Annotated in this window: 44 protein-coding genes and 1 tRNA gene (1 of these 45 running past the window's edge); 24 read left to right on the top strand and 21 right to left on the bottom strand. The window is 41.8% G+C overall.

Annotation, left to right across the window (positions count from 1 at the left end):
* The 6 genes from V7K50_RS15100 to bioD form a co-directional block, all read left to right on the top strand.
* Nucleotides 1–311 carry the 3' end of a decaprenyl-phosphate phosphoribosyltransferase gene (locus V7K50_RS15100; protein ID WP_334961284.1) on the top strand. The gene continues 676 nt to the left of window position 1, outside the view, so only the last 311 of its 987 coding nucleotides appear in the window; the start codon falls outside the window, past its left edge; its stop codon occupies nt 309–311.
* Between the two features lie 87 nt (nt 312–398).
* Complete coding sequence (locus tag V7K50_RS15095; protein WP_334961282.1) at nt 399–944, top strand: YqeG family HAD IIIA-type phosphatase; 546 nt, start codon at nt 399–401, stop codon at nt 942–944.
* A 52-nt stretch (nt 945–996) separates the two neighbouring features.
* Entirely contained in the window at nt 997–1,332 is a 336-nt protein-coding gene (locus tag V7K50_RS15090) for an SMR family transporter (RefSeq protein WP_334961279.1), read from the top strand.
* Nucleotides 1,333–1,529: 197 nt separating this feature from the next.
* Nucleotides 1,530–3,095 (top strand): glycosyltransferase family 39 protein, encoded by a 1,566-nt coding sequence (locus tag V7K50_RS15085; RefSeq protein ID WP_334961277.1) that lies wholly within the window; start codon nt 1,530–1,532, stop codon nt 3,093–3,095.
* Between the two features lie 171 nt (nt 3,096–3,266).
* Entirely contained in the window at nt 3,267–5,000 is a 1,734-nt protein-coding gene (locus tag V7K50_RS15080; protein WP_334961275.1) for a protein kinase domain-containing protein, read from the top strand.
* Nucleotides 5,000–5,680 carry a dethiobiotin synthase gene (gene bioD / locus V7K50_RS15075; RefSeq protein WP_334961273.1) on the top strand — a complete coding sequence of 227 codons (681 nt, stop codon included), beginning with the start codon at nt 5,000–5,002 and terminating at the stop codon, nt 5,678–5,680. Before V7K50_RS15080 ends, bioD begins: the two co-directional genes overlap by 1 nt.
* A gap of 569 nt (nt 5,681–6,249) precedes the next feature.
* Here the strand turns inward: bioD and radA are convergent.
* The gene (gene radA, locus V7K50_RS15070; protein ID WP_334961271.1) at nt 6,250–7,776 is read right to left on the bottom strand and encodes a DNA repair protein RadA; all 1,527 of its coding nucleotides are present in this window, start codon (nt 7,774–7,776) and stop codon (nt 6,250–6,252) included.
* Nucleotides 7,777–7,946: 170 nt separating this feature from the next.
* Here radA and rpaB point away from each other — a divergent pair, with 170 nt between their 5' ends.
* On the top strand, nt 7,947–8,675 hold the full coding sequence (gene rpaB / locus V7K50_RS15065; RefSeq protein WP_012412029.1) for a response regulator transcription factor RpaB: 729 nt from the start codon (nt 7,947–7,949) through the stop codon (nt 8,673–8,675).
* Nucleotides 8,676–8,766: 91 nt separating this feature from the next.
* The gene (locus V7K50_RS15060) at nt 8,767–9,426 is read left to right on the top strand and encodes a cofactor assembly of complex C subunit B (RefSeq protein WP_334961269.1); all 660 of its coding nucleotides are present in this window, start codon (nt 8,767–8,769) and stop codon (nt 9,424–9,426) included.
* Between the two features lie 261 nt (nt 9,427–9,687).
* Here the strand turns inward: V7K50_RS15060 and V7K50_RS15055 are convergent, their stop codons facing one another.
* On the bottom strand, nt 9,688–10,602 hold the full coding sequence (locus V7K50_RS15055; protein ID WP_334961267.1) for a M48 family metallopeptidase: 915 nt from the start codon (nt 10,600–10,602) through the stop codon (nt 9,688–9,690).
* A gap of 362 nt (nt 10,603–10,964) precedes the next feature.
* On the opposite strand from V7K50_RS15055, the gene V7K50_RS15050 reads away from it, so the two are divergent.
* Both V7K50_RS15050 and V7K50_RS15045 read left to right on the top strand, forming a co-directional pair.
* Nucleotides 10,965–11,483, top strand: coding sequence for a DUF456 domain-containing protein (locus tag V7K50_RS15050; protein ID WP_334961265.1), 519 nt, complete (start codon nt 10,965–10,967; stop codon nt 11,481–11,483).
* Nucleotides 11,484–11,978: 495 nt separating this feature from the next.
* Nucleotides 11,979–12,638, top strand: a complete 660-nt coding sequence (locus tag V7K50_RS15045) for a PEP-CTERM sorting domain-containing protein (RefSeq protein ID WP_334961263.1) — start codon at nt 11,979–11,981, stop codon at nt 12,636–12,638.
* A 128-nt stretch (nt 12,639–12,766) separates the two neighbouring features.
* Here the strand turns inward: V7K50_RS15045 and nblB are convergent, their stop codons facing one another.
* The 7 genes from nblB to V7K50_RS15010 all read right to left on the bottom strand — a co-directional run bounded on the left by nblB (nt 12,767) and on the right by V7K50_RS15010 (nt 21,354).
* Nucleotides 12,767–13,432, bottom strand: a complete 666-nt coding sequence (gene nblB / locus V7K50_RS15040) for a phycobilisome degradation protein NblB (protein ID WP_334961260.1) — start codon at nt 13,430–13,432, stop codon at nt 12,767–12,769.
* Between the two features lie 85 nt (nt 13,433–13,517).
* The gene (locus tag V7K50_RS15035; RefSeq protein ID WP_334961258.1) at nt 13,518–13,982 is read right to left on the bottom strand and encodes a CBS domain-containing protein; all 465 of its coding nucleotides are present in this window, start codon (nt 13,980–13,982) and stop codon (nt 13,518–13,520) included.
* A gap of 185 nt (nt 13,983–14,167) precedes the next feature.
* Nucleotides 14,168–14,584, bottom strand: a complete 417-nt coding sequence (mutT, locus tag V7K50_RS15030; RefSeq protein ID WP_334961256.1) for an 8-oxo-dGTP diphosphatase MutT — start codon at nt 14,582–14,584, stop codon at nt 14,168–14,170.
* 290 nt (nt 14,585–14,874) lie between these two features.
* The gene (locus tag V7K50_RS15025; RefSeq protein ID WP_334799047.1) at nt 14,875–15,216 is read right to left on the bottom strand and encodes a DUF760 domain-containing protein; all 342 of its coding nucleotides are present in this window, start codon (nt 15,214–15,216) and stop codon (nt 14,875–14,877) included.
* Nucleotides 15,217–15,446: 230 nt separating this feature from the next.
* Nucleotides 15,447–16,403, bottom strand: coding sequence for an RNA polymerase sigma factor, RpoD/SigA family (locus tag V7K50_RS15020; RefSeq protein WP_334799046.1), 957 nt, complete (start codon nt 16,401–16,403; stop codon nt 15,447–15,449).
* 592 nt (nt 16,404–16,995) lie between these two features.
* Complete coding sequence (gene carB / locus V7K50_RS15015; protein ID WP_334961255.1) at nt 16,996–20,262, bottom strand: carbamoyl-phosphate synthase large subunit; 3,267 nt, start codon at nt 20,260–20,262, stop codon at nt 16,996–16,998.
* Between the two features lie 537 nt (nt 20,263–20,799).
* Nucleotides 20,800–21,354: a Dps family protein gene (locus V7K50_RS15010; protein WP_265274903.1), complete on the bottom strand. Its 555-nt coding sequence runs from the start codon at nt 21,352–21,354 to the stop codon at nt 20,800–20,802.
* 576 nt (nt 21,355–21,930) lie between these two features.
* Between V7K50_RS15010 and V7K50_RS15005 the strand changes: the two genes are divergently transcribed.
* Nucleotides 21,931–22,188 (top strand): Asr1405/Asl0597 family protein, encoded by a 258-nt coding sequence (locus V7K50_RS15005; protein ID WP_334961253.1) that lies wholly within the window; start codon nt 21,931–21,933, stop codon nt 22,186–22,188.
* Nucleotides 22,189–22,243: 55 nt separating this feature from the next.
* Entirely contained in the window at nt 22,244–22,921 is a 678-nt protein-coding gene (locus V7K50_RS15000; protein ID WP_334961251.1) for a (2Fe-2S) ferredoxin domain-containing protein, read from the top strand.
* A gap of 244 nt (nt 22,922–23,165) precedes the next feature.
* On the opposite strand, the gene V7K50_RS14995 is transcribed toward V7K50_RS15000, so the two are convergent.
* Nucleotides 23,166–24,671 carry a sensor histidine kinase gene (locus V7K50_RS14995; protein WP_334961249.1) on the bottom strand — a complete coding sequence of 502 codons (1,506 nt, stop codon included), beginning with the start codon at nt 24,669–24,671 and terminating at the stop codon, nt 23,166–23,168.
* 388 nt (nt 24,672–25,059) lie between these two features.
* Here V7K50_RS14995 and V7K50_RS14990 point away from each other — a divergent pair, with 388 nt between their 5' ends.
* Entirely contained in the window at nt 25,060–28,002 is a 2,943-nt protein-coding gene (locus tag V7K50_RS14990; RefSeq protein WP_334961247.1) for a hypothetical protein, read from the top strand.
* Nucleotides 28,003–28,324: 322 nt separating this feature from the next.
* Here V7K50_RS14990 and V7K50_RS14985 read toward each other — a convergent pair whose 3' ends face one another.
* Nucleotides 28,325–29,257, bottom strand: a complete 933-nt coding sequence (locus V7K50_RS14985) for a serine hydrolase (RefSeq protein WP_334961245.1) — start codon at nt 29,255–29,257, stop codon at nt 28,325–28,327.
* A 9-nt stretch (nt 29,258–29,266) separates the two neighbouring features.
* On the opposite strand from V7K50_RS14985, the gene V7K50_RS14980 reads away from it, so the two are divergent.
* Nucleotides 29,267–29,995 (top strand): C40 family peptidase, encoded by a 729-nt coding sequence (locus V7K50_RS14980; RefSeq protein WP_334961243.1) that lies wholly within the window; start codon nt 29,267–29,269, stop codon nt 29,993–29,995.
* Nucleotides 29,996–30,009: 14 nt separating this feature from the next.
* The gene (locus tag V7K50_RS14975) at nt 30,010–31,032 is read left to right on the top strand and encodes a glycosyltransferase family 2 protein (protein ID WP_334961241.1); all 1,023 of its coding nucleotides are present in this window, start codon (nt 30,010–30,012) and stop codon (nt 31,030–31,032) included.
* 384 nt (nt 31,033–31,416) lie between these two features.
* Here the strand turns inward: V7K50_RS14975 and V7K50_RS14970 are convergent, their stop codons facing one another.
* The 6 genes from V7K50_RS14970 to V7K50_RS14945 form a co-directional block, all read right to left on the bottom strand.
* On the bottom strand, nt 31,417–31,923 hold the full coding sequence (locus tag V7K50_RS14970; protein ID WP_334961239.1) for a hypothetical protein: 507 nt from the start codon (nt 31,921–31,923) through the stop codon (nt 31,417–31,419).
* A gap of 86 nt (nt 31,924–32,009) precedes the next feature.
* Complete coding sequence (locus V7K50_RS14965; protein WP_334961237.1) at nt 32,010–33,539, bottom strand: bifunctional aminoglycoside phosphotransferase/ATP-binding protein; 1,530 nt, start codon at nt 33,537–33,539, stop codon at nt 32,010–32,012.
* Nucleotides 33,540–33,621: 82 nt separating this feature from the next.
* Entirely contained in the window at nt 33,622–34,221 is a 600-nt protein-coding gene (locus V7K50_RS14960; RefSeq protein WP_334961235.1) for a 50S ribosomal protein L25/general stress protein Ctc, read from the bottom strand.
* A 148-nt stretch (nt 34,222–34,369) separates the two neighbouring features.
* Complete coding sequence (locus tag V7K50_RS14955; RefSeq protein WP_334961233.1) at nt 34,370–35,713, bottom strand: adenylosuccinate synthase; 1,344 nt, start codon at nt 35,711–35,713, stop codon at nt 34,370–34,372.
* Between the two features lie 344 nt (nt 35,714–36,057).
* Nucleotides 36,058–36,130 (bottom strand) — tRNA-Glu (locus V7K50_RS14950).
* A 5-nt stretch (nt 36,131–36,135) separates the two neighbouring features.
* Nucleotides 36,136–37,305 carry an SDR family oxidoreductase gene (locus tag V7K50_RS14945; RefSeq protein ID WP_334961231.1) on the bottom strand — a complete coding sequence of 390 codons (1,170 nt, stop codon included), beginning with the start codon at nt 37,303–37,305 and terminating at the stop codon, nt 36,136–36,138.
* 250 nt (nt 37,306–37,555) lie between these two features.
* Here V7K50_RS14945 and V7K50_RS14940 point away from each other — a divergent pair, with 250 nt between their 5' ends.
* Nucleotides 37,556–39,757, top strand: a complete 2,202-nt coding sequence (locus tag V7K50_RS14940; protein ID WP_334961230.1) for a PAS domain S-box protein — start codon at nt 37,556–37,558, stop codon at nt 39,755–39,757.
* Between the two features lie 379 nt (nt 39,758–40,136).
* Here the strand turns inward: V7K50_RS14940 and V7K50_RS14935 are convergent, their stop codons facing one another.
* Nucleotides 40,137–40,457 carry a hypothetical protein gene (locus V7K50_RS14935; protein ID WP_334961228.1) on the bottom strand — a complete coding sequence of 107 codons (321 nt, stop codon included), beginning with the start codon at nt 40,455–40,457 and terminating at the stop codon, nt 40,137–40,139.
* A gap of 676 nt (nt 40,458–41,133) precedes the next feature.
* Here V7K50_RS14935 and V7K50_RS14930 point away from each other — a divergent pair.
* Nucleotides 41,134–42,135, top strand: a complete 1,002-nt coding sequence (locus tag V7K50_RS14930) for a phosphodiester glycosidase family protein (protein ID WP_334961226.1) — start codon at nt 41,134–41,136, stop codon at nt 42,133–42,135.
* A 177-nt stretch (nt 42,136–42,312) separates the two neighbouring features.
* Here the strand turns inward: V7K50_RS14930 and V7K50_RS14925 are convergent, their stop codons facing one another.
* Nucleotides 42,313–44,604 carry an amylo-alpha-1,6-glucosidase gene (locus tag V7K50_RS14925; RefSeq protein ID WP_334961224.1) on the bottom strand — a complete coding sequence of 764 codons (2,292 nt, stop codon included), beginning with the start codon at nt 44,602–44,604 and terminating at the stop codon, nt 42,313–42,315.
* Nucleotides 44,605–44,735: 131 nt separating this feature from the next.
* Here V7K50_RS14925 and V7K50_RS14920 point away from each other — a divergent pair, with 131 nt between their 5' ends.
* Together V7K50_RS14920 and V7K50_RS14915 are read left to right on the top strand one after the other, a co-directional pair.
* Entirely contained in the window at nt 44,736–45,347 is a 612-nt protein-coding gene (locus tag V7K50_RS14920; protein WP_334799026.1) for a peroxiredoxin, read from the top strand.
* A gap of 725 nt (nt 45,348–46,072) precedes the next feature.
* Entirely contained in the window at nt 46,073–46,615 is a 543-nt protein-coding gene (locus V7K50_RS14915) for a peroxiredoxin family protein (RefSeq protein ID WP_334961222.1), read from the top strand.
* Between the two features lie 238 nt (nt 46,616–46,853).
* On the opposite strand, the gene V7K50_RS14910 is transcribed toward V7K50_RS14915, so the two are convergent.
* On the bottom strand, nt 46,854–49,226 hold the full coding sequence (locus tag V7K50_RS14910) for a CHASE2 domain-containing serine/threonine-protein kinase (RefSeq protein ID WP_334961220.1): 2,373 nt from the start codon (nt 49,224–49,226) through the stop codon (nt 46,854–46,856).
* 740 nt (nt 49,227–49,966) lie between these two features.
* Between V7K50_RS14910 and V7K50_RS14905 the strand changes: the two genes are divergently transcribed.
* Both V7K50_RS14905 and V7K50_RS14900 read left to right on the top strand, forming a co-directional pair.
* Nucleotides 49,967–50,488: a LabA-like NYN domain-containing protein gene (locus V7K50_RS14905; protein WP_041565194.1), complete on the top strand. Its 522-nt coding sequence runs from the start codon at nt 49,967–49,969 to the stop codon at nt 50,486–50,488.
* A 95-nt stretch (nt 50,489–50,583) separates the two neighbouring features.
* Nucleotides 50,584–52,188, top strand: a complete 1,605-nt coding sequence (locus tag V7K50_RS14900; RefSeq protein WP_334961218.1) for a 2-isopropylmalate synthase — start codon at nt 50,584–50,586, stop codon at nt 52,186–52,188.
* 272 nt (nt 52,189–52,460) lie between these two features.
* Here the strand turns inward: V7K50_RS14900 and V7K50_RS14895 are convergent, their stop codons facing one another.
* Nucleotides 52,461–53,366, bottom strand: coding sequence for an amino acid ABC transporter substrate-binding protein (locus V7K50_RS14895; RefSeq protein WP_334961216.1), 906 nt, complete (start codon nt 53,364–53,366; stop codon nt 52,461–52,463).
* Between the two features lie 992 nt (nt 53,367–54,358).
* On the opposite strand from V7K50_RS14895, the gene V7K50_RS14890 reads away from it, so the two are divergent.
* From V7K50_RS14890 to V7K50_RS14880, 3 genes are all read left to right on the top strand, one after another.
* Nucleotides 54,359–54,754: a hypothetical protein gene (locus V7K50_RS14890; protein ID WP_334961214.1), complete on the top strand. Its 396-nt coding sequence runs from the start codon at nt 54,359–54,361 to the stop codon at nt 54,752–54,754.
* A gap of 285 nt (nt 54,755–55,039) precedes the next feature.
* Nucleotides 55,040–55,492 (top strand): hypothetical protein, encoded by a 453-nt coding sequence (locus V7K50_RS14885; protein ID WP_334961212.1) that lies wholly within the window; start codon nt 55,040–55,042, stop codon nt 55,490–55,492.
* 28 nt (nt 55,493–55,520) lie between these two features.
* Nucleotides 55,521–57,671: NB-ARC domain-containing protein (locus V7K50_RS14880; protein WP_334961210.1), on the top strand; the 2,151-nt coding region annotated here is incomplete at its 3' end.

Below are 57,671 nucleotides of genomic sequence, written 5' to 3'. Positions count from 1 at the left end.
AAAATGTTGTGACTACTGGTACGGTTGTCGCATATTCTCTTTGGAGTGCTGGTCCCTATCTACATGGCGCCTCCACCTCTTGGATGTTACTGACTTTGCCCTTTGTTTTGTATGGAATTTTTCGCTATCAATTGCTGAGTGACCCGGAAGAGATTGCCAGTTACAGTGACGAAATTATTGAGCAAGGTGGACGCAGCGAACGACCAGAAGAAGTTTTATTGAAAGATTTGCCCATTCTGTTAACTGTCATTGGTTGGGTGTTAACTTGCTTCGGGATTCTGTTGCTCAAACATCAAGGGCTGATAAAATAAATCTCGTTGATAGCGTAGCCTAATGGCATAGATTCGGGACTTTGCAGATGAAAAATTTCAAAACTTTTTTGATGAGGTGGCCCCAATTTGCTATCTAAAGAGAAACTCCATAGGCTTCCGCGACGTATCCATACACTAGCTGAAATAAAAATTGAGAAAATCAAGATTTCTGGTGTTAAAGGAATCATTCTTGATTTAGATAACACGATTATTTCTGAAGACGATCGCTACCTATCTCCTTATGTAGAAGATTGGATTAGACAAGCGAAGTTAGCCGGATTGCAATTTTTTATCCTCTCAAATGGGAAACGTCGTTATCGCGTCAAATATTGGTCTCATCGTCTTGATATTCCAGCGCTGAGTCCAGCTAAAAAACCCTTTCCTCCCGCATTTCGTAAAGCAATAGCCTCTATGCGTTTACCAGCAAAACACATACTCGTCATTGGTGATAGTTTACATACTGATTTTGTGGGAGCATTACTTTCTGGATGTGGCTTCATGCAAGTTGCTACCCTACCGCACCCACCCCGATGGTGGGAAAAACTTGCCGGGAAATGGGTGCAAATAGCTTATCCATCTGGAGCAGAAATTTGGGATTTTGACGATAACGCTGGCTATGAGAGTTTCTTATAAGTTGCTCTTTTGAGCAAAAAATATCACGTTGTAAATTGAGTAAATTTTTACCATGAATAACCAGATAGTTTTTAGCTTGCTGATTTTAATCACAGTGGGGTTAAATACACTGGCTCAAAATCTATTAAAACTAGGAGCAGGACAAAATCCGTTAAATATCTATTTATTGGGAGGAATTTGTACTTACGGTCTGAGTACAGTTTTTTACGTGGTAGTTTTAGGGAAGCTGAATTTATCAGTTGCCTATCCAGTAGTGATTGGATTAACAATTATACTCACAATGATCACTGGTGCTGTATTTTTGAGAGAGAAAGTCTTAATTTCCCAATGGTTAGGAGCGGGTTTGATGTTGAGCGGTATCTGTGCGATCGCTTTAAGTAAACATTAACTAGTATTTCAAGAATATTTAAGTTATGTAATTAAAAGTGCTAGGATACAAAACGCCTTATCCTAGCATCGCTAATAGACTAGCTTTAACTCATTACGTGGTTCTGAAGCATTTGCCTGATTCATTGTCCCACAAGTGGGTATGAAAGAAGGTATGCCCCAGTAATTTCTATGGTGTCATGCAGAGGAAATAAAATTATGATTAAAATCATAAATCAGAGATCGTCGAGATATTATATCTCTGTTTTAATAGTTATTTTTTTGGGTGTTTTCCTGCGCTTCTTTATGCTTTCAAACCAGAGTCTTTGGTATGATGAGGGTTTGAGCTTAACTAATTCTGATGTCTCGACACTTCAAGAGAGCATTTCGAGAGTTAGACACATAGGAAATAGTGATAAATTTCAACCACTGTATTTTATAGTTCTGTTTTTGTGGCGTCAGGTATTTGGTGAAAGTGAATTTGCCCTTCGCTCACTCTCTGCTATTTTAGGAATTGGCTCAATTGTTGTTATATTCTTTACTGCTTTGCGGATATATGGAAAAAAGCATGCTTTGTGGTCTCTGCTAATCCTGACATTCAGTTCTTTTTGTATTTACTACAGCCAAGAGGCCAGAATTTATGCCTTAGCAATGTTTATAGGTTCACTTCAACTATATTTCTTCAGTGCGGTATTAGTTAAAGATGAAGGTAATCAAGGTATTTCAAAATGGCTATTCAGTATTTTTACTGCCATAGGAATTTTTGCTAATATTAACTTTTTATTTTCCACTGTAGCTTTATGCCTATCTCAGATTTTCATCTATAGAAATTTAAGGCAATGGCTGCAATGGTGGATTCCGGCTGGATTTTTATCTTTGCCGCCAATTTTATATCTCCTCACTTTACCTGGAGCAACTGATCCGGAAAGCGTTCCCATTTCTCGCTTGGGATTCCCCATAATTCAAAATATTATTTTTGTGTTAAACGGAATTTTAGTGGGGACAACTTATGGTCCTTCAACGGAGCAGTTGCGCGGCGATGATAAAGTACAGGTTGTGCTTCGTTATTGGCCTCAAATACTTTTATTGGTGATTGTCAGTACTGTAATTGTTCTGGCTTTAATAAAGGTATTATTGAGACACAAAAAAAATAACAGAGATCAGCATCCTGATTACTTCTTTGCTTCTGTTATTGTCATGGCATTTTTACTAGGATTCCTCTTAGCTATAGTCACCAAATTAAATTGGGTACCGCGTCACTCTTATTATCTTTGGTTACCACTTGCCATACTTATCCCATCGGCTTTCAGTCAAAGACCTGGTATTAGCTCAAAGCGCTATGGAGTTTCTCAGTTTGCTCAAATCGCTGTCATATCTCTGATAGTTCTGAATATTTATTCTCTTTATAACTACTACTTCAATGATGACTATCGGAAAGATGACTATCGCTCTGCTGTCCAGTACATTATCAAAAATCGTTCTTCTTCTACACAATCTGTATATTTATTTGCGAATTCCCGATTATTTAGCTACTACGGTGATACTCTAACTCGCAATGGAATTGATTTGGGTAATCAGTTAAGAAAGGGGATTACTAATGGAAGTTTGGGCGAAAAAATTGAAAAATTAACAAATAATGCGGATATAGTTTTTATCGTAGTTAATCGTGAACATCTATTTCCCAAAGGATTGATTGAAAAACAGATGAGTGATTTGTATAACCTGGATTCTGAAGTTAGTTTTCCATATTTCAAAATCTATCGTTTTCCTAGGAAGAAAAATTGAGTTGGGGATTGGTCACTCTGAAGTTATCCAGTAGAAAATAACCTTCCTCTGGTGGGAATGTACTTGTTGGGTATAGTAGAATATTGCCGCAGGTAACTGTCCGTCGCCTCTTGGACTGAATCTTTGTGGGTGACTTCGTTTTCAGTTGCTACTAAACTCAATCAATGGATCATGCAACCACCCATTACAGTTGGCACTGTCTTGCAAAACCGTTACCGCATAATTCAAATTCTCGGACAAGGAGGATTTGGTAGAACTTATCTTGCAGAAGACCAGAGGCGCTTTAACGAACTTTGCGCGATCAAGGAGTTGATTTCAACAGCAACAGAGGCTTTGGCTTGGGAGAAGGCACAAGAGCTTTTTCACCGAGAGGCTGCAAGTTTATATCAAATCGAACACCCACAAGTTCCTAAATTCCGGGAAAGATTTGAGCAAGACCAACGCTTATTTTTGGTCGAGGATTACGTTGCAGGTCAGACGTACCGGAGTCTGCTGGCTGAACGTCAAGCTGTTGGTCAAGCCTTTACGGAGGCTGAAGTATTGCAGTTGATAGAGTTGTTGTTGCCAGTTTTGGAGCATATTCACAGTCGAGGGATTATTCACCGAGATATCTCGCCAGAAAATATTATTTTGCGAGATAGTGACGCAAAACCTGTGTTAATTGACTTTGGGGTGGTAAAGGAACTGGCAACGCGTTTACGATCGCCAGAGAGGGCAATGCCAGAAACCACTGTGGGAAAATTAGGCTACTCTCCTAGTGAACAAATGCAAACAGGGGGAGCTTACCCTAGTAGTGATTTGTATGCATTAGCGGTGAGTGCAATAGTTTTGCTGACTGGTAAAGAACCAAGGGATCTGTTTGATGAAAACCAATTAACTTGGAATTGGCAACGGTGGGTAAGGGTGAATCCGCGATTTGCCCAAGTTTTGAATCGAATGTTGAATCATCTACCGAGCGATCGCTATCAAAGTGCTGCTAGTGTATCTCAAGCACTAAAACCTTTAGAGGAACCCAGTCTTCCCAACCTAAATGTGTCCAATTTGCAGACAATGGCTGTTAGTCGCCGTCCTGACGTCGTAACACCATCAGCTTCGCCCAAAAAACCCAATCCGGTGATTCCACCAAGTCCCACTAGCTCAATTTTAGATAATCCGTTAGCGATCGCAGCAATTGGCACTGCTGTCGTGATTGTAGCGGGATTTGGTTCTTGGGCACTGGTAAGTTCCATCCGCAGTCAGCCGAAAACAGCACCAGCTGAAACGCTTCCCCAGAATTTCCCTTCACCAGTGATTTCTGGTGGTACTACATTCACACCCACACCCACACCCACACCTACACCCACGCCGACTAACAATCAACCTGTTGTATCTACTAAGCGCCTCAAGCTGACAGCATCTAACCCAACCACGGTTAGAGATACCATCAAAGCGAATCAAATCATCCAGTACAGCTTTTTTGGACAGGGAGGTGCTAAATTAAGCACGTTTATTGACCCAGGAAGCAACATTTTGTTAACAGTCTTAAGTCCCAATGGACAACCAATTGATAGTACTGCCCAACAAGTTACATCTTATCAAGGCACATTGTTGGTTACTGGTAGATACACTATACAGTTAAGTCTGTCTCCGGGAGTTGCCCAAAGCAATTACAATCTCAATGTTGGATTAGAAAAACCAGTCAAACCAATTCCCATAGAAACACCCCTGCCAATTCCCATAGAAACACCCCTGCCAATTCCCACAGAAACACCTCTGCCAATTCCCACAGAAACACCTCTGCCAATTCCCACAGAAACACCTCTGCCAATTCCCACAGAAACACCTCTGCCAATTCCCACCACTGGTGAAAGGCCAACTTTTCCGCCGGTTGATGGAACACAACCATTTTCTGGCCAAAGAAATTAATGTTAGACACACTACTGATTACTGGAACTGATACCGAAGCTGGTAAAACTGTTTTAACTACAGCTTTAGCAGCCTATTGGCAAAAATATTACCCGCAGCATAGCTGGGGAATCATGAAACCGATTCAATCGGGGATTGGCGATCGCGAGTGGTATCAAAAGCTATTTACACTAGAACAATCTGCTGAAGAAATTACACCTTTGTATTTTCAAGCACCTCTGGCTCCTCCCATCGCCGCAGCACGAGAAAATCGCCGAGTAGATTTAGCTCTTGTGTGGCAAGCTTTGTCAAAGTTGCGATCGCATCGTGATTTTGTGCTTGTAGAAGCTTTGGGAGGGTTAGGTTCGCCCATAACGGAGGAATTAACCGTAGCTGATTTGGCGGGGGAATGGCGTTTACCAACGGTATTGGTAGTGCCAGTGAGATTAGGTGCGATCGCTCAAGCAGTGGCGAATGTAGCATTAGCTAGACAATCGCGCGTCAATCTCAAAGGTATTGTGCTGAACTGCGTACAACCCCGAACGGATGCAGAAATAGCTGACTGGACACCACAGCAATTGATTCAATCACTCACTAACACGCCAGTTTTAGGCTGTTTGCCTTATTTAGATAACCTAACTGATTTAGATAAACTTGCTCAAATAGCATCAGATTTGGATTGGGAAACACTGACATTTTAAATTGGGTATTGGGCATCCCTTCTCTACGAGACGCTACGCGTAGCTTGCTTCCACGAAGTGGTACGGCTTCTCTACGAGACGCTGCGCGAACGCTCAGGGCAAGTGGGCATTGGGTATTTTGTAGCGATCGCCCAAGCCTTGTTTAAAACTGGTGCAGTCACAGTTTTGACATAACTCGGTAATAGCTTTGTCAACAAGACGTGCAATGGTAAGGAAAGATGAATTAACTAACTCTAGTGACACACAAGGCAGGATTTACCTGCCTTATTTCATCTTTGGGACTAAAGCACCACTTCATTAGCAGCTTTCGTCTGTGCAAAACATGAGTAGATAAAATGAACTATTTTACTGATATTTAAGTGCTTATATGTTCATCTCATCGTCACCCTTACTTACAATTTTCTTGCTAACCATCTTGACAAATCCTATTTGAAATGGAATAAATCGGCCCTGCCTTAAAAAGGTGGGTTGGGGGGATCTAAGACTTTGAAAACACGCCTAGAGACTTTTTTCCCAGTCCCCAGTCCCCATTACCCAGTCCCCAGTCCCCATTACCCAGTCCCCAATAGTTATTCATCTTCATCGGGTTCTAAATCGTCGGCTGTCAATTCCTGATGGGGGATGGCGGCGATAATCGCATCTATCACTTTAGATACTTGCAATATCTCAATATTAAGGTCAGGAAATTTTGTCCCTTTTGGCACGATCGCTCTTTTAAATCCCAACTTAGCAGCTTCTTTTAACCGCAGTTCCATTTGGGAAACCGATCGCACTTGTCCACCTAAGCCAACTTCACCGATTAATACTGTACCGGGATCAACGATGCGATCGCGGAAACTGGCAACGATCGCGATCGCAATTCCTAAATCTACCGCCGGTTCTTCCACATTCAACCCACCCGCAGAAGCAACGTAAGAATCTAACTTGGACATGGGAATTCCCACCCGTTTTTCTAAGACGGCAAGAATTTGCACCAGGCGGTTGTAGTCTACGCCAGTTCCAGCCCGCCGAGGGGAAGGGTAGCTGGTAGGACTCACTAAAGCCTGCAACTCCACAACTATCGGGCGAGTGCCTTCACAAGCAACCACAATGGCAGTACCGGGAGCTGGATCGTCACGGTTGCCTAAAAATAGCTCTGAAGGATTGGAGACTTCTCGCAGTCCCTCGGCCACCATTTCAAAGATACCGATTTCGTGAGTTGCACCGAAGCGATTTTTTACTGTCCGTAATAACCGATGGGAAGCAAAGCGATCGCCTTCAAAATACAACACTGTATCGACTAAATGCTCTAAAACTTTTGGCCCCGCGATCGCTCCTTCTTTAGTGACGTGTCCCACAATCAGCATGGTGACATCTTCGTGCTTCGCCACCTTCATCAGTGCTGCGGTACATTCCCGTACCTGAGCCACAGAACCAGGCGCAGAAGTCAAAGCGGGAAAAAATACCGTTTGGATACTATCAATCACCGCCACATTTGGTTTTAGAGAGTCTATTTCCCGTAAAATTTCTTCTAAATCTGTTTCTGGCAGTACATATAAATCTGCACCTATACTGTCAGGGTCTATAGGAAATGTAGTCTCTACTACTACAGTAACATTCTCCTCATTAACCACACTTAGGGGTTTTGATACTCCCAAACGAGAAGCTCGTAATTTTACCTGCTGTCCCGATTCTTCACCAGTTACGTAAAGGATGCGATATTTTTGGGCTAATTGATTTGATACTTGCAATAATAAAGTCGATTTCCCGATACCCGGATCGCCACCAATCAGCACCATAGAACCTGGGACAATGCCACCCCCAAGCACCCGATCCAATTCTCCATAACCAGACTCCCATCGGGCGATTTGGCGATCGGTAATTTGATCAAATGTTAAGGAGGCTCGCGCTTTAGCTGGTTTAGCGTGAGATTTGCCATTGCCTTGAGTTGATTGCCAGCTACTCACTCCCCCCCGACTGGGTACATCTACTGAGGATTGAATAGAAATTTGTTCTTCTAGAGAATTGTAAGTGCCGCAAGCTGGACACTTACCAAACCACTGGGGCGATTCTGCTCCACATTCGTTACAAGTGAAAAAGGTCTTTGGCTTTGCCATTCTTAAATCTTATTAAATAATCTTAATATTTACTTAATTCTTGAAAAAAACTAAAAACTAATCATAGTAGGATTTAGAGCTTTTTCCAAATCAATTGGTGGAATGATATCTTAATATTATGGTATTAAAAATTAATCATGTAAATTTTTAGTTAAGGAGCCTAGAGAAACTTGGAAAGCCATAAAGAAAAAATCTTGGTGGTAGACGACGAAGCCAGCATTCGCCGGATTTTGGAAACGCGCCTTTCCATGATTGGCTACGATGTAGTGACGGCTGGCGACGGGGAAGAAGCTTTGGAAACTTTTCGCAAAACTGAGCCTGACTTGGTAGTTTTAGATGTAATGATGCCAAAGCTAGACGGCTATGGTGTATGTCAAGAATTACGAAAAGAATCAGATGTGCCCATTATTATGCTAACAGCCTTGGGTGATGTCGCCGATCGCATCACCGGGCTAGAATTGGGTGCTGATGACTATGTAGTTAAACCATTTTCCCCCAAGGAGCTAGAAGCCCGAATTCGCTCGGTGCTGCGGCGGGTAGATAAAAATGGTGCTTCTGGTATTCCCAGCTCTGGGGTAATTCATGTCGCTAATATTAAAATCGATACGAATAAGCGACAAGTCTACAAAGGCGATGAGCGAATTCGGTTGACGGGTATGGAGTTCAGCTTGTTAGAGTTATTAGTCAGTCGCTCTGGAGAAGCTTTTTCTCGTTCGGAAATTTTGCAGGAAGTTTGGGGTTACACACCAGAACGTCATGTAGATACCCGTGTAGTAGACGTGCATATATCCCGTTTGCGGGCAAAGTTAGAAGATGATCCTAGCAACCCAGAATTGATTCTCACCGCGCGGGGTACTGGTTATCTTTTTCAGCGCATTATTGAACCAGGGGAGGAGTGAAAATAGTTAGGAGTGAGGAGTTAGGAGTTAAAAACTTTCTTCGACTCATAACTCATAACTCATAACTCATAACTCATAACTTTTCCTAAGGATGATTAAACCTGATCCTAATCGAGTTTTGCGGCGTCTACCCATTGTCGTGGGTGGGCTAGGCGCTGTGCTTTTGCTGATTAACCGTTTATTGACACCAGAATTAACCCAGTCTCAATCGCGTGGTGATGTGGTGGGCGTGGTTTTGAGTGCGGTGTTAATTTTGACGGGTTTAATTTGGCAGCAAGTTCAGCCGCGATCGCCTGATACTGTAGAACTAATCGGTGAAGTTGGTTTTGAACTTGTAGCAGATTTACCAGAAACCGTGAAAACAGAGCTAGCCTGGGCATCTCACTTGTTGTTGACTAATACAGTAACGCGATCGCTTGTGGTTTTTTATCAAGGTAAAGTTTTGTTGCGTCGCGGGATTCTGAGTACTAAATCTGAGGTTGTACCAGGAGTAATCTTAAAACAGGTACTCGAAAAACAAAAGCCGATTTATCTAGTTGCGTTAAAAGTATATCCAGGTAGAGTTGAATTTGATTATTTACCAGAGAATACTCAAGGTGTAATTTGTCAACCTATTGGCAACCAAGGTGTGTTAATTTTGGCAGCGAATACTCCTCGCAGTTATACCAAACAGGATGAAAACTGGATTGCGGGAATTGCCGATAAATTAGCCGTTACTCTTAGCTCGACTTTATCAAACCAAGTTACCTAACCTAAACTTAGGTTGGTTATGTGTCAAAATCAGCTAATCGGCATTCGAGTTGCATAATCAGGGCGCTCATGTTGCCCACCCCACAAGATGTTGAGAAAATTTTGATATGCAAATTAGATGTGTTTTAGCTTAACTCGTAATTTGTAACTAGATCGGCGTAAATAATTAAAGGTTTGTAGTGAAGACTAAAGTCCTCTCTACGAGATGCCACCCGTAGCAAGATCCCCAAAGGGGTAAACTACAAACTAACCTCAATATTTTTTACCAAGAAGTCAAAAAATTCCAACCTTCTTTTTCTTCTGGTGTCTTTCCTTCTTTTTCTTCTAGTTGCTCTGGTGTCTTTAAATTTGTCTGTTGAATTAAATTATCATAAGCTCCTGAATCAACCCATTTCAATAACTCACCAGCCCGCATAACTACCCAAGAAAGCCCTGATTCTGTATAGCTTAATATTTTAGTGACTTTATCAACATTATCAAAGCTATTAGATGCAAACTCGCGGGCTTGGACGAGGAAATCTTCGATTACAGCAGTAGTCAAGTACTCATCTGGCAAACCTGCGAGTTTCATCAGTGCAGTGGTTGCTACGTCAATATCCTGACAAGCCAATAAACCAGCACGATCAGCAGTGAACCTAGCCATCATTCGCCAATTATACAAACCCAGTTCCATTCCACCGGCTACCAAGCCACCAACCCCCAGTGTGGTACTGCTTAACAAATTTTTTAAAGTTGGCATCACAATTGCCATTTGATGATACATCATGTGCTGACTCTTGATGCGAGCGATTTCGTGTCCGAAAATGTAAAGCAACTCATCCGCGCCCAGCCACTCCATTGCATCTAAATTGATACCGACAAGAGGTTTTTCCACCCCAACAATGTAGGTTTCAATGTGACCTGTACCTTGAAACAGATATAGTTCAGGAAGTGGATCAACATCAAGAATTTGGCAGGTTTCTACAAATGCTTGATGTAATTCGGGAAAATTACGGGGCGAAATTCTGATTTCACTCCCAAGGCTTTGCAGTCTGAGTAAGCGATCGATGCCGTATTCGTTAATTTTTTTGAGTAGCAGGGAGACACCGGGCATATTTTGCAAAGAAGCCAAGGCTTTGCGATCGAAAGGGTGTTCGTAGGCTTCAGAACTGAGTCCAGTTAATATTTTTCTTGTCATGGATTTTGAGGTTTTAAATAGAAGTTTAGAAGCATTAGGTGACAAGGCGTAACATTTCAATTAAGACAAATTGCTCTGAGAGGATGTCTGAAAAGCTTTATTTATATACACCTAACCCTTGGAGATCCCCCTAAATCCCCCTTTTTAAGGGGGACTTTGATTCCAGTTCCCCCATTTTTTAAGGGGGGGTAGGGGGGATCAACCAATATTTGATACTTCTCAGACATCCTCTGAATAACTGGTTAAAGGTAGGCAAACTTCTACACAGTGTACTAATAATTTGTCACCATCTTACCCAGATAGAATATATAGTAGGGGCGCTGTGTGCCCCTACGAAAAAATTGGAAATTTACAATTGATTTATGCAAATTATTTATTGGCTATTAGTTGCCGTAATGGTTGTGGGTATTATCGGTGCAGTAGTTCCTGCCATTCCCGGTAGCAGCTTAATTCTAATTGCAATTATTATCTGGGGGATAGTTAGTAGTTCCTTCTCGGCTATCAAGATTCCACTAATTGTGACAATTATAGTTTTACTGCTCAGTGTCGGAGTGGATTTTTTAGCTAGCTACGTGGGAGCAAGACAAGCTGGAGCTAGCAAGTGGGGACAAATTGGCGCAATTGTTGGTTTGGTGGTGGGATTTTTAGGACTATTGCCAACGTTACCTTTTGGGGGCCCACTGTTAGGAATTTTACTAGGGCCGCTTTTAGGAGCAATTATTGGTGAATACCTTTACCGACGTGAATTTCGGGTGGCGATTAAAGCAGGTATAGGAATTGTAGTCGGATCTTTGGTTGGAAATTTGATTCAAGGGTTGTTAGCGATCGCAGCCGTTGTAGTTTTTGTTGTAACAACTTGGCCACAGGTCTTTGGCACTTAATATTTTAAAGCTTTGACAGCTTCGATCATAAAGACTATTCATAATAAAAAAATATAGCGGTTCCTCTCATTTATTCTCCGAGAGGAACCGTTTTACTGAATATTAGTAACTGAAGAGATAAATACAGTGCATACTCCATTTATCTAAAAAATGGTTGAGTAACTTTGGTATCAAATTTACCAGTTGTTTTTGTGGTACGGTAACTACCTTTATTAAAGCCAAAACTATTGCCAACGATTAAAACTCTTTTAAATGGAAGATATACGAAGCGTAGATATAAAAAAAATTAAAATTTCATAAAAAATGGCGATGCCTTAAAGATGTAATGAAGACCACTCAGTAAATCTTGCATACTCCGAATCTATGTGATTTTATGGAGATAAGAAACACATCACGCAAGTTTCGCTTTCACTGACACTATTTTCAGTAAATTACTGATATTAAAATGAAAGCAATTGCTCTGATTTAAAGTTATTACTAGGAGCCTCGAAGACAATGATTGATTTTAAATCTAGATTATTAAATGCAACTTTAGCTGTTACTGTTGCACTCCCCTTAGCTACTGCTGGATTGTTTACCTCTGCTGGATCTGCTCAAGCGGTTGCATTAACAGGTGATTTTTCTTTGACAGGTGATGGTACTGCTAGTTTGCTGGCAGATTCTCTCACCTTCAATACTCCAAATACATTTACTATTAGCTCTGATCCTGATTTGACTACTGGTGGGTTCAGTGCTTTTACTAAAGGTTCAATAGGCAACATTATCAGTTTTAATTCCACATTAGCAACTAACCCATTCCTTGATTTGGGTACTAATCCTGCTACCATTGGTGATGGCTTGAATACTTTTGCCGTAACTTCTGCTACATACACACTGACCCAAGCCAATTCAAACCTCGTTTCTATAAATGTTATAACTGACGGATTCTTTAAGAGTGCGTCCGGCGACATATCCCAAGGGCAAGGAATTTTTACCTTACAAGCAAAAGGTACAATCGATAGTATTGCAGCTGATTGGAAAAAGAATACAGCAGTCAAAGCAACTTATTCTAGTTTGTACTTTGCTACTGTTCCAGAACCAACTACATTACTAGGTTTAGGTGCAGTAGGTGCAGTCATGGCCATATCTCGCCGCCGCAAAAGTTTTGTTCAATAGACCTATCCTAAATATAAACAAGTTACTTTTAGCAACTAAAAGTAACTCTCATTTATCTATTCGATCTGGCTGGAATGCAAAATTTACCAACCAGGTCGAATTTGTCTCTCCTGTGAATTTTCTTAACCTTAAACTGATTGCAAAGATTGTTTCGCTTCATTGGCGATCGCATCTACTTCATCATTAGCCAGAGTTTCTAATATAGATTTGGCTTCTGCATTACCCAAACGAGCCAAGGCTTGTACAAGTCTGTAACGAATTTGCCAATCGGGATTGGTAGCGTAGGGAGCCAGCAGAGGAACTGCTTGTAAATCTCCCAAGTCACCTAAAGAACTAATGGCAGCAGTTTGGACTAATTCATTTTCTGATGAGAGTGCCTCTTTGAGTAGTTCAAAGGCTCGTGGATCGCCTAACTCACCTAAGGTAGCAATAATACTGAATTGTATTAACCATTCACCAGTTGTATGATAAAGCTGCTGCAAATCTTCAAAAGCTTCACGTAACTTTAGAGCGCCCAAGCAGTCTGCTGCTGCTGCTTGTACATCTACTTCGGAGTCATGAAGCAAGCGATCGCGCAAGATATCCAAGGATAACTGTAAATCCTGTGTTCCCAGTGTATCCATTTGACTCACAGCTGAGTAACGGACACGGGAATTGCGATCGCCAATAGCACTTTGAAGCAATTCAAAGCCAATGGCAGGTTCCAGTTGGCGGATTTGATTTACTGCACGTAAGCGATCGCCTAAATCCTCAGAACTGAGCAATTGCTTAACAGACTCCGGAGTAATACTCATTTAGTTATCCTTAATTTTCAAAGGTGTAAAAAAGAGTCAAAAGTCAACAGTTAAGTGTTAAAGACTCTTGACTAATGACCAATGACTAATCTTGACTAGCAGCCATTGCCCGAATAATATCACCACGAGTGAGAATACCAATTACTTGACCCGTGCCCTCAAGTACTGGCAAGCGGTGAACGCTGCGATCGTGCATGATTGTGGCTGCTTCCCTTAAAGTTTTCTCAGGGGAAATAGCGATCGGGTTTTTACTCATCACCTCGCCAACGGTTTGCCCTAGTGCCTTGTGCAAGTCACGTTCATAAGTAGCAGGATTTTTTAAATAGATCACACTATCAAGAAACATAATGTACGCAGGTGGAGTAACACCAGTTTCTTGCCACATCAAATCGGTTTCCGAAATAATGCCCACCAATTTACCAAGATCATCCACAACAGGTAGTCCGCTGATGTGGCGTTCTGCGAGAATTTGGATAGCTTCCTTCAGTGGAGTTTCCTCCCGCACGACAATAGGATCGCGGCTCATCACATCGGCAACGGTTTTAGGCATTTATTTGCTGACACCTTAAATCAAAGTCCCTGCGCCTATTGTAGGAAATTGCGGGACTCAACCTAATGCAATTAATAGATTGTTACGGGATTGGGCATTTAAAAACTCTTTCCTAGTCCCCAGTCCCCAGCGATGCACTGAGCTTGTCGTTGGCGCAGCCTCTCGTAGAGAAGTGTCCCCAGTCCCTAGTCCCCAGTCCCTTTTAAGGCAGCAATAATTTGAGTATTTGCTTTCGGAAAAGTAAACTGCTCCAGTTCTTCCAAAGTTACCCAGCGAATTTCATCAGATTCCAAAGGTTGAGGAATACCTGTAACATGGCGGCAGTGATGTACTGTGAGGGTAACGCGCAAGTTTGTATAGCTGTGGTCAATAGTAATCAGATGTTCTCCTACTTCAATTGCTATTCCCAGTTCTTCCCAAATTTCCCGTTGAATACACTCGGTGATAGTTTCACCAGGCTCAATTTTGCCACCAGGAAATTCCCATAAACCACCCATCGCTCCTTCTGGACGACGGCGATCGATTAAAATTTGCTTTTGGTCATTCCAAATTACTGCAACACCAATAATTTTATGGGGTGGGAAAGAACTGGTTTCACTCATAGTTGATTGGGGTAATGGGGAGTAGGGAGTAGGGGAAGAATTATTGACTCTTGACTAATAACAAAACTCGGCAGACTGGTTTGAACTCTGCCGAGTTTGTGTTTATTGCGAAGGTCGTCTACCGCTATTAGTTTATCCACAAATGTGTATTAATCATTTAGCAATACACCTCTAGTTGAACTAATTATCAAATTACAGGAGTTCAAAGATAACTGAATTTTAAATTATTATCGCTGTGACTGTGACTAGCTTGCAGCCCAACAATATTGAATTTCCCAAATTTTCTATTTTTAATCTTCGCTATTATTGGTTTCAGAACCTTGTAGGGCGATTTCAAAATTCATTCTCTGTTCAGCATTACGCAAGAAATAACCGCTAATCATCGCAGAAGCGAGAAGCCGACCCAGATTTTCCCGATTTGTAGTTACAGTAACACCAAAGTGTTCTGAAGGTAGATTACCCAACAGTCCGATAATATTCCGTTCCATCACCTGAAACACCTCGGCAGACGTGGGTTTAGATAGCTGGGTAACTGTATCTGGACTCAAGGATTTAACGTACTGCCATAGTAAATCGTTAGTTTCTGATTCGCTATTAAAAAATTCTGAGACACGATTAGATGGGTTACTCATTTTTTAGCTCCTTAACTACCACTCTTGGCTGGGGTGCTTGTGATTTGAATATTAAATGCCTGTTTTGGATTTGACTTAGTTATTTTGTCTTCCTGTCAACTAATCTAACAGCCTAACGTAAGAGTGGTAGTAGGTGTAACCGTACCAAAGTCAGCGTATTTTCTCACCAGTTAGTCATTAGTCATTGGTTATTAGTCCTTTGTTAATGACTAATGACTAATGACTAATGACTAACTTGCCAAATATTCATCCATGTTGGCTTTAGACTTGCGAAGTTTGGTTAAGGCTTCCCGCTCAATTTGCCGCACTCGTTCTCGGCTAATGTTGAGTATTTCACCAATTCTAGCCAGAGTCAGCGCTTGCCCATCAGTTAACCCAAAGCGTAGTGTGATTACTTCCCTCTGTTGTGGCGTGAGATCACCCATCAGGCGATCTAAGTCATAAGATAGAGAAGATTGCATAACAAACTCTTCCGGAGATGCTCCTGGATCTTCCAGCATTTCTCCAAGTTCGGTATCGTAATTATCACCCAACCGCAAATCCAAGGAAAGGGGCAAACGCGCCTTTTCTAAATACTCTCGCACTTGTTTGGGGGTCAATTCTAATTCTTCAGCTAGCTCACCAGCTGTGGGAGCGCGTCCCAATTTTTGAGACAATTGACGCTGTGCCTTTTTAATCTTATTTAATTTTTCGGTGATATGGATAGGCAGGCGGATGGTGCGGGCTTTTTCGGCTATGGCACGAGTAATCGCTTGCCGAATCCACCAATAGGCATAAGTAGAAAATCTGTAACCTTTGGTGGGGTCAAACTTTTCTACGCCCCGTTGCATACCAATACTACCTTCTTGGATCAAATCCAGTAAATCGACGTTGCGCTTGATGTACTTTTTAGCAACGGATACTACTAAGCGCAAATTGGCTTCTACCATCTTGCGCTTGGCAATTTCACCATCTGCGATCGCTTCGTTCAACTCTACTGGTTCTAGGTTTGTCGCTTTGGCCCACTCTTCTAGAGTCGGTTGACGATCTAGCTGGGTGGCAAGACTTTCCCTTGATTCGTGCAAAGCGCAGAAACGTTGCACCTGTTTACCATAGAAAATCTCTTCCTCGTGGGTTAAGAGTGGCACACGGCCAATCTCACGCAGGTAAGTCCGCACGAGGTCTGTGGCTGTCTGAGCGGTCTTCATGGCGCTACTCTTTGGTAATGATGGGATAAGTTTGGGGGTAGGGTCATTAAGGGATAGATGCTTTATTAGGGTGCTACCCAGTCAGACTGGGAACCCATGTATGGTTTGCAACTTACGCGCCCGATAAATTCGGCTGCTCATAATAATCAAATTTAGGCTTCTTAACTGCTAAAACTACAGTTATTTCCTACTTTGCACAAGTATCTACAGTTAGATAAAAGGTCGCTTTTTAAACATTTTTCTATGGGAATCTTATTAATTATTGTAACATTTATGAGAATGTTTTGGCTAGATGGCGACATTAAATTTCCTGGTTGTTCCAGTTAATGCAATGTCACCCTCTCTCTTAAGGCTGGCTAGAAGTCAATTTAAGAAATTATCTGGTTCAAATAATTTTCCTCATATTTATTAAAGTATCTCAATGAGAACTATAGTCATTCTCTTATAACAATTACTTAATTTTTGTGGGGATTGGGGAATGGGGATTGGGGATTGGGTACTGGGTACTGGGTACTGGGGATTGGGTATTGGGGATTAAGTATTTGAAAAACTTTTTCCTAGTCCCTAGTCCCTAGTCCCCAGTCCCCAGTCCCTACTCCCTCACGATCGCACAGTAATCTTGGATGGCTTTTACATCCAAAGTCGTATTTTGTAAAGAACGGATGGCGGCGACGGTAGCTTTTGCGCCGGCAATGGTAGTAATGATGGGAATTTTGTAAGCTAAGGCTGTGCGACGGATTAACCTTGCATCAGTCTGGGCTTCTTCCCCTGATGGTGTGTTGATAATAAGTTGGATTTTCTGGTTTTTGATTGCATCTAGGACGTGGGGACGACCTTCATGGAGTTTTAACACTAATTCAATATTTAACCCCTGTTCCAGAAGAACTCGGCGTGTACCAAGGGTAGCCATCACTCTAAAGCCCAAATCGATAAATTCTTTCACCACAGCACCAGCAGCAGCTTTATCGCGATCGCTCATTGATACAAATACAGTTCCCGTTAGTGGTAAACGCTCCCCAGCACCCAGTTCTGCTTTGGCAAAAGCCCGGCCAAAGTCGCTGTCAATCCCCATCACCTCACCGGTGGATCTCATTTCTGGGCCTAATATTGTATCAGTTCCGGGGAATTTATTAAAGGGTAATACTGCTTCTTTTACTGCAATGTGGGTTGGTATGACTTCCTCGGTAAAATGTAGCTCCTCTAAGGTTTTGCCTGACATAATTAAGGATGCAAGTTTTGCCAACTGTACGCCTGTTGCTTTAGATACAAATGGCACTGTGCGGGAGGCGCGGGGGTTGGCTTCCAGAATGTAAACTTGGGGAGAATAACTACTTGCGCCGACAACGGCAAATTGAATATTCATCAATCCCACCACTGACAGTGCTTGTGCTAGCTGTACTGTCCAAGTGCGAATTTGATTGAGAACTGCTGGTGATAGGGAAATGGAAGGTAAGGAACAAGCGGAATCTCCTGAGTGAATCCCCGCTTGCTCAATGTGTTCCATGATGCCACCAATCACTACCCGTCCTGTATGATCGGCGATCGCATCCACATCAACTTCAATGGCGTTTTCCAAAAACTTATCAATCAAAATCGGATGTTCTGGTTCCACTAATACCGCAAAGGTCATGTAGCGTTCCAACTCAGCATCAGAATAAACGATTTCCATCGCTCGTCCTCCCAACACATAGCTAGGACGTACCACCACTGGATAGCCAATGCGTTTGGCGACAATCAGCGCATCTTCGTAAGTCCGAGCAATACCATTGGGCGGTTGGGCAATATTCAACTGCTGGAGAATCTTTTCAAACCGCTCCCGGTTTTCTGCCATATCGATAGAATCTGGCGATGTACCCCAAATTTTAGTAGTTAGTCCAGAGGTGTTATTGCTAAGAAACTCTTGTAATGGGATAGCCAACTTCAGTGGTGTTTGTCCGCCAAACTGGATGATCACGCCGACGGGATTTTCAATTTCGATGATGTTAAGGACATCTTCTTTTGTTAAAGGCTCAAAGTAAAGGCGATCGCTAGTATCGTAATCTGTGGAAACTGTCTCTGGGTTGGAGTTGACCATAATTGTCTCATACCCCGCATCCTTCAAGGCATAGGCGGCGTGACAACAACAATAATCAAACTCAATTCCTTGCCCAATGCGGTTGGGACCACCACCCAAAATCAACACTTTTGGCTTGGTTGCGGGCATTACCTCTGTTTCGTCTTCGTAGGTAGAATAGTAGTAGGGGGTAAAGGCTTCAAACTCAGCCGCGCAGGTATCTACAGTTTTGTAAACTGGGATAATTCCTAGTGACTTGCGGTAGGCGCGAACTTCATCTTCGGTGGTTTTGGTGGCATAAGCAATCTGGCGATCGCTATATCCGTCCCGCTTCACTTCATAAAGTTGCTCTTTTGTCAATTGCTGCAAGGGTGTCCGCTTCAGGAATTTCTCGACATCTAGGAGTTGTTGTAATTTATCCAAGAACCATCGGTCAATACCAGTAAGTTCATAGATTTCCTCAATGGTTATACCTTGCTGCAAGGCGTGGCGGACAGCAAAAATGCGATCGGGGTTAGGTGTCCGCAGTTGGGCGCGAATTTGTTCACCACTGGGTAATTTCTCGGCTTTGTCACAACCCCAACCAGCGCGTCCGGTTTCGAGCGATCGCAACGCCTTTTGAAAGGATTCGTTGAACGTCCGCCCAATTGCCATTGCTTCCCCCACAGACTTCATTTGGGTTGTCAGCACTGGGTCAGAACCGGGAAACTTTTCAAAGGCGAAGCGGGGAATTTTTGTTACCACATAGTCAATTGTTGGCTCAAAGGACGCCGGAGTTTTCTTGGTGATGTCATTTTGAATTTCATCCAAGGTATAGCCCACAGCCAATTTTGCGGCAATTTTAGCGATGGGAAAACCCGTAGCTTTGGAAGATAAAGCCGAACTGCGGGAAACGCGGGGGTTCATCTCAATTACAACCACATCCCCATTAAGCGGATTGACAGCAAACTGAATATTAGAACCGCCAGTTTCCACCCCAATCTCGCGGATGATTTTAATTGCCATATCCCGCAGCCTTTGATATTCTTTATCAGTGAGGGTTTGCGCGGGAGCGACGGTAATCGAGTCCCCGGTGTGAATGCCCATCGGGTCAAGGTTTTCGATGGAGCAGATAATCACCACGTTATCTGCCAAATCACGCATTACTTCAAGCTCATATTCTTTCCAGCCGAGTAAAGACTGGTCAATGAGAATTTGCGAAACGGGGCTGGCATCTATACCTACCTGTGCCATTTCTTCAAATTCTTCTTGGTTGTAGGCAATACCGCCGCCACTTCCCCCCATCGTGAAAGCTGGACGAATAATTAGGGGATAAGTACCAATTTGGCGGGCAACAGCTTTGGCTTCTTCTAAAGACTCGGCGGTGTCACTGGGACACACAGCTACCCCAATCCTTGCCATTGCCTGACCAAACAGTTTTCGATCTTCGGCTTTTTCGATGGCTGGTAATTTAGCGCCGATTAACTCAACGCCGTACTTTTCCAACACTCCATTTTTGGCTAAAGCAACGGCGAGGTTGAGGGCGGTTTGTCCGCCCATCGTTGGTAGTAAAGCATCAGGGCGTTCTTTCTCAATGACTTTTTCGACCAATTCCGGTGTTAACGGCTCAATGTAAGTGCGATCGGCAGTTTCCGGGTCGGTCATAATTGTTGCAGGGTTGGAGTTGACCAAAACCACCTCATAGCCTTCTTCTCGCAGTGCTTTGCAGGCTTGAGTGCCAGAGTAGTCAAACTCACAGGCTTGTCCGATCACAATTGGGCCAGAGCCTAACAGTAGAATCTTCCGGAGGTCGTCACGGCGGGGCATAGTCGTTGCCTTGGAATACGAATACAAATCCTGATTATTTTAAGGGTCTTTACCCCCTATTGTGCTTTTTATTATTAAGTTTTCTAAGTTTGATGACAGAGAGGGATGGGGGACTGGGGACACTTCGACAAGCTCAGTGCATCGCTGGGGACTGGGGCAAGAATAATAACTCCTAACTCCTAACTCGCTTTGACTATTTTGTATTTCTAATTTTATTTAATTTTGATGTTAAAATTCCTAAAACTTTTGCGAATATTTATTATTTAATTTGATAAAACCTTACAGCAGATGATAATTTATGTCTGGATATATTTTCTGCTTATTCAGCACATAGAAACTACTGAGATAATTTTTTATCTAAGCTAGCTAATTGCTAAAGATTTTTAAGATTAAGTATTAGAAGAATATTTTTGCTTATATTAAAAATGGCAGAGAGATAGGTATGTCATTCTCTGCCATTTGTTATAATTTTTTAAGAGTTAGTGCTGCTAACTTTTTTTTTGAGTCTAGGTAGACAAATCTAGATTTATGAGGGTTTTAGCTCTGAGCGGCTTGGACAAACCCTAATGTTAAGCTGTCTTTGGCGAGGAAGTGAGATAAATGATAAGCACGTTCCTCGGTTTTCAACAAAATCTTTTCATACAGATAACGTGTACCCCGATCGCCTAAACTCTCTGCCTGAGCAGCTTGACGGCGAATTACACCAATAATCGCTTGTTCGGCTGCTAGGTCATTTTCTACCATTTGGCGAGAGGAATATACGCCTTCAGATTCTTGTTCAAAACAGGTTAATTCTGCTAATTTGCTGAAGGTTGCTACTGGCACACCACCTAGTCCATCCAAGCGTTCTCCAATTTCATGTACATGGTCTTGTACTTGGTCGTAGCTTTCGTTAAAAAACTCATGTAGAGAATAAAATTCTGAGCCTTCAACTACAAAATGATGCTTTTGGTACTGCAAGTACAGTGCTTGGAAACTAGCTAATACAACGTTGAATCCTTCTGTAACTGGAGCAGTGACGCTGTGATCCAGCAACACAGGATTGTCATATACATGACCAAAATTCCGTAACAAAGTTTGCGTTTCAGACATTGTATTTCTCTCTTTTTAGTAATTACAGTTTTTAACTGCTTAATCCTTACATATTAACATTTTAATTATAATAGCAAGGCAATTCGCCATGATAAGATTTTGTGTTTTTGCTTACTAAAACCCTCAATTTTATTGTTTGCTACATGATTGTACGCTGATCAAGTTGCATATATTTATCATTATTGTTGACATACAGACTTAGATGTGTATAGTTTGCAAGAGAGTGCGCAGATGAGGGAGCAGGGGGGAAAGAAGAGGGAGGAGTAAATACCTCCTTAGGGACTTCTAAATAAAAAATACTCAACAATTTCTTGTGGGGTGGGCGACACGAGAGCCTGGGCTACGGGCGCTCATGTTGCCCACCCCACAAGATTGGATAATTTATTTGTTGTCAGTCTCTTATCTCATTTATGGGATGGCTACAAAAATTTTATTTATTTTTTTCCAAAATTAATGAGAATTATTTGCACTTAATGTATACTGCTTTTAAGAGGCTAAACTCCTAAGACTTTCAAAAAGCCGGGAGTTAAATCTGGGTAGTTACTGCAAGTCTGTTGCACTTTGAGGGCAATTCTCTTGAAATCGTTTAGTTCAGAAACAGAAATAAACCACCTTGTAGAGGTGAATTGGGCAGACAGGTGGCAAGTCTATCAACGCCTAAAGGAGTTAGACATTCCCTGTAGTTGTGCGGCTAACCAGCAATTAAAAGTTGAAATTGAGAATCCTACTGCTGGTGTTCAACTTTGGAGTGTGATACGGCGATTTGCAGCCTCTCGTCAAGACCAGATTTGGACTCTTGAGCGTTGCTGGCAGAGTCGGTACCAACAGTTATAATCTGCTGAAAATATCTCACTTGATAGCTTGTACTAGTTGGAAATAGGTTAAAAAAATGAGTAGATCCCAGGCTACAGAAGTATCAGAATTTTGCCTTGAAGGTAGGTTTATAGATTTTGTTATTAAAGATGGCTATAAGCTTAAAGGCTTACTGCTAGGGACTCATGATGGTGAGTCCTACATTAAACTAGCTAAACATTTACGGGCTGCTTTTGACTTGCGGTTAGCACCAGGGACTTGGCTGCAAGTTGTTGGTTACAAAAAATATGATTTGAAGGATGGCACAGTCACTCTGAAAGCTGAACGTGTAATGGCGGCGCGTTATGACATAGGAAAAGTTGAAGCGATCGCACCACTACAAGAACCCCCAGCGACTGATCATACCAAGGTAAAATCAGCAAAGACTAAAGCAACAATTTTGGTCTGTCAAAAGTCTGATTGCATGAAACGCGGTGGTAACGGGGTTTGTCAGGCGTTGGAGGCGGCTTTAAGCGATCGCGGTTTAGAAGACCAAGTTACAATCAAGGGCACTGGTTGTATGAAAAATTGTAAAGCTGGGCCTAACTTAGTTATGCCAGATAAAACCCGCCATAGCCGAATTCAAGCGGCACAAATCCCGGCGTTGATGGATAAGCATTTTGGCGACAAGAGTTTGTCAGCGCCGCCTGATAATTTAAGGGAAGTGGCAACATCTAATGGGAAACTTTGGGGAAGTCCCATAATGAAATCTTGACATTTTAATGAGAAAGATTAATAATATCTTTTCAAGTGTGTTCCATTAATATTCGGCAGTAAGCTTTGTTAAAAGTTTGCAATAGAATCAAAAAACTGGTCTTAACTAAGACCAGTTTTTTGATTGAATAGGGTTTCTATTGAGCAATTTTTAACGGGGATGCTCTGATAACCATTATTATATGGATTAATAAATTTATTTACTTTTCTACATCTATCACAGGAAACAAAAATTTCTGACCAAATTAAGACTCAAGAGTTATTGGTAAAGTGACAGTAAAGGTGGTGTCGATGCCTTGGGTACTTTCAACTTGAACATGACCCTGATGATGTTCGACAATAGCTTGAGCGATCGCTAATCCTAACCCTGAACCAGTAGCGCTGGCTGTAGCTGTATTCGCAGTCCGATGAGTACGTGCCCGATCTACCCGATAAAACCGATCAAACAAGCGTGGTAATGCTTCCGCCGGAATTCCAACTCCAGTATCACTCACTTTAACTTGCAACTGGGCACTGGTATGACGTAGCCCAGAAACCCGATTTATTCCCTCTATCCGCGCCAACTCCACTTTCACCCGTCCACCTGCTGGAGTGTAATGCAAGGCGTTAGCAATTAAATTTGTGAACAGCCGCACTAATTGATCCCAATTGCCCACAAGAGTAAACCAATTTTCTAGTAATTCGGGGCTAGTTTCAGAAGGGGGAGGATCAACTAAGTGTAGAGAAAGTGCAATTTCTTTTTCAGGGACTAACAATTGTTGTTCTTCAACCACCTCCATCAGCAAAGCATCTAGTGGACAAGGTGAAAAAGCATCTTTACTAATACCACTATCCTGGCGTGCTAGGAAGAGTAAGTCATTGACTAACTTACCCAAACGCTGCGTTAACCGTTCCACCACCTTTAACTGTTGCCGATACTGCAAAGAAGTAGTCGCTTCTGCCTCTGCTAAATCCAAGTCAGCAAGAGCAACTTGCACATTGGTTTGAATCAAAGTAATGGGACTTCTAAGTTCATGGGAAGCATCAGCAGTGAATTGCTTGAGGCGTTGGTAAGACTCACCTACAGGTTCCATCGCTTTACCCGAAAGAAACCAACCACTTGCACCTACAGAAAGCACCATTAACCCAATACCTAGCGCCAAATCAAAAATTAACTGGCGACTGGGTTTAGTGACTTCAAACCAGGGATGACTAACACGCAGATATCCTAATACCTGCCGTCCCACTTCTACCCGTTGGGTAACTTGTCGCAATAACAGTGGGGAAGGTGGGGCCCCCTCTGGGGATAAGGGGTAATGGGGAGTTATGAGTTTTGAATTTTGAATTTTGAATTTTGAATTTCCACTCTCTCCCCTGACTACGCGCACAGTTTCACCACTGCGGTTGGCACGAATGGGAATATTTAGGGGTTCGGATAGCGTTGACCAAAGTAATTTACCAGTGGGGCTAAACCATTCTAGGTCAATGTGATCATCTTCTACGGCGTCAGTATTGTCACTGAAACTGGCTTCTACATTAATGCGAAATTTATCTGCATCAGCATTAATTGGTTCCAATATGAGCGTAGATGCACAGCGAGTGGTTGTAAGACAACGCTCGACTATTTCCACTACATGATTAAGGGTATCATCAATCCGCTCAACCAGTGTACCACGGACGTATAAATAAACCCCACTGGCAAACAGTAGTAGTAATACAGCAGTGACAGTAGTGTACCAAATCGCCAAACGGCGGCGAGTAGCCTGAAACATATTTTTTCACCTACTTTTTTGACTGAATATCTTCACATTACGTGTTTATACGGCTAAAAAATAGCTGACTTTTCTAGCTCTAGTGATTTTGCTGAGGTTTAATGATTGCTGAAGAATTACACTTTTCTTGCAGTAAATCTGCTTAGTCCTATTTTATTGCTTACAGCCAAGATCAGAAAATCGCTTTTATTTGGGTATCTATATCGAATTAACGAAAACGATTATTGAATGCATTCAAGTAAACAAAAAACTCCGAGTTTTGAAAATCAAATCATGATTAATTTCTGATAAAGAAGAATTATGTTTCGCACATAAAGCAAATAAGGAAAATATTAAATAATTTGAATTTATTTTTATTATTGAATCTAAAAAATAGCACACTTGTATTGTGGAAAACTGTAAATCTTCAAGTCCAATAATTGCAAATTTCTCACGAATCAGATTCAAGAAAAATATAAAAGCAATTGTAAGTTGCTTTTTATTTTCAACAATATTGTTCAAAATAATCCTAGTTCAATTTTCTGCGATCGCTTTAGAATCTGACGCTAAAAAAAATATTGGCTTGTCTGTAAACAATAATCCAAATGCTACTAACAATTCACTCAAGTCGGATAAATCAGATAACTCAGATAACTCTCAAAGCAAAGTCCTGTTAAAAAAAACTTTAAAAGAGCCTACTTCTCATTTAGATAAAACCAAACAGTTATCCAAATTTACCATAGCTGACATTATCCCAATTGAAGAATATAAAATAGAACCTCCCAAGCCACCTGATGAAGGTAATGAGAAGACTCAACCGAATACAACTAAGCCATACACACCAACACAACAAATACTAATAGAAAAGCTGCGTAATTCAAAAAAACAACAACAAACAAAACAAAAGCAAATAATTCTTGATGCCCTCACCCTTAGTTCTAATAAATATCCTTGGATTGTTAACCCAACGGATAACCTGACGTTTTCCACAGAATTATTTAAGCCAAATGAGGATGAAAGTTATATAGATACAGACATAAGTGTGAGATTTTCTGGAAACAATCAGATTATTAATAAATTTACTTATGCTAAATTTCCAAAAACTGACCAATTTTACTGGGTTCTCGATAACAATAGAATAGTAGTTGAAACTAAAGGCTCCCAATTCGGTATCCTCTCTCAAGGAAGACAAACTAATACTTATATCACCCAAAAAGTTACTTCACAGCAGGCATTTTGGGGATTGCAAACTCTGTTTGCTATACCTACAGACTTTCAAAAATTAATTGGACAAGTTGATACTCAGAATTTTTCTATAACTTCAATAGCAGGACAATTGATAAATCCTGAAGGCATACCTGCTGGTAAAGTTGTGATTAATAGTGGCATTGACTTAAACAGTCCAAATGTCACAGTTCTCAAAAATCCTATTCCAAATCTTGGTAGTGGCTCTACTTTGAGTGTTAATGGTGGAGAAGCTTTATTTCAAGCTTTAGATGCTAGCAATGCTCCCAAAATTCTGCAAGGCTTTCCAACGAACAATATACAACCTTTACTAGATAATGGAAATGTCAAACTCAAAGTAGGTGAGATTATTCCTAAAAGCGCTCTAGAAGCTACTGGTATCTTCTGGGGAAATATTTTGACGGGAGAAGGCTTTGGTTTTACTGCTCCCGTCTCTTCCTTTCCAGGTATTAAGATTGCTCAACTTGGAAAATTTGATAACTTTGATTTGTTAAATGTAGCAGTTAATCCTTTTCTTTCTCAATCCGAGAAAGACTTTCATTATCTTAACTCTTTAGAGTGGCTATCTTTAGGAAGAAGACAACCTGTATTTAAGACACTATCTCAAACTGAAGAAACTTCTGATTGGCACAGAATTTATGTTAGCCATCCTCATAATCGCAGCTTGATTCAATATGACCCAGTTACAGCTAAAGCTACCTATACTAATATTTTTTCTGCTCCAGGATTATCTCTAACAGCTAAAATAAGTGATGCTAGTGTTGATGCTATTCAATCAGTGAATTCTACATTAGGTCTGCTATTAGGTGAAGTTTTTGAAGCTATTAAAATTGATAATATTCAACACGGTTTAGAAGAAGCTAGACAAAAGTTTAAGAATGGAGAAGGTTTTAGTCCTTTAAATACACCGACTACGGCTGAACAAAGAAGACAAATCAATAACAGACTGAATCGTACTTTATCTTATGCCAATGCAGCCAGTGGACTAGAGCAGGTATCTGGAACTTACACACTTCCCAGTAAAATCACTCCTAATAATTCCAGTATTTTACAAGTAAGAACGGGAAACTACAAACGAGCAGTTCAGTTTATTGAAAGAAATATTTCTATATTAAATGAAGGTGATACATTTTTTTCTGATCTCAGACTTTCTAATAAAACATTTGGGCCTCTGACATTCATTGGAATCCCAATTCCTTTAAATGATACTTCCATTAATCCTATTAACGAATCCTCTGCTGCGGAAGTAATTTTGACAAATCCCCAAGGGCAACAATTTGTACAAAAATTTAGTTCAGCAGATACTACAATAGTACCGATACAGGTGCGATCTGCTGATTTAGCATTCGATTATATGGAACTCACTAGAGTTGACAAAATAGGTATTAGTTTTAATAACTTTAGTGGTTATCTATCTTTACCAACAGTTGAATTATTAGCAGCAGGTTCTTCTGGAAATCTTAACTATAGTGCCAATTTAGGAACATGGTTTAATATAGATGCCAACTCTGCACCAGGCGTTTCCAATAATAATTTAGGGACGGAAGAACCAACTTTCGGTATCTATACTAATATACTTGTCAACTATATTAAAACTGATGTACTGTTAAATTCAGCCAAAAGACCTGTAGCTATTAATACTCACGTACCGTATTTGAGGCTTAACTGGAATAGTGCCTCTAATAAAAATAATCCTTTTTCTACTTACTTAAGTTATTTATATCAGCATCAAGAAAGAAATTTCGGTTTTTCCTTAGCTCCTGGTATCGCTTTTATTGAGAATAATAGCAATGGTGAATTCTTAGGTCTTTTTAATGGAGAATTTAGTACTAGTCATGGTTTAAATTTGAAGACAAATATAGAAATGGGCAAAGAATTATTCTTTCAATTTCAAGGATTACAACGAGTCAGTAAAAATATTTCTGCTGGTGTTTATCTAAAAAATTATAGTGTTAATAATCTAGGTTTGAGCAGCCGAGTTTCTGGCTTCAACTATGGAATCATTGTGAGGCACAATTTTCCAGATAATAGTGTATTTATAGAAACTCAAATTGGTACAGGCGAAAATGGGTTTGACCTCAAACTTCAAGGTGGTTATCGATTTTGATTCCGGTTCCCCCCTTAAGTAGGTAGGCGTAAATAATTATTGTTGGGATAAGGCAGGGAGCAGGGGGCAGGGAGCAGGGGGAAAAAGAGTTTGAGCCTTCTTTACTTTTCTTTACACAGTGTGGTTTTATTGTGCCCACTTACTTAAAAAGGCTTGATTGCAAGGTGGTTTCATCCGAAAAAATAAAAATATAGATGAAACCACCCTAAACTTAAAAAGGCTTGATCGGGGGGATCTAAAACCACTTAAAATCACGGACAACTACTTTACAAACAACCTCTAAGGACACAAAAGAAAAGTATTCTGGCGATGTAGGAGTAGATTATAGAGTAGCGATCGCTTCGGCAACGAGCTGAGAGACAAAGGGCAAAATAGCCTGACTCTTAGCTTGCGCTTTACCTTCAGTAAATACCACTAAGAGGTAAGGGCGCTGTTCTGGTAACTCAATATAGGCAACATCATGGCGAACTTGACTTGTCCAACCTGCCTTTGACCAAATTTGAGCATTTGGAGTTAGTCCACCACCTAAGAAACCCGTTACCTGATTTTCCTCGCCGTCAGGAGACAAATTATCGAGAGGACGTTTCAGCAAAGCCATCATTGCTTGCGATCGCCCACTGGAAACCGCCACTCCACCTACAATACTATGCAGTAACCTGGCGATCGCATTTGTTGTCACCATATTGCGATTTTCTAGTAACTCTCCCACAAATGCCCGTTCCCGTCCATAAGGGCCATCACCCCAAGTTTTTTGACAGACGTTAATCGTCTCTAATTCTTCCCAACCCAAAGATTGGTAATAGCGGTTAATAATATTACGCTGATATTTCCAAGTTTCAAATGGCCCAGTTGGTAACTCTGGCCCTGATGTGGTGCCACTCAAAATATCCACAACCAAGCTGGTAGCATCATTGCTAGAATCTACAATCATATCCCGCAAGGCTCGCTCCAACTCTTTGGAAGTCTGGCTCATACCTTTTTCTAGCCATTCATTTACCGCCACCAGGTAAAATAGCTTGACTACACTGGCGGGATAAATTCGCTCAACACCCCGATAAGTAAAACCACGAACTGGGTGATCCCAAAAAGCGTTGGGAGTCAGCGCACCACCAGTATTTACAAGTACTGGTGGATCGTAAACAACCCAAGTCAGGGCGATTTGATTACGGGCTAAGGTCGGAAACGCTGCCCAAGTTGCATCTAAAATGCCATTACCAAGATTTTCGAGCTGTTCGTCTTTATTAAAAAAAATCATTCTCTAATAATGTCCTTTAATCTAAAATCCCAAATGGTTCGACTGAGCGAAGCCGAAGTCCCAAATCCCAAATCAGGGGATTATCAGTGTTTAGCTGATCTGAATTTATATGATTCTCCTGAATGTATACGTTTAGCAACTCAAGCCGCATCTGGGCGACATTTATGGGTAACATCAAATCATGAAAATTTAGCCGTTGAGGTGTATCTGTGTGAAGATGACTATCCGGGATGGATATCGCTTTCAGATTTTGATTCATTACAATCTGCTACTGTACCTTATCAGGCTGCAATATTTTCTGAATCTGAAATTAAAAAACTCCTAGCAGAGGTTATCGCCTTTACTAAAAAAGCGATGCAACAATCAAATTATTACCTTTGGGGTGGTACGGTTGGGCCAAATTATGACTGTTCTGGGTTGATGCAGGCGGCCTTTGCTTCGGTGGGTATTTGGCTACCTAGAGATGCCTATCAACAGGAAGGATTTACCAAACCAATTACTATTGCAGAATTAGCAGCCGGGGATTTGGTATTTTTTGGAACTAGCGAAAAAGCAACCCATGTCGGACTTTATTTAGCCGATGGTTATTATATCCATAGTTCTGGGAAAGATCAGGGACGGGATGGGATTGGGATTGATATTCTCTCGGAACAGGGAGATACGGTTAGTCAGTCGTACTATCAGCAGCTGCGAGGGGCTGGTAGAGTTTTTAAGAGTTACGAACCACAGAGACGCTGAGGACGCTGAGGCTTATGAGGAGTGGGAAAGTTTATCAAGGGGTGATTGGGGAAAATGGGGCGATTTCAGCAATTGTCCCAGATGTTTCGGTGGTGGTGCCGATACATGACGAGGTGGAAAGTTTGCCGCTTTTACTAGAAGCGATCGCATCTACTTTATCCTTTAGTCAGATAAATTATGAAATCATTTGTGTGGATGATGGTTCTACAGATGGTTCTGGGGAATTTCTCAAAAAAGAGGCGCAAATCCGCACTGATTTAAAGGCGGTGATTTTACGTCGCAACTACGGACAAACTGCGGCGATGGCTGCGGGGTTTCATTATGCAGTGGGTAAAGCGATCGTCACTTTAGATGCTGATCTCCAGAATGATCCGGCGGATATCCCGATGTTATTAGCAAAGCTGGATGAGGGTTACGATTTGGTAAGTGGTTGGCGGCAAAAACGCCAAGATGGTGCCGTCAATCGGTTACTTCCTTCTAAAATTGCCAATTGGCTAATTCGGCGTACCACTAGCGTTAATATCCATGACTATGGCTGTTCCCTGAAAGCCTATCGTGCAGAGTTGTTGGCAGATATGAACCTCTACGGAGAATTACACCGGTTTTTACCTGCCCTGGCGTACATCGAAGGAGCGAGAATTACCGAAATGCCAGTGCGTCATCATGCCCGTCGCTTTGGTCACAGTAAATATGGGATTTGGCGGACATTCCGAGTATTAATGGATTTGTTAACCATTCTGTTTATGAAAAAGTTCCTCACCCGCCCAATGCACGTTTTTGGGCTATTGGGCTTGATTTCAATGGTTTCGGGGACTGCGATCGGAATTTACTTGACTTTCGTCAAATTGGCCTTAGGTGAGATGATTGGCAATCGCCCCTTGCTGATTTTAGCAGTTCTCCTGCTAGTAACTGGAGTGCAGTTGTTTTGTTTCGGTCTTTTGGCAGAATTGCTCATGCGTACATACCATGAATCCCAAGGACGGCCTATTTACCGCGTGCGAGAGGTGGTAGCAAAAAGAACCGATGTACTCTTTTAATTTGGTAATTTGGATAGAATAAAAACATCGCAAGGAGTCAATACTTCTCGGTTAATAATTAAGCGGTATTGAGAACAGAAAAGGAAAAATGTATAGCTATTTAGTGGAGCAATTATAGCGTTTCCCAATCATATTAGGTACGCCATAGTCCCCTCCTCGCTTGTGGTGAGGGGGGTGTGGTTTTTGTACCTCACTCAAGGGAGAACTGCCATAGAGCAAACCTAAGATTTTACAGGCTTGCCCAGTCCCCAGTCCCCAGCGATGCACTGAGCTTGTCGAAGTGTCCCCAGTCCCCAGTCCCCAGTCCCCAGTCCCCAGTCCCCAGTCCCCAGTCCCCAGTCCCCAGTCCCCAGTCCCCAGTCCCCAGTCCCCAGTCCCCAATCCCTACTTTTCCCAAAACCTGAAATTGAAACTACTTCCAGAAGTGCGACGGTAACGCTGGGTAGTTCTTCTTGTTTGCCGTTTGTTGATCCTCTCATTTGTTGGTTCAACTTCACCTTCTTCAGACTCTTCAACTTGCAACTGAGTTCTAGTTTCTTCCTTGCTTCCCCACCAAGCAGTAATCCAGCCTCCAGCTAAAGCGCCTATTCCACCTAGCAAGATACTCATGGGTGCTGGATATCCCAAATATACAAAACCAAGCATGAAAAATAACCAGTATTTCAATCCTGTATCGACACCATCAGAGGAGGCGACAGTTGGAGGCTGGGGACTATTACTGGTTGCATTTGTGATCCAGCTTAAGATGAAACCCCCCATGATACCTAAGAAGATGCTCAGAGGTAGTGCGGAGCCGGTCATTTTTAATATAAAAGCTAAAAATGCCCCAAATAACAGCTGAGAAAAGAAGCTGGGAGAAATACTGAAAAAATCGTTCTTTTTGTCTGCCATATCATCAAAAAAGACTATTAACTAATTATTAATTCGTAATTAGTAATTTTCAATTCAATTACGAATTAATAATTAATAATTATGAATTATTTTAATTGTGACTGTTGTGGTTGAGTTGTATCCCAAATCTTTAGGTAAGATTGTTCTTCTTCAGTGAAAGGTTCAGCTTGTTTAATTTGTGAGGCTAATAAATCGGCAGTGGCATCAGCGATATCACCAGTGCGGTTGTTCAGACGCTCTTTTAGAACTTCTAGCGGTGCTGTGCATTGGAAAATCTGAAGGGGAAGTTGGTGCTTTGTAGCTTGGGCGATCGCTTCTTGCCGTAACTGCTGTCTATCATACTTGGCATCCAAAATTACACAAAAACCTTGTTTAGCCAGTATAATCCCCAATTCCAACAACCGTGTGTAAGTTTTCTCGGTCATCTCAGGTGTATACAAATCATCGCCACCCTTTTCCCACAAGGGAATTCCCCCTAAATGTTTCCGCACTGCATCTGAACGCAGATGAATCGCTCCCAGTTGACGGGCTAAATACTTTGCTGTGGTACTTTTACCAGAACCCGACAACCCCGACATCAAAATTAGTTGTCCCAGTTTTGGTTTAGTGTACTCCCAAGCCTGTTTGTAATAGTCAGCAGCAGTTTTTGTCGCCTCTTCCTTTACCGTCGCGGGTACACTCCCATCGTCGAGCAAAAATGATGTCACCTTTGCCCGGACATAAGCCTGACGACTTAAATACAAGGGCAATACCTGTAGGCCTTCCCAGTCTCCAGTTTGCTCTATATAAGCATTCAAAAACGCATTACCCAAATCTTGGCGCTGACGAGCTGACAAATCCATCACCGTGAAGGCCACATCGTACATCACATCGACAAAACGAAATGGCTCATTAAACTCAATGCAATCGAATAGCAAGATTTTATCGTGCCACAGAGCAATATTTTTCAGGTGTAAATCTCCGTGACATTCACGAATATAATCGTTGTGAATTCTGCTAGCAAATAATTCTGGACGTTCTGCAAAAAAGTTATCTGTATATTGCTTTGTTTCTGTAAATTGCGCCTGAGTTTGGGGACCACCAATATACTTCTCAGTTTGCTCATAATTCTCATCAAAGGCAGCCCGGACTTTTGGCACTTCACCAAAAGTGCGAATGTAATCGTTCGTTTGTGCGTCGGCATGGTATTGAGCCACCACCCGTCCCAACTCTTCTAGGCGTGTCTCATTTAACTTACCCTCTTCAAAGAGTGTACTTAATAGCGACTCTTGAGGAAACTGGCGCATCTTCAGCACATATTCTACAGCCTCGCCCGTTCCCCCTAACTGGTATTGCTCCCCTACCAAAGTTATGGGCAAAACTTCTAAATACAGTTCACCAGCACCCCGTTGATTTAACCGCAACTCTTCGTGACAAAAATGCTGCCGCTTCTCTAAGGTGGAAAAGTCCAAAAAGCCAAAATTCACAGGTTTTTTCAGCTTATAGGCATAATCTCCAGTTAACAACACATAAGAAATATGGGTTTGAATTAGTTGAATAGGTTCTGTTACCGCATGGGGATAAAATCCAGGCTGCAACATTTGCTGAACTAAAACTGGAAGAGTCGCTTCTGTCATCTCTGGCCTCTGCGGTTCAAATACAAAAAAACCAGGAGTTTCCCCCTGGTATCATCAAAAATTATTACACAGTTTATCTAGCTTAAGAAGCTACTTCAGTTTCTGTCCCAGCATCAGCAGCGCTAATTTGCGGTGGCAAAACGCTCACAACAAGTCGCTCCAATTCAGCTAAAGGTGTTACACCTTCAGGAAAGGGGATATCACTAATACTCAAGCTGTCTCCAATTTGCAGGTTAGAGACATCGATTTCTATTACATCTGGGATGTTTTCTGGCGCACAACTCACTTGCAATTCAGAGATTACGGTGTCTAACACACCACCATCTTGTTTAACACCAATAGCAGTTCCCACAAAACGCAACCGAACTCCTACGGTAGTGTCGCCGTGGCCGGCAACTGCGAAAAAGCTGAGGTGGTAAGGTGTACCTTTTGCTGGATGGATTTGAAGTTCCCGCAGTAAGGCTTTACCGCGCCAAGGTACATCAGGAATGTTTAAATCAATCAAGGTGTTGTTGACTGAAGCTCTTTTGAGCAAGCGCTCAACAACTTTGGCATTAATGGTTAAAGAAATGGATTCTGTACCCTTATGACCATACAAATTGGCAGGTACCAATCCCGAACGGCGCAAAGCTCTTGGCTTGCTGCCTTCTGGACGTTTTTGAGATTCGACTGTAATAGCCATAGAAGTTGTTAGTTGTTAATTAGAGTTAGGAGTTAGGAGTTAGGAGTTAGGAGTTAGGAGTTAGGGGTTAGGAGTTAGGAGTTAGGAGTTTTGATTTAATTACTCACTCTTCACTCTTTACTTTTAACTCTTAACTCCTCACTCTTAACTAAGCACTTAGCAAGGTTGCAGGTGTGCCGTCAGGGTGCAATAAAGCGCGTTTGGGACCGTGGATGGGGTCTTCTACAATTATGGTTTGATCGCGGCTGGCTCCGAGTGAGACGATCGCAATGGGGACTTCCATCAACCCGGCTAAGAATTTTACATACTCCAGTGCTTGCTGTGGCAAGTCTTCTAGGGTGCGGCAGTCAGTTGTTGACACTTGCCATCCTGGTAAGGTTTTGTAGATGGGGCGACATCTAGCAAATTTACGGGAACTGGTGGGGAAGTGTTCGCTACGTTGGCCATCTATGTCATAGGCGACACAAACTTGGATTGACTCTAATTCATCGAGAACATCCAGTTTGGTGAGCGCCATACAATCCATACCATTAATCCGCACGGCATAGCGACCGATGACGGCATCAAACCAGCCACAGCGCCGTTTGCGTCCGGTGGTTGTGCCAAACTCAGCACCGCGATCGCACAATAATTCGCCCAACTCTCCATGCAGCTCGGTGGGAAATGGTCCTTCTCCCACTCGTGTTGTATAGGCTTTTGAAACCCCAATAACCCGGTCAATCATTGTCGGGCCTACCCCTGTCCCAACGCAAGCCCCCCCTGCCACCGGGTTAGAGGAGGTGACATAAGGATAAGTTCCATGATCTAGATCGAGAAGCGTACCTTGTGCGCCTTCAAACAAAATATTGCGCCGTCGCTGAATCGCATCGGATATTTTCAACGATGTATCAATAACGTAAGGCCGCAAGCGTTCTGCATAACCCAAATACTGCTCAATTACCTCTTGTGGATCTAGAGGCGGCAAGTTGTAAAGTTTTTCTAAAATGACGTTTTTATAATTAATCGTCCACTCTAACTGCTCACGTAGCCCATCGGGGTCCATCAAGTCTAAAACCCGAATGCCTGTACGTTCAGATTTATCAGCATAAGTCGGCCCAATACCCCGACCTGTTGTGCCGATCTTATGGCTCCCCCGTCTTTCTTCCGATGCCTGATCAATCAATCGATGATAAGGCATCGTTACGTGGGCTGTCTCAGATATCAGCAGGTGGTCAGTGGAAATATTTAATTCTTTTAGTTGGTCGATTTCTGCAATCAAAATCTGTGGATCGATGACTGTTCCACAGCCGATAATGCAATCGGTATTTGGATACAAAATCCCAGAGGGAATCAAGTGCAGTTTCAAGGTCTGACCTTTAACTACAATCGTGTGTCCAGCATTGACACCCCCTTGATAACGCACCACAACATCTGCGGAACGGCTGAGTAAGTCAGTTATTTTACCTTTTCCTTCATCGCCCCATTGGGCACCTATGACAATGACGTTAGCCAAGAGCTTATATTAAGAAGTAAAGTTTCCACAAACTATTATTATTGGCATAATATGTGAATCATGTCAAGAATTAAATTTACCCAATTTATCCGGGTGGGGGTGTCTAAAACGTTTTCCCACCGAGAAGAGGACTTTTCAAACAACCTCTAAAGGCACTCTCAAAAAACTTAGTTGCTAATATATCTTGAAGCGGATTGGGTTTTGCGGGGTCATAGCAATTTGAGATTTGAGATTTTTGATTAAAAGACTCACGATTCTACTCTCGCAAAAAGGGCAATGACGGGAATTGCACCCGTGTCTCCTGGTGTACTCCAAGGAATTCTACTGTTTGAACTACGTTGCCCTGGCAGCGAACCGAATCGAACGGCTGTCTTTCGCCTTGAACAGGCGGACACTTTACCATTAAGCTACACTGCCAGAAATTACCAATCTGTTTCTCTATAGTCTTTAAATAATCTAGCAAAAGGTGTTTTACCTTGGTTAATTCCTAGATAAATTGGGTCACAAATGCGTGCAGCTGCATCATTGATATCAAAGGGAGGGTAAATGCCACGTTCTTGCATAGATTTTGCTTGATTATAAGGGTGTTGAAAGCTAATCCATCCAGGGTCTACTGCATTCATAAAAATACGATGTTTGGCGTATTCTTTGGCACAGGTACGGGTCATTTGATTGAGAGCAGCCTTTGCCATATTGGTGTGGGGATGTCGCCAGGGTTTGTCAACACCGTTAAATCGCCCTTCCATTGAAGAAACATTAATGATGTATTTATTAGTTTCTTTGGAGTTGCTCATTAATGGCTTGAGTCTGCTGTTAATGACAAATGGAGCGATCGCATTAATTATATGCACTTCCAATAATTCTAAAATGCTGACTTGCTCATCCTTCATCAGCCAGCTATTAAAGGGACGCAAGTCAAGTTGTTGCCCATCACCGGTATACTCTCCTAAAGGGAAAAAAGCCGAATTATCTATGCTGTCTTCGGGAATCAAAGGAATCTGGGAGAGAAAAGGAGAATTTTCGGTAAATGTGGCTTCTTTTTCTTCTTTACTAGCTAATAGTGCCGAATTCTCAGTATTCAACGCATGATTATGGCTTACTAACCCCTGTATTTCTGGCGGTAGTTTCCCGAAAGACAGTGATTCAAACTCAATTAAATGACGATAAAATGCAGGCGGATGACGCACTGTTTGCGCTGCATTATTGATAATAATGTCGAGTCGCGGGTAAAACTTGCAAATGTGTTGGGTAAATTGCTCAACACTATGGAGATGACGCAAATCGAGTCCGTAAATTTGCAACCGATGTTGCCATTCTAGAAAATCTGGTTCTGCTGCGTACCTTTTTGCCGCATCATGGGGAAAACGGCTTGTTGCGATCACAGTTGCACCATCTCGCAACAGTCTCAGCGCTACCCCATAACCAATCTTTACCCTGGCTCCTGTGACAACGGCAATCATCCCCCGTAAATCAGCAGTTTGCTGACGCTTGCTGAAATTAAGATTTCCACACTCAACACAGAGTCCAGTGTAAAAGCTATGACTCTGTAAAAAAGTTGTCTTGCAGACAATACAATGTGGTGGTTTGGTCATTAGTGATTTTTGGTATTATTGCCTACTCTCTGTTAATAGGCAATTTATCTGATCTAAACTGCACTGCCCAAATTACCGTAAAAATGAATTTATATTAAAAATTAGCGGATTTATTTGTGAATATTATGTATAAATCATCATCTCAAGAAATCCATATATTTACAACTTTAACAGATTGTATTTTGCTACCAGTGTTATCAAAAGCCTTAAAATATTGTCGGTATTTGTTTTTAATGTTTAATCTTAACTGATGCAGGTAATCTGCGGCAGAAGGGGCGATCGCATGAACAAAAAATCCTATAGAGTCCGAAAGCTGAAAGCAATATTCTTCCTAGCATTGGCAGTTGTATTGACTAATGCTGTAGTTTCATATAACAACACTGTTAAACTGATTCACAAGCAGCAAGAGGTGACATACTCGTATAAAGTTATTACACAAGTTGAAAGTATCCAATCTATCCTTAAAGATACTGAAACTGCACAACGTAATTACCTAATTACAGCAGATGCAGATGATTTACAAATCTATCTTGCAGCTGCTCAACAAACTAATAGCAATATTCAGATTCTCAGCAAGTTAACTGCTGATAACCATCATAAGCAGCAGTTGATTTCTTTGCTGAAGCCGGAAATTACCAAGAGACTCAACATTCTGCAACAAGAAATTTCCCTCAGACAAAACCAGGGATTAAAAGCAGTTCGGCAACTAATGTTATCTGATAAAGATCAGCAAATTGGCAAAGAAATCCAACAGCTAATTCACGACTCTTTAAAGACGGAGCATAATTTATTGCAGCAGGGAATGCAGCAGTCACAAGCAAGTTCCCAAAAGGCGATAGTGACATTTTTTATCGCTGCTGTTGTAGATTTGGTGCTGGTGGTATTGCTGTATGAATTGTTGTGGCGTTATATCAGGCAACTTCAGCAGACGGAGGTGGCCTTACGCCAAAGTGAAAATCGTTTACGAGCCATGATAGATGCAGAACCAGAATGCATCAAGTTAATTGCCAGGGATGGCACCCTTTTAGAAATTAATGCCGAAGGGCTGGCAATGATGGAAGTGGAAAGTGCTGATGTCTTGATTGGTAAACCAATTGATGCCGTAATTGTGCCAGAGTATAAAGCAGCCTTTGCCAACTTGCATGAAAGTATCTGCCAAGGTAACAAGGGGACTTTGGAGTTTGAAATCATTGGATTTCAAGGCACCCGCCGTTATATGGAAACTCATGGCGTACCACTGCGTAACGAATCTGATGGGACGTTCATCCATTTGGCAGTAACGCGAGATATAACCCAACAAAAACAAGCACAACAGAAAATCCGTGAACAAGGGTTGCTGCTGGATGTATCAACTGATGCGATTCTGGTACGAAATATCCACAACCAAATCTTGTTTTGGAATAAAGGCGCTGAACGTCTGCACGGGTGGAAGGCTGAGGAAGTTGTGGGTAAGAATGTTTTGCAGCTTTTGTATAAAGAGATTTCACCACAGCTAGAAGATGCTTACTTAAGGGTAATGAATACGGGTGAGTGGCGAGGTGAGTTGCATCAACTGACAAGGGAAGGCAAAGTAATTATTGTTGAAAGTCGGTGGACGCTGATCCGAGATGATGATGGACAACCCAAATCCATTTTGAGTGTGAACACCGAAATCACACAGCAGAAACAACTGGAAGCTCAACTTCTGCGATCGCAACGTTTGGAGAGTATGGGCACTCTAGCTGGCGGTATCGTTCATGACCTCAACAATATACTATCTCCAATTTTAATGGCAGTTCAACTGTTGCAGAAGAAATTGCCCGATCAGCAGAGTCAGCAAATACTGCAAACTTTAGAAAATAATGTTAAACGCGGCGCTAATTTACTCAAGCAAGTTTTGTCCTTTGCACGAGGTATTGAAGGCAAACAGACAATTGTCCAAATTCAGCCTTTGATGGCAGAAATTGAGCAAATTATCGCTCAAACATTCCCCGAATCCATCATTTGCCAAATAGATATCCCCAAAAATCTGTGGTACGTGCGTGGAGACACAACTCAACTACATCAGGTGCTGATAAATTTAGTAGTTAACGCCCGCGATGCTATGCCCAATGGCGGGATTTTAAGAATTGCGGCGGAAAATCTGGTGATTGGTGAACATTCTGCCCAGATAAATGTTGATGCGAAAGCGGGTTCTTATATTGCGATCGTGGTGACGGATACTGGTATGGGGATGTCGTCGTCAGTCCAGCAACGGATTTTTGAACCATTTTTTACTACCAAAGAAGTAGGAAAAGGTACAGGTTTAGGACTTTCCACGGCGTTGGGCATTATTAAGAATCACGGTGGTTTTGTCAATGTTTACAGTCAAGTAGGCAGAGGTACTCAATTTACAGCATACTTCCCTGCATCAACATTTAGAGACACACATTCACTTTCTCCAGAACTCGAATCAGTTACAGGAGATGGCTAATTTACAGCAGTTTTCATGTATTTGAACCACATCTGTCGTAGAGGCACAGCATTGCTGTGCCCCTACGACAGATGTGGTCTATTTACCTGAAAATAGCTGTATTTTGCTGGTTAAAATATCACAGACTACAAAAATCATATCAACCAAAAATTTCTATACAGGCTAAAAATTGCTTAATAGAAATAAAAAATATCAGTTAACATGATATGCCGTTATCACTATTCTTTTATCTGCACTATATACGGACTCGACTCTTGGATATTCGTTATGAATCCACCATACTTTTATTCTATTGGACTGTGCAGGTGCGCTACCTGAGATTGAATATCCTGCCTGAGTGATTAAGGTTTCAAAAGTATTTGAGTCGAGAACCGTACAATTAAAAGCTGTTAGTCCCTGTATCTGATGTCTGTTTAGGGTCATAGCTACCCTGGTAAGTCGTAAAAACTCTATACCCTGGTAATACTAAAGCGATTCCAGTATTACTGTGAATTTTACCAGGATATTTATAGGGAATATCATCTGGTACGCTCCCACCAAAGCGAAAACTAAAACCAAGTAGCCATATATACAAACCAGGTAGTAGTAAATCCATGCTATATGCAATAGCTCTCATTGCCTCATTTTCTTTGAAAGAAGCAGAATTTCTGGCTATAGCGAATTTTTTGGAGATGTTTTTCAGGTTTGTGGTTTCTAACATGGCCTTAATTTCAATCCTCAATAGGGATTTAGTAAGTTTCAAGCGTTTCAATCCCTATGAGGGATAAGGTGTTTTGCAACGGCTAAGGGATACGCAGGTAGGGAATGCACAAGGTTTCAATCCCTATAAGGGATAAGGTGTTTTGCAACCAGTATCCATATATATTGATATTAAAAAAATGCAATGTTTCAATCCCTATAAGGGATAAGGTGTTTTGCAACATCAATCAAACAATAGGCTAGTATCTTGCATTAACCCTTTCAATCCCTATAAGGGATAAGGTATTTTGCAACTTATATCTCAAATTATCAGGCAATTGTAAATAAATCAATACAAAGTTTACATTTATTTACTATTAATAAGATAGGAGGAAGAAGATAGAGGGAACAAGAATGAAATATTTTTCTAGCCTTTTTCCTTCTTCCCAATTAGATTTAGGACTTACGCAACTGGCACATTTTTTCTTGTAGGGTGTGTGACACTTCGAGGGATTATGTACGTAGCAATAAGGCTTTCGGTGTCATACACCAACTAACCGTTGTGACAATATCGTAAGTCCTGAGATTCTTAATTAAGCACTGCTCAGATACGCGATGTTTGAAATCGTACTTATCCTGTTGACCCTTGAGCCAAAGTAACAATGGGGAAAACATCTTTAAACGGTTAACTTCTGCCTGTGTTTCTGCTACACTACACCCTAAGCTATTTCGCTCGGTTGGGCGTGTGTAGACGTTCCAAAATTCAATCAAGTTTTGCGGTACGATGTGAAACTGTTCGCCGCGATCGCGTAAGTTTAAAAGTGAGAAAAATCAAACTACTGGCTTTGATATTAATTAGTTTGGCAATGGCATTATGGTTTAATTTGCATTCCTCCACACCGTCAATATCAACTGTTGCATCTTCACCACCAAAAACTATCCGCTACTTCGATCGCACTTTGCCCCAAAGCATAGCTCATATAGTGTCAATTCCAGCTAATAGCAGATTTTTGGTAACTCCGGCATTATCACAAAAGGTAGCCACTGTAGAGGAATTTGCCCAAAAGCATCGAGCCGTAGCTATTCTGAACGCAGGCTTTTTTGACCCAGCCAACCAAAAATCTACATCTTATATTGTTGTACAAGGAAAGTTGGTAGCTGACCCCAAGGAAAACGAGCGCCTGGTGAACAATCCCAACTTGAAACCTTATCTGGATCAAATTTTCAATCGCACAGAATTCCGCCGCTACTTATGTGGTCAAATTATCAGCTATTCCATTGCGGCACACAGTCAGTCACCACCAGCAGGTTGTCAGTTAGTCGATGCGATAGGTGCTGGGCCACGCCTATTACCAGAACTCGCATTAGTAAAAGAAGGCTTTGTGGATAATGCCAATAAACGAGATGCACTTGGCAGCAATCAACCCAATGCCAGAACTGCTGTGGGTATCACCCGTGATGGCAGCGTTATTTTAGTTATGGTGGCTCAAAAACCCTCGGCTCCCGCTAACTCTGGGGTGTCGTTGCTAGCATTAGCTAATTTTATGAAAACCCTTGGTGCTGATCAAGCGATGAATCTAGATGGAGGGAGTTCGTCTTCGCTTTATTACAATGGCAAAACCTTTTACGGGAAGGTTGATTTGGACGGAAATTCTATCAAGCGTCCGGTGAAGTCGGTTTTGCTGGTTCAGCAAAACTAGTAGTTATTTCGCCTTTCTCAGTTATATAGCAAGGGACTTGGAGGTTAGGACATTAACTGATGAGAAAACCTATATACAAACAGACTTTCAACCCAGCCCCCAGCCCCCAGTCCCCAGTCCTATAGCGATCGCCCCTTCAGATACAATACACTTTGCACTAATATTCAAGACTCAGTACTATTGAATGTGGCGGATTACTTCGGCAACTGACCAAGCTTGAGCGATCGCTCCTCTGGGTGTGTGAGGTGAATCGCCATCAAAAATCTCAGAAATAGAACCAAGACAAGCGTCAAATAGGAAGTGATCTAGCAGGGGTTTCCAATCAAAAGGCAGCGATCGCTGTGGATAAAAACGTTGCCAAGCCCGAATATATGGCCCAATTAGCCAAGTCCAAACGGTGCCTTGATGATAAGCGCGATCACGTCGCTCTTGGTTGCCCTCGTACTTCCCTTTGTATTCGGGATCTCCTGGATCGAGACTGCGAAGACCATAGGGGGTGAGCAAGCTGGTAGTTGCCAAATCTAATATCTGACATCCTTGCTGTTCAGAAAACCCACAATGATGTAGCGACAGTGCTAAAACGGCATTGGGGCGAATTTGAAAATTCCGGCGATCGTCCGGCTCAATCGTATCGTATAGATAACCTAGCTGAGGATTCCAGAACTTTTGCAGCGAGGTTTTTATATGTTGTGCTTGTTGAGCATAACGCTGTGCTTGCTTAGTGAGACGGGCTGGCGAGCCATACTCAAGCTGGCTCAAGCGCTCCGCCCACTGACTCAGCCAACATAAAGCAGAATACCACAGTGCATTGATTTCCACTGGCTTCCCGTGACGGGGTGTGATGGGATGTGACCCAATTACCACATCCATCCAGGTGAGGGCTACACCACGAGCATCCCAACTAACTAGCCCATCAGTAGCATCGACCTGGATATTGAAATGCGTACCACCCATAAATGCTTTGTAGATTTGCTGTACTACGGGAAATTGCTCTGCCAAAAAATCCCAGTCTTGGGTAGCTTCTAAATAAAGTCCTAAAGTTTCAATCCACCACAAGGCCGCATCAATACTGTTATAAATTGGTTCGCCATTGACATCAGGAAATGCATTAGGAATCAAACCGTGACGACAATAATGCCCAAAAGTTCGCAATACTCCTTTTGCCAAGTCAAAGCGCTGTGGAACTAGCGCCAACCCCGGTAAGGCGATTAATGTGTCACGTCCCCAGTCATTAAACCAGTGATAACCAGCAATAACTGTTGGGCCTGCTATTGAGGCTCGATAGACAATAAACTGATCGCTTGCTTTGAGTAGTTGTTGCCAGATTGGGGATTGGGCATTGGGCATCCCTTCCGTTCCGCTCAGGGCAAGTGGGGATTGGGCACTTGTACTGAGCGACTCGCCCTGAGCGCAGTCGTTCGCGTAGCGTCTTGTAGAGAAGGGAGCCGAAGTATTGGGCATTGGGAATTGCGGATTAGGGATTAGGAATTGGGAATTGGAAAACTCTTCCCCAGTCCCTAGTCCCCAGCGATGCACTGAGCTTGTCGAAGTGTCCCTAGTCCCCCCTTTACTCCACCCAAAAATTTGTGAGAGCCTTTCTTGCTCTAACTCTAGAGCTTCTGCAAAGGTTTCGGGGTTGAGAACAGCTTGCACTGAGTCGGGAAAACCTACTCGTGCTTCTAGAGTCACCGTATCTCCTGGTTGGAGTGTGACTATCAAGTAACCAGGACTGTGGAGGTCTTCTTTGTCGCCTAATCCCCGTTTCGTCTCCTCAGACAATCGATAATTCCAATACCAAACTGCATCTGGTTGATAATTTCCTTGTGTCCAGCGCAAGTGCCAAGGTATACCGAAATGCCCAGAATGGATTGCTTGCAGACACACTTGCTGTTGCCCTAGCAATTGTGAGAACTTTAATTCTTCACTAGCAGTCTGCTGGTGGTGAAAGTCACGTTCTGCTATCAACAGTCGCAACCGTAAAATCGCTGTATCACTTCCCTCGTAGTGATACTGGATTAAAATCCGATGGCAAAATTGGGCAGGGGCATTGGGCATGGGGCATGGGGCATTGCTTATTCGCCCTTGTCCCCTTGTCCCCTTGTCCTCTTGTCCCCAGTTCCCAGTCCCTACCAAACCAATTGGTATCACCAACTGTCTGGTTAACTGCCAGTTATCTTTGCCCCAAGTCCATTTTGGAACTGGGTTAATATCAAAATGACGTAGCAGTTCGTAGCCTGTCGGCTCAATCTTACCGTTACCCCAAAAATTTGTGCCCAGTGGCACAACGTTTCCTAATACTTCCAAGCTAGCTTCTAGGTGCGAAAACAGCAGAGTCCGCCCAGAAGGTGGGTTTGTTGCCGCAAACAGCCAACCATGATAAGTGCGCGTGCGGACACCAGAAACAGTACCGCTAGCAAAACTTCCCAAGCCATTAGTAAGCAACCATTCTCTTGTATCTAAATCAGGCATTTGCTACTCAAAATCGTTATGAGTATGATATAGTCGTAACAGATCGTAACTAAAGTGTGAGAGCGTGGATGGGTGAGTTTTACTTGACCCGAATTCCAACGCTACTAAACCGATAAAGGAGAATTAGGTTAATGTCCCTTACTTACGGAACCGAAGGAAGCCTCCGCGTTGGTCAGCAAGCTCCCGATTTCACAGCAACGGCTGTGGTAGATCAGGAATTTAAGACAATCAAACTTGCCGATTATCGCGGTAAGTATGTCGTCCTGTTTTTCTACCCACTAGACTTTACCTTTGTTTGTCCCACTGAAATCACAGCATTTAGCGATCGCTACGAAGAATTCAATAAAATCAATACGGAAATCCTTGGGGCTTCCGTTGATAGTGAATTCTCCCACCTCGCTTGGATTCAAACAGATCGTAAGTCTGGTGGCGTTGGCGACCTAAATTATCCTCTAGTCTCTGACATCAAGAAAGAGATTAGTGCCGCTTATAACGTTCTTGACCCAGCAGCAGGCATTGCCTTGCGTGGTCTATTCATCATCGATAAAGATGGTATCATACAGCACGCCACCATCAACAATCTAGCTTTTGGTCGCAGCGTTGATGAAACCCTGCGGACATTACAAGCAATTCAGTATGTTCAGTCTCACCCCGACGAAGTTTGCCCAGCTGGTTGGCAACCTGGTGACAAGACAATGAATCCTGACCCAGTGAAGTCTAAAGTTTACTTCTCTGCTGTCTAAATTTCTCGGTTCTAGCAAACTCTAATTCATCCTGTTGGAGTTGAGAGCAAAATCAATGAAAACCACAGATAAACAGAGGTATACATTAAACAATGTCAAGCTCGGTATTTATCTGTGGTTTTTTGATTAAATGGTATTTAAATAATCATTGTTAAAAAAATATATATCAGTTCTCGTTCACGTGAGATACATCCATAGGGGCAATTCATGAATTGCCCCTACACCTTGCGATCTAATTTTGTACCGCATCTGAGTGGGAACCGCTATATATCAGTTTTAACAATGATTGTAAAAGATGCAGTGAACAAAAGCTTATCTAATATAGCGCTAACCCTTGGAGATCCCCCTAAATCCCCCTTAAAAAGGGGGACTTTGATTCTGGTTCCCCCCCTGAAAAAGGCTAGGGTGTACACACATCTTTGTGTTAAGTGCAAAATGTGGCTTGATCCCCCTAAATCCCCCGATAAAAAGGGGAACTTTGATTCTTTCCCCCCTTTTTTAAGGGGGGTTAGGGGGGATCAAAACGTTGTGGGGCTAGGTTATAAGACTTGTGTGTACACCGTAGCTTAAAAAGGGGGGTTAGGGGGGATCAATCAGTGCCTGAAATCACAGCTAAATACTTTTCAAACAACTCCCTAAGAGCAAGGGAAGAGGGGACTATGACATAACTCATATAATTAGGGAACGCTATAACTCTTTGACAATCTAAAATCCAAAATTGTATCATGCTTACTTCAACTAATTTTAGTGGTTTATTAAATAAGCGATTCTTTCGCAATTTTTTACCATTTCCAGCTAGTAATAAAGTCCGGTTGGGAGTGGGAATACCAGACTTTAAATTGCCAGATATTACCAACGGAACTTTAGTAAGTTTGTCCGATTATAAAGGCAAGCAACCAGTGTTACTCGCCTTGACTCGCATTTTTACTGAAAAACAATATTGTCCCTTTTGTTTTCCTCACATCAAAGCTTTGAATGAAAACTACGAAAAATTTAAAAGTCGCGGTATAGAAGTTTTACTAATTACTAGTACTGATGAACGTCAGAGTCAAATAGTTGTGAAGGATTTAGGCTTACAAATGCCGTTGCTAAGTGATCCAAGTTGTCGAGTGTTTCGTACATATCAAGTAGGACAAGCATTGGGAGCGCCTTTACCAGCACAGTTTATCTTAGATAAAGAAGGGAAACTCCGCTATTGGCATTTATTTTCTTTTCTGGATCACAACGCTAGTGTTGAGACATTGTTAGAACAATTTAATGTTTTATAAGGGGTTGAGCAAGATATTTTTCCTAAAAATTCAGATGTAATTATGAAAAAGCTCAAGAGCTAGAATATGAGATCCTAGCTCTTGAAATCATCGAAGAACACGTTGATTTATTCACTATTCCAAAATCTGGAAACAAGGGAAAGATCGTGAAATTAATATATGTGGATGTTGTCAAAAATTTGGCAACATAATGTAATCTAACTTAGAAATAATCGAGCGATCGCTATTCCTTTTGCATCTAATAAGGAGTTTCTGAGGATGGTTTTGAGCAAGATTTTGTGGCGGTACCTAATTCATCTAAAGTATTCATTAATAAGTCATCTTGTGCTGTAGGATGTCTACTTTCAGAATTTACGGAATTGTCCAGAACTTGAAGAGCTTCAATAGCCTCAAGAGCCTCTGATGCAGACTGATATCGCTCTTTGAAGTCATCCAGCACCATTTTACTGAGAATTTTCGCTATGGAGTGGCTTACCTGAGTGCATAGTTTACCGCCGTAGGCATCGTACCATCTAATCTCCCCATCCGCATCTCTATCTAGCTCACGGGGTGCTACACCAGTCAAGGCTTTAATTCCAACCATACCCACTGCATAGATATCACTACTGTAGTGTGGACGGCCAAAACATTGCTCACTTGGTGCGTAACCTTGAGTCCCAATGCCTATGGTAAAAGGGGTTTGCTCTTGAGTATCAAGCTGTTTTGTGCTAACTTCTTTGACTGCTCCAAAGTCAATCAATACCAGTTTTCCGTCTGAGTGTCGCCGAATGATATTGCTGGGTTTAATATCCCGGTGAATCACGTTGTTTTTATGAATAAATGTTAATGTTTGCAATAAATCCCTAACAATTTTGATCGCGGCAATTTCTTCAATTGCTTTACCTGCTGGGAGTTCCTGATTTAAAGTATGACCAATTATCTGTTCTTGGACTAAATAAAATTCTTCATCTTCTTCAAAATATGCCAAAAGTTGAGGAATTTGATTGTGCGTTCCCAATTTTTCTAGTGTTTGTGCCTCTGAGTTAAACAAACGTCTGGCAAGTTGCAACCCTTCTGATTTGGTGCTGGCTGGTTTGAGTTGTTTGACAACACATCGTGGATTCCCAGGACGTTGGGTATCTTCGGCAATGTAGGTTTCGCTAAATCCACCAGAACCGAGAACTTTGACAATTTTGTAGCGTCGAGCCAGTATTTTACCTGATAAGGCTAAATCTCGTTGCTGAATTAGGTCTTGAAAGTCATCTTGTTGGCTGATAATCTCTTGGACAACTGGGGAAGTTTTATACTTCTGAAAAATGTCTACTAATTGGCGTTTTCTAATGCTTTCCCTAACTACTGAGGTTCCCAGGTAGGAAAGTCCGGTCATCGCGATCGCGATCATTGGTATAGTAGTCGGAAAAATTAACTGACCATAGATAAAGAACCCATAGCTAATTCCTCCCCAAGCGCCAGACAGGGCGAGGCTATAGAGAAATCTATTGATACTACGCTTGCGTCTGCTAATCGTCAAGGTTGTACTGCTAACTAGCACTAGCACAAACAAACCCTGCAACGGTGGACTGTTGATTGCTGAGGCGATCGCTTTACCTGTCATCAAAGTGGCGATGGCATTGGCGTGAATTTCCACGCCGGACATCGGTTCAGTCCCAATGCTTGCAGCGACTGGATAATAATCATTGTTTAACTTATCTGTTCCACCAATCAGCACGATCTTGTTTTTGAACACCTTTCCCTGTTGCAAATAGGTGTTCCAGTTTTGCGGATCGAGTATGTGCCAAAAGGGTATTTGCTCAAATGTACCCGCAGGACCCCAAAAATAAATGCGATCGCCCTTTGGTGGGGGATAATTTACTTGGGCTGCCCTGAGCGCTGCTTCATCAAAAGAAGGTAGCTTCTCGATCAAACTATCTTCAGCTAAGGACTTAGAAAACTCACTCGCCAATCGGTGAACTTTACCATCCACCTCTACAGGGAAATTAACTGAGCCAATGGATAGGGACCCTGTGCGAAACATTCGTTGTGGTCCTGTCAGTTGCCTAAAAGACCCTTGGTGCGTTAGGGAATCTTCGTAGATAGCGGCTAAGGTAACTTTGCTGTCATATTTTTGCAATGTTGCCTGGAATTGGCGATCGTCAGTAACTCCATAACTACTGGGTGTGTTAAAAACAACGTCTAATGCTACAGAGCGGGCACCTGCTTTGATTAATTTTGTGATTACCTGGGAGTATGCAGCACGTTTATAAGGATAAGATTTCAGTGTTTCTAGGTAGGCGTACTGTTTCGGATCTGTTTTATAGTACTGTTCGGGAACTGATATTGACTGATCATCTATTGCTAAAATTACAATGTCTTCTGGAGACACAATCGGCCCACGCAGTTGAAAAAAGCCAGAAAGCACCTGATTTTCGGTCAATTGAACCAATCCCCAACCAGAAGCAGTCAACAGTGCTGCCCCTATTGTCCAAGCGCCGGCCAGGAGATGACCTAAGCGAACCATCCACCTGGATTGGCGAGCTGATGCTGTCGAAGTTACTTTTGTCGGTTTACTTGACAGTCTATTGGCAGCAGAGACATAGTTTTTAGTTAAGGTAGATGTAGGTTCTTCTGCCATATCGTGTTACTGATTGATTTAAGTCCAACACTTTTATTTATTCAGACCACGTTTTAGTGTAAGCACATTGAAATAAGACTTAAATGACAATCTTATATATTTGTAAAGTATCTTCTATTCATCAACAAACTTTTATTGGTAGAGCCAGCCCCCAAGAGATTCTACTCAAGCACTGCCTAACTTATTCTTTTTCTATTGAGTGAGTTACATAAGAGTGATTGTCTCACAGATTAGAGCCAGATATACTCTGCCTGTGCATTTCGTTACGGGGAGATTTTACCCTAACCTAACCAACAACTATGCTCCTAACTGGGTACTCTACCTGAAGCTGTCCCAAGACCGTCTTCTGTGTCTGGCGCAATATTGGTAATCCTTACAAAGGGTGTCCTGATACTGAAAGCAAAACCTATAGATAGGCATTAACTTATATCCTACCCTCAGCAAATTCTATACCTCTTTAGGAGTAAACTTTAATGTTATGCAGCGATGAATCCTGTTACTGAGTCAATTTTATTGGTAGATTTTGATCACCCCATAGCTCTGGCAGTGCTGGAAGTGAATAAGGGTTAGCACCCAGGATCTCAACTCCAATGTTGCAGGCGTTTTTATGCCTTGAAAGAGGTAGGATAAAAGCTATAGATGAAAAACTGCTTTATGGATATTAGCAAACAAGGCATTTGAAAATTGCTATAATCTATTGTTCAATCTAAATTCATATATATTATTAGGTGTAAATTTGTATGGGTTCTCCAATGAATCGTCTGTCTATTTTTGTAGACGGAAACAATATGTTCTATGCTCAACAAAAAAATGGCTGGTTTTTTGACCCACGGCGCGTCTTAGAATACTTCAAACATGAGCAATCAGAAACAACATTAATTAATGCATTCTGGTACACTGGCTTGAAAGACCCACAAGATCAACGAGGTTTCAGAGATGCTCTAATCAGTCTAGGATATACAGTCCGAACTAAAATTCTCAAAGAATACTATGATGATACGTCCGGTCGCTACTCGCAAAAAGCGAATTTAGATATTGAAATTGTTGTAGATATGTTTAATACAGTAGACCAGTATGACCGAGTAGTATTATTCAGTGGTGATGGGGATTTTGAAAGAGCAATCGAACTATTACGCTCCAAAAATACACATATTACGGTAGTATCAACTGAAGGAATGATTGCTAGAGAGCTACGCAACGCTACTGATAGATATATAGATTTAAATGATATCAGAGATCAAATAGAAAAAACTGAAGGTTAGTAGTCTTAGCAATTATTTACAAAGGTAAGAGTAAAAGAAAAACTAAGGTTGAAGATATATTACGCCACAAGTAAAAACTAAACAACAAAGGGCAAATGACAAACAAAACAGATCGAATCATTATTTTTGATACGACATTGCGAGATGGAGAGCAGTGTCCGGGAGCGACTTTGAATATAGACGAGAAGCTAGTTATTGCCAAACAATTAGCTCGTCTGGGTGTAGATGTAATTGAGGCAGGCTTTGCATTCGCTAGTCCGGGAGATTTTGAAGCAGTCAAGAAGATTTCTCAAATTGTCGGCACAGAAAATGGCCCGGTAGTTTGTAGTTTGGCAAGAGCCATTAAAGCAGATATTGAAGCCGCCGCCGAAGCATTAAAACCGGCAGTTAACGCCAGAATTCACACATTTATTTCCACTTCTGATATTCATTTAGAGTATCAACTGCGGAAGTCACGGGCAGAAGTGTTAGCGATCGCCAAAGAAATGGTAGCCTATGCCAAGTCCTTCATGACAGATATAGAATTTTCGCCAATGGATGCGGCGCGTACCGATCCAGAATTTCTCTACCAAGTCTTAGAAGGTGCGATCGCAGCTGGTGCAACAACAGTTAACATTCCCGATACAGTCGGTTACACCACCCCCAGCGAATTTGGAGCCATGATTAAGGGCATTATCGAAAATGTCCCCAACATTGACCAAGCGATTATCTCCGTTCACGGTCATAATGATTTGGGCTTGGCTGTTGCTAACTTCCTAGAAGCCGTGAAAAATGGCGCACGGCAACTAGAATGTACCATCAATGGCATTGGTGAACGTGCCGGAAATGCATCATTAGAAGAATTGGTAATGGCGTTGCACGTCCGACGGCAATATTTTAACCCCTTCTTAGGAAGACCAGCAGATTCTCAAGAATCCCTGACAAATATCGACACCCGACAAATTTATAAAACTTCACGCTTAGTTTCCAATTTGACGGGAATGTTGGTACAAGCAAATAAAGCGATCGTGGGTGCCAATGCCTTTGCCCATGAGTCTGGAATTCACCAAGATGGGGTGTTAAAAAACAGGCTTACCTACGAAATTATGGATGCCCAATTGATTGGCTTGACAGACAATCAAATAGTTTTGGGTAAACATTCAGGTAGAAATGCTTTCCGCACTCGGTTAAAAGAATTGGGCTTTGAGTTGTCCGATACGGAATTAAATAAAGCATTCATCAGATTCAAAGACGTAGCAGATAAAAAGAAAGAAATTTCCGATTGGGATTTGGAAGCGATCGTTAACGATGAAATCCAACAAGCACCCGATTTGTTCCGAGTAGAATTGGTGCAAGTTTCCTGTGGTAGTAACGCCAAACCCACTGCTACAGTTACTCTGCGTACCCCAGATGGTGAAGAATTAACCGATGCTGCGATCGGTACTGGGCCAGTGGATGCTGTTTACAAGGCCATTAACCGTGTGGTGAATGTGCCCAACGAATTGATTGAGTTTTCTGTGCAGTCAGTAACAGCTGGTATCGATGCCATTGGAGAAGTGACAATTCGTTTACGTTATGAATCTAAAGTCTTTTCTGGTCATGCAGCGAACACAGATATCATCGTGGCATCCGCGCAAGCTTATGTAAATGCATTGAATAGGTTGTATGCATCTTTGCAAACTCAAGAAAAGCCAGAGGAAGTATCTGCACAGAAAGTCTAAAAACACTTCTGTCTTGATTTCCAGTTAGTTGGAAAGCATAAGTGGGTAGCATAGCTGTGCTACCCTATTTATTTGTGTGGATATCCAGTTATATCAAGTCCAGATAATTAGTTATGATTCCCACAGTCATTGCACCCCACCCCCAGCCCCTCCCCGCCGGCGGGGTGGGGTTCTTTGGGTTTAGTAAGTATTCAATAATCAACTTGTATGACTAGCGAGAATATTACCAAGAAATAGTTAGCTAGATGATTTTGTGGGGAAAATCCATTATTTCACAGGTCACTTTTGGGAATTTCCTCACGAAATTCTATGACCAATTGCATAGTTTCCACTACCAAATCACGTAAATCCCGATTGAGTGCTACAGCGCCTTGAGATCCAAACCAACGGTCAAAAATAGTGACATATCGCTGATTACCATTGACGAATCCTTGCATGAACTTGACCAGAGAATAGTTAACTGTATCCAAGAATTTCGAGTTATTTTCTGGTACCATGCAAGCGATACCTTCTCGTGAATAGGGGCGATCGGGTGCGATCGCAAAATCATCCGAATTTTTTTGCTGTTGCAGCCATCCCTCTAAAAGAATGCTATCGGATGAGAAAGCATCAATAGTACCTTTTTGCAAAGCTGTGTATCCCTCTGCCCTAGTTTTAAAATACACGAGTTTAGCTTGGGGTTGGACACGAGCGATCGCCAGTTCGTTTGTGGTTCCCGCCAGCACACCAATTTTTTTACCAATAAGGGATTCAGCAGAACCTAGATTACTTCCTTTCTTAACTAATAATTGGGTTCCAGTCACACCGTAGCTTACAGAAAAGTCTACTTTTTTATCTCGCTTCCATGTAAAACTACTCGCATCACACACAATATCAACTTGTTGATTAACTATTTTAGGAATCCGCTCAGAGGGGCTAATACCAACTAATTGCAGTTTAATTTTTTTTCCTAAGTCTTTTTCTAATTGCTCTTTAATCAGAGTCAGCATATCTACAGAATAGCCATTTAACTTTCCTTGACTATCCACATAGGCAAAAGGTAGCGCATCTCTACTAGTACCAGCTGTTAATACCCCTGTTCTCGCTACTTTTTGCATCACAGTCTCAGCCACTACCACATTAGGCATGAGCGTTGCAAACATGAGACTTAAAATAGGAATAGCAATTTTTTCATACATAAGCTTTAACAGTAGGTAGTTCTTTCAAAAATTAAATCTGATTTATATATCAAGCTCAAGAAGCTATCACTATTGAGTACATATTCAGCTTATCTAGTAACTATTCTTTACATTAGGGACTTCCAGAAAATAAAATATACCCTTGGGAATGATATCATGTCCGCATAATTAGTTATGACAATATCGTGAATTTGTACAGAGCTAAGAGGATGTTTGAAAAGTAGTTAGCTGTGATTTTAGGCACTTGTTGATCCCCCCTAACCCCTTCTCCCACTTTGGGAGAAGGGGTTAGGGGATGAGGGCTATCAAGGTTTTTGCACATTTGGGATGCTCCCATGTGATTTGTGAAAATTATCTGTGCCCAGATTCCCGACTTCTTAAAGAAGTCGGGGATCTAACTTTTCACGAATGATTTAGGATTGCTATATTAGGAATTAATTACCAAAGCAAATGATTACAGGACTTACGCAAAATCAGGAAAAAACGAACCACAGAGGGCGCAGAGAACACAGAGAAATAAGAGTTTCAGAGAGTTATTGCGTAAGTCCTAGATTATTACTGTCAACCTTACTCAAGCAACTGCCAAAACATTACGACATTAGTCACTAACATTACGACATTAGTCATCAAACATTACGACATTAGTCACCAACATTACAAGATTAGTCACCAACATGACGATATTAGTGAGTAATATTACGACATTAGTCATCAAACATTACAATATTAGTCACCAACATGACGATATTAGTCACTAACATTACGACATCAGTCATTAACATTAAAGCTCTGGTGAAGAAACTGAAGCTTGTATGAAGTTGAAGTATATTATCTCTATAAAAATCAGCATCTAGTTCTTGACTTCAGCAAAACTACTGGAATTGCCTAGAAATATTATTAGAAAAAATATAATGATTTGCGAGTTTTTCTGATACAGAATACAGCTTAATTGAGGCAAGCTAGTTATAGAAATATCTTCAAGGAGTACATCCATGCCTCGTACAAAGCGGACATCGCGGGTTCTAGAAAAAGCTGAATTGAGAACGTCTGGATTCAAAGCAGTTGATTCAAACATGGATTTTGGTAATAGTTGCGATTTGGAAAATCTGACTCAATCAATTGAGGAGTTTCGCACTATGCTTGATTCTTATAACAACGCTTTAGCTGTGGTTGACTCTACTAAAACTAAAATCGATGAAATGGAAAAAAAGCTAAGTAAACTTTCAGATAAGATGCTGAAGGGAGTTGGTTTCAAGTATGGAACAGACAGCAGCGAATATGAAGTAGCAGGTGGCGTTCGTGACAGCGAACGTATACGCAAAAGCAGGTTGAGTCGATTGAAAAGTAATGCACGGCAGACATCAGATGAAAATCAGAAATCTGCTTAGTTCTCGCATGGGTAAGCTACAAAAAAAATAGTTAGTCACAGATAAATATACAGCAGATTGCAACAGGCGTGAGGTACAGATAATCGTAGGGGCACAATATGTTGTGCCCCTACCCGTGTACTTAATTTACCTGAAATATGCTGTATCTGCATTTCTCACAAGCGGTGCGTAGCTTGCCGCCGTAGGCATCGCCATAAAAAATTATTACATTAAGTGATTACCCTGAGTTTGACCGCTTATTTGACCGCTTATTATCAGGTGTTGATACAAAACTAGAGTAAGCAAATGGATTTAGTAACTTTAACTACTTTCTTGACTCCTTTTTTACCGTACTTGCTCAAAGCCGGAGAGAAAGCAACTGAAGAAGCTGGTAAGAAATTTGGTGAAGGGTTTGGTGCTAACGCCTGGGAAAAAGCCAAGGCTTTGTGGAGTAAGCTGCAACCAAAGGTAGAGACAAAACCAATGGCGAGAGGTGCAGCAGAAGAGTTGGCTAACTCTCCTAATGATGCAGATGCCAAAGAAACACTCCAGAAGGAACTCAAGAAATTTCTGGATGAAGATAAAAATTTATATGCTGAAATTGCCCGTTTAATGCAAGAAGATTCTGAAGCAATTTCTCAGGTTGTTAATACTTTTAATCAAACAATATCTGGCAAGAAAAACGTAGTGCAAAATACTGTAGGTAATGATAATACGGGGTTTGGACAAGTGGGAGGTGATGTAACTATCAATAAGTAAAAAAGCCAGAATATAGGAAGTTAAAACAGTGCAGAAAAGAAGCCTGAGAAGGTTATGGAAACAGATAATATTTTTTTTATCTAAGTTAGCTGGCTTTTTGAGAGGGAATCGTCGGAGATTAAAGCGTCGGCGACATCCACTTATAGATGAAGTTGCTCAAACTCATTTAGATACACAAATTGCGTCTCGGTCTGAACAACCAATTTTAGGTAACGCAGAAAATTATGATGCTTCTGTAACCAGTTTAAATCCCGATATTAAATCTAAGTTTAAACAAACAATTTCAGGTAATGGAAATGTTGGTCAAAGCAGCGAAGGCAACAACAATATTAATGTAGGTCGGGTAGAAGGCAGTCTCACTATTAATTCTCGTCGCCCAATTGACAGACCTTTTCAAGCACCGAGTTTACCTACCAATTTTGTAGACCGCCTACAAGTTACTATAGAAATTAAAGCTCGTCTACTGGCAAATACATCTAATGCTGGTGCATTGCTCATCAGTGCAATTCACGGTTTAGGTGGCATTGGCAAGACAACTTTAGTTACTGCCCTTGCCCATGATGAAGATATTCAAAAACGTTTCTCTGGTGGTGTGCTTTGGGCAACTTTGGGGCAAGAGCCAGATATTCTGGCGCTGCTGAGTAGCTGGGTGCAAGCCTTGGGAGACTATGAATTTCGTGCCATTAATATAGAAGCAACTTCAGTCCATTTGCGAAGTTTACTACATGAGAAAGCAGTTTTACTGGTAGTTGATGATGCTTGGGAACCACATCATGTTACACCCTTTAAGGTAGCAAGTTCCCAATCCCAGCTATTAATCACTTCGCGGCGGGCTGATGTGGCTGGTGCTGTTGGTGCTTATTTGCAACAATTGAATTTGATGACGCCAGAAGAATCTCTGGAATTACTTTCTAAGTCTTTAGGACGAGAAATAGAAGAAGTAGAGAAACCAGAGGCTTTGAGAGTAGCTGAAACTGTGGGATACTTACCCATTGCGCTGAATTTGGCAGCAGCAAGAGTAAAATGGGGAATTACATGGGTGAAGCTGGAAACAGCTTTGAAACAAGAGGTTGCAAACTTAAAAGTCTTATACAGGGCGCGTCAAGAAAATTCTTTACAAGCAACCTTTAATTTAAGCCTGAAAACTTTGCAAGATCATGACCAAAAAGCTTGGGAAAATTTTATTTGGTTGGGAGTTTTGCCAGAAGATGTAATAATAGCCGCACCAATGGCGGTGACGCTCTGGGATATGGAATCGCATGATGAAGCTGATAAGCATTTAGAGCTGCTTTGGAATGATGCCTTACTTCAGTCTGATTCACCTATATCTTTCGGGGGTGTTGAGTGCAAAGGCTACAGGATACATGACTTATTGCATTATGTAGCTCGTAGCCTATTAATTCAACCTCCGCCTACGGGAATGGGTTTTAATTTACTCAATGCTCACAGCCAACTGCTAGAACGGTATCGGCTAAAGACTGAAAAAAATCTTTGGCATACCCTGGTTAATGATGGTTACATTCATCAAAATTTAGTTTGGCATTTAGAAAAGGCTGAATGGGTAGAAGAAATTCATCAGTTATTACGGGAAGAGTCGCAGACATTAATAAATGGAAATGGCTGGTTTGAAGCGCGAGAAAAATTAGGAGAACCTGGGGGTTACATTACAGATATTTCTCATGCTTGGGAATTAGCAGAAGCGAATTGGACTGAATCAATCCTGCCCCAAGTTGTAAGTTTGCAGTGTTGCTATGCTTTGATTACTGCATCCCTGAATAGTTTGGCAGCTAATGTACCAGTAAATTTATTGCTTGCCTTGGTCAAAAACGAAAAGTGGACTCCCGAACAAGGACTAGTTTACGCCCTGCAAAACCCAAAGCAACAGGAGAAAGTTAACTCGCTGACAGAGCTAGTCAACTATTTGCCACTAAATCTTCAAGAATTAGCACTGCAAAAAGCCCTTGCTGCTGCCAGGGCGATTCAGGATGAGGATTATCGTGCCAAAGCCTTGAGTGCCTTAGCTGAGAAACTGCCAGAGTTATTGCCAGAAGCCCTTGCTGCTGCCAGGGCGATTCAGGATGAGGATTATCGTGCCAAAGCCTTGAGTGCCTTAGCTGAGAAACTGCCACCAGAGTTATTGCCAGAAGCCCTTGCTGCTGCCAGGGCGATTCAGGATGAG

Source organism: Nostoc sp., from assembly GCF_036917135.1.
Lineage (GTDB): Bacteria > Cyanobacteriota > Cyanobacteriia > Cyanobacteriales > Nostocaceae > Nostoc.
This window is presented reverse-complemented; position numbering and strand designations above follow the sequence as displayed.

Bases quoted from the DNA above. Each gene is read 5' to 3' on its own strand.
- V7K50_RS15090 (WP_334961279.1), top strand. From the start codon at position 997: ATGAATAACCAGATAGTTTTTAGCTTGCTGATTTTAATCACAGTGGGG.
- V7K50_RS15085 (WP_334961277.1), top strand. From the start codon at position 1,530: ATGATTAAAATCATAAATCAGAGATCGTCGAGATATTATATCTCTGTT.
- V7K50_RS15080 (WP_334961275.1), top strand. From the start codon at position 3,267: ATGCAACCACCCATTACAGTTGGCACTGTCTTGCAAAACCGTTACCGC.
- bioD (WP_334961273.1), top strand. From the start codon at position 5,000: ATGTTAGACACACTACTGATTACTGGAACTGATACCGAAGCTGGTAAA.
- radA (WP_334961271.1), bottom strand. From the start codon at position 7,776: ATGGCAAAGCCAAAGACCTTTTTCACTTGTAACGAATGTGGAGCAGAA.
- V7K50_RS15060 (WP_334961269.1), top strand. From the start codon at position 8,767: ATGATTAAACCTGATCCTAATCGAGTTTTGCGGCGTCTACCCATTGTC.
- V7K50_RS15055 (WP_334961267.1), bottom strand. From the start codon at position 10,602: ATGACAAGAAAAATATTAACTGGACTCAGTTCTGAAGCCTACGAACAC.
- V7K50_RS15050 (WP_334961265.1), top strand. From the start codon at position 10,965: ATGCAAATTATTTATTGGCTATTAGTTGCCGTAATGGTTGTGGGTATT.
- V7K50_RS15045 (WP_334961263.1), top strand. From the start codon at position 11,979: ATGATTGATTTTAAATCTAGATTATTAAATGCAACTTTAGCTGTTACT.
- nblB (WP_334961260.1), bottom strand. From the start codon at position 13,432: ATGAGTATTACTCCGGAGTCTGTTAAGCAATTGCTCAGTTCTGAGGAT.
- V7K50_RS15035 (WP_334961258.1), bottom strand. From the start codon at position 13,982: ATGCCTAAAACCGTTGCCGATGTGATGAGCCGCGATCCTATTGTCGTG.
- mutT (WP_334961256.1), bottom strand. From the start codon at position 14,584: ATGAGTGAAACCAGTTCTTTCCCACCCCATAAAATTATTGGTGTTGCA.
- V7K50_RS15025 (WP_334799047.1), bottom strand. From the start codon at position 15,216: ATGAGTAACCCATCTAATCGTGTCTCAGAATTTTTTAATAGCGAATCA.
- V7K50_RS15020 (WP_334799046.1), bottom strand. From the start codon at position 16,403: ATGAAGACCGCTCAGACAGCCACAGACCTCGTGCGGACTTACCTGCGT.
- carB (WP_334961255.1), bottom strand. From the start codon at position 20,262: ATGCCCCGCCGTGACGACCTCCGGAAGATTCTACTGTTAGGCTCTGGC.
- V7K50_RS15010 (WP_265274903.1), bottom strand. From the start codon at position 21,354: ATGTCTGAAACGCAAACTTTGTTACGGAATTTTGGTCATGTATATGAC.
- V7K50_RS15000 (WP_334961251.1), top strand. From the start codon at position 22,244: ATGAGTAGATCCCAGGCTACAGAAGTATCAGAATTTTGCCTTGAAGGT.
- V7K50_RS14995 (WP_334961249.1), bottom strand. From the start codon at position 24,671: ATGTTTCAGGCTACTCGCCGCCGTTTGGCGATTTGGTACACTACTGTC.
- V7K50_RS14985 (WP_334961245.1), bottom strand. From the start codon at position 29,257: ATGATTTTTTTTAATAAAGACGAACAGCTCGAAAATCTTGGTAATGGC.
- V7K50_RS14980 (WP_334961243.1), top strand. From the start codon at position 29,267: ATGTCCTTTAATCTAAAATCCCAAATGGTTCGACTGAGCGAAGCCGAA.
- V7K50_RS14975 (WP_334961241.1), top strand. From the start codon at position 30,010: ATGAGGAGTGGGAAAGTTTATCAAGGGGTGATTGGGGAAAATGGGGCG.
- V7K50_RS14970 (WP_334961239.1), bottom strand. From the start codon at position 31,923: ATGGCAGACAAAAAGAACGATTTTTTCAGTATTTCTCCCAGCTTCTTT.
- V7K50_RS14965 (WP_334961237.1), bottom strand. From the start codon at position 33,539: ATGACAGAAGCGACTCTTCCAGTTTTAGTTCAGCAAATGTTGCAGCCT.
- V7K50_RS14960 (WP_334961235.1), bottom strand. From the start codon at position 34,221: ATGGCTATTACAGTCGAATCTCAAAAACGTCCAGAAGGCAGCAAGCCA.
- V7K50_RS14945 (WP_334961231.1), bottom strand. From the start codon at position 37,305: ATGACCAAACCACCACATTGTATTGTCTGCAAGACAACTTTTTTACAG.
- V7K50_RS14940 (WP_334961230.1), top strand. From the start codon at position 37,556: ATGCAGGTAATCTGCGGCAGAAGGGGCGATCGCATGAACAAAAAATCC.
- V7K50_RS14935 (WP_334961228.1), bottom strand. From the start codon at position 40,457: ATGTTAGAAACCACAAACCTGAAAAACATCTCCAAAAAATTCGCTATA.
- V7K50_RS14925 (WP_334961224.1), bottom strand. From the start codon at position 44,604: ATGCCTGATTTAGATACAAGAGAATGGTTGCTTACTAATGGCTTGGGA.
- V7K50_RS14920 (WP_334799026.1), top strand. From the start codon at position 44,736: ATGTCCCTTACTTACGGAACCGAAGGAAGCCTCCGCGTTGGTCAGCAA.
- V7K50_RS14915 (WP_334961222.1), top strand. From the start codon at position 46,073: ATGCTTACTTCAACTAATTTTAGTGGTTTATTAAATAAGCGATTCTTT.
- V7K50_RS14910 (WP_334961220.1), bottom strand. From the start codon at position 49,226: ATGGCAGAAGAACCTACATCTACCTTAACTAAAAACTATGTCTCTGCT.
- V7K50_RS14905 (WP_041565194.1), top strand. From the start codon at position 49,967: ATGGGTTCTCCAATGAATCGTCTGTCTATTTTTGTAGACGGAAACAAT.
- V7K50_RS14900 (WP_334961218.1), top strand. From the start codon at position 50,584: ATGACAAACAAAACAGATCGAATCATTATTTTTGATACGACATTGCGA.
- V7K50_RS14895 (WP_334961216.1), bottom strand. From the start codon at position 53,366: ATGTATGAAAAAATTGCTATTCCTATTTTAAGTCTCATGTTTGCAACG.
- V7K50_RS14890 (WP_334961214.1), top strand. From the start codon at position 54,359: ATGCCTCGTACAAAGCGGACATCGCGGGTTCTAGAAAAAGCTGAATTG.
- V7K50_RS14885 (WP_334961212.1), top strand. From the start codon at position 55,040: ATGGATTTAGTAACTTTAACTACTTTCTTGACTCCTTTTTTACCGTAC.